Origin of the sequence: Motilimonas sp. 1_MG-2023 (genome assembly GCF_030547455.1) — a bacterium.
In the GTDB taxonomy this organism is placed as follows: Bacteria; Pseudomonadota; Gammaproteobacteria; order Enterobacterales; family CBDFNC01; genus Motilimonas.
Genome location: NZ_JAUOPX010000008.1, coordinates 57672 through 115342 on the forward strand (window position 1 = coordinate 57672; position 57671 = coordinate 115342).

General features: G+C 43.5%; 49 protein-coding genes (2 of these 49 cut by a window edge). 27 read left to right on the forward strand and 22 right to left on the reverse strand.

Going from position 1 to position 57671, the window contains the following annotated elements; all coding sequences use genetic code 11:
• Nucleotides 1-361, forward strand: the 3' portion of a protein-coding gene (locus tag Q4519_RS06055; RefSeq protein ID WP_232803808.1) for a response regulator. It extends 236 nt beyond the left edge of the window; 361 of the gene's 597 nt are visible here — the last part of the coding sequence; the start codon falls outside the window, past its left edge; its stop codon occupies nucleotides 359-361.
• A gap of 59 nt (nucleotides 362-420) precedes the next feature.
• Nucleotides 421-4032, forward strand: coding sequence for an ATP-binding protein (locus tag Q4519_RS06060; RefSeq protein ID WP_303510721.1), 3612 nt, complete (start codon nucleotides 421-423; stop codon nucleotides 4030-4032).
• Between the two features lie 93 nt (nucleotides 4033-4125).
• On the opposite strand, the gene Q4519_RS06065 is transcribed toward Q4519_RS06060, so the two are convergent.
• Nucleotides 4126-5493: an L-serine ammonia-lyase gene (locus tag Q4519_RS06065; RefSeq protein WP_303510723.1), complete on the reverse strand. Its 1368-nt coding sequence runs from the start codon at nucleotides 5491-5493 to the stop codon at nucleotides 4126-4128.
• A gap of 59 nt (nucleotides 5494-5552) precedes the next feature.
• A complete protein-coding gene (locus tag Q4519_RS06070; protein WP_232803805.1) occupies nucleotides 5553-6881 on the reverse strand; it encodes a serine/threonine transporter in 1329 nt (442 codons plus the stop codon).
• A 415-nt stretch (nucleotides 6882-7296) separates the two neighbouring features.
• On the opposite strand from Q4519_RS06070, the gene Q4519_RS06075 reads away from it, so the two are divergent.
• The gene (locus tag Q4519_RS06075) at nucleotides 7297-7683 is read left to right on the forward strand and encodes a MerR family transcriptional regulator (protein ID WP_303510725.1); all 387 of its coding nucleotides are present in this window, start codon (nucleotides 7297-7299) and stop codon (nucleotides 7681-7683) included.
• Here the strand turns inward: Q4519_RS06075 and Q4519_RS06080 are convergent.
• Nucleotides 7680-8456 (reverse strand): SDR family oxidoreductase, encoded by a 777-nt coding sequence (locus Q4519_RS06080; RefSeq protein WP_303510727.1) that lies wholly within the window; start codon nucleotides 8454-8456, stop codon nucleotides 7680-7682. The genes Q4519_RS06075 and Q4519_RS06080 overlap by 4 nt on opposite strands.
• Before the next feature lie 450 nt (nucleotides 8457-8906).
• The gene (locus tag Q4519_RS06085; RefSeq protein WP_303510729.1) at nucleotides 8907-10070 is read right to left on the reverse strand and encodes a twin-arginine translocation pathway signal protein; all 1164 of its coding nucleotides are present in this window, start codon (nucleotides 10068-10070) and stop codon (nucleotides 8907-8909) included.
• 96 nt (nucleotides 10071-10166) lie between these two features.
• Here Q4519_RS06085 and Q4519_RS06090 point away from each other — a divergent pair, with 96 nt between their 5' ends.
• Nucleotides 10167-10625 carry a MarR family winged helix-turn-helix transcriptional regulator gene (locus Q4519_RS06090; protein ID WP_303510733.1) on the forward strand — a complete coding sequence of 153 codons (459 nt, stop codon included), beginning with the start codon at nucleotides 10167-10169 and terminating at the stop codon, nucleotides 10623-10625.
• Between the two features lie 144 nt (nucleotides 10626-10769).
• Nucleotides 10770-12848: an Ig-like domain-containing protein gene (locus Q4519_RS06095; RefSeq protein WP_303510736.1), complete on the forward strand. Its 2079-nt coding sequence runs from the start codon at nucleotides 10770-10772 to the stop codon at nucleotides 12846-12848.
• Between the two features lie 688 nt (nucleotides 12849-13536).
• Here Q4519_RS06095 and Q4519_RS06100 read toward each other — a convergent pair.
• Nucleotides 13537-14775, reverse strand: coding sequence for a threonine/serine exporter ThrE family protein (locus Q4519_RS06100; protein ID WP_232803162.1), 1239 nt, complete (start codon nucleotides 14773-14775; stop codon nucleotides 13537-13539).
• Between the two features lie 349 nt (nucleotides 14776-15124).
• On the opposite strand from Q4519_RS06100, the gene Q4519_RS06105 reads away from it, so the two are divergent.
• The gene (locus tag Q4519_RS06105; protein WP_303510742.1) at nucleotides 15125-15937 is read left to right on the forward strand and encodes a universal stress protein; all 813 of its coding nucleotides are present in this window, start codon (nucleotides 15125-15127) and stop codon (nucleotides 15935-15937) included.
• Nucleotides 15938-15952: 15 nt separating this feature from the next.
• On the opposite strand, the gene Q4519_RS06110 is transcribed toward Q4519_RS06105, so the two are convergent.
• Nucleotides 15953-17380 carry an HD-GYP domain-containing protein gene (locus Q4519_RS06110; protein ID WP_303510745.1) on the reverse strand — a complete coding sequence of 476 codons (1428 nt, stop codon included), beginning with the start codon at nucleotides 17378-17380 and terminating at the stop codon, nucleotides 15953-15955.
• Between the two features lie 126 nt (nucleotides 17381-17506).
• On the opposite strand from Q4519_RS06110, the gene Q4519_RS06115 reads away from it, so the two are divergent.
• From Q4519_RS06115 to Q4519_RS06140, 6 genes are all read left to right on the forward strand, one after another.
• Nucleotides 17507-17911 carry a GNAT family N-acetyltransferase gene (locus Q4519_RS06115; protein ID WP_303510747.1) on the forward strand — a complete coding sequence of 135 codons (405 nt, stop codon included), beginning with the start codon at nucleotides 17507-17509 and terminating at the stop codon, nucleotides 17909-17911.
• 98 nt (nucleotides 17912-18009) lie between these two features.
• Nucleotides 18010-18345, forward strand: coding sequence for a hypothetical protein (locus Q4519_RS06120; RefSeq protein ID WP_232803154.1), 336 nt, complete (start codon nucleotides 18010-18012; stop codon nucleotides 18343-18345).
• 160 nt (nucleotides 18346-18505) lie between these two features.
• Nucleotides 18506-19144, forward strand: a complete 639-nt coding sequence (locus tag Q4519_RS06125; RefSeq protein ID WP_303510754.1) for a hypothetical protein — start codon at nucleotides 18506-18508, stop codon at nucleotides 19142-19144.
• A gap of 62 nt (nucleotides 19145-19206) precedes the next feature.
• A complete protein-coding gene (locus tag Q4519_RS06130; RefSeq protein ID WP_303510757.1) occupies nucleotides 19207-19380 on the forward strand; it encodes a hypothetical protein in 174 nt (57 codons plus the stop codon).
• Nucleotides 19381-19785: 405 nt separating this feature from the next.
• Entirely contained in the window at nucleotides 19786-20604 is an 819-nt protein-coding gene (pabC, locus tag Q4519_RS06135) for an aminodeoxychorismate lyase (RefSeq protein ID WP_303510760.1), read from the forward strand.
• A gap of 101 nt (nucleotides 20605-20705) precedes the next feature.
• A complete protein-coding gene (locus tag Q4519_RS06140) occupies nucleotides 20706-20879 on the forward strand; it encodes a hypothetical protein (RefSeq protein WP_303510763.1) in 174 nt (57 codons plus the stop codon).
• 135 nt (nucleotides 20880-21014) lie between these two features.
• On the opposite strand, the gene Q4519_RS06145 is transcribed toward Q4519_RS06140, so the two are convergent.
• The gene (locus tag Q4519_RS06145; protein WP_303510766.1) at nucleotides 21015-22079 is read right to left on the reverse strand and encodes an SGNH/GDSL hydrolase family protein; all 1065 of its coding nucleotides are present in this window, start codon (nucleotides 22077-22079) and stop codon (nucleotides 21015-21017) included.
• A 775-nt stretch (nucleotides 22080-22854) separates the two neighbouring features.
• Between Q4519_RS06145 and Q4519_RS06150 the strand changes: the two genes are divergently transcribed.
• The 4 genes from Q4519_RS06150 to Q4519_RS06165 all read left to right on the forward strand — a co-directional run bounded on the left by Q4519_RS06150 (nucleotide 22855) and on the right by Q4519_RS06165 (nucleotide 32222).
• Nucleotides 22855-28764 (forward strand): AMP-binding protein, encoded by a 5910-nt coding sequence (locus tag Q4519_RS06150; RefSeq protein ID WP_303510769.1) that lies wholly within the window; start codon nucleotides 22855-22857, stop codon nucleotides 28762-28764.
• Entirely contained in the window at nucleotides 28754-29377 is a 624-nt protein-coding gene (locus Q4519_RS06155) for an aminodeoxychorismate/anthranilate synthase component II (protein ID WP_303510772.1), read from the forward strand. Before Q4519_RS06150 ends, Q4519_RS06155 begins: the two co-directional genes overlap by 11 nt.
• Nucleotides 29337-30779: an anthranilate synthase component I family protein gene (locus tag Q4519_RS06160; RefSeq protein ID WP_303510775.1), complete on the forward strand. Its 1443-nt coding sequence runs from the start codon at nucleotides 29337-29339 to the stop codon at nucleotides 30777-30779. The genes Q4519_RS06155 and Q4519_RS06160 overlap by 41 nt, the downstream gene beginning before the upstream one ends.
• 117 nt (nucleotides 30780-30896) lie before the next feature.
• Complete coding sequence (locus Q4519_RS06165) at nucleotides 30897-32222, forward strand: MATE family efflux transporter (RefSeq protein WP_303510778.1); 1326 nt, start codon at nucleotides 30897-30899, stop codon at nucleotides 32220-32222.
• Between the two features lie 293 nt (nucleotides 32223-32515).
• Here Q4519_RS06165 and Q4519_RS06170 read toward each other — a convergent pair whose 3' ends face one another.
• Nucleotides 32516-33133 carry a DNA-3-methyladenine glycosylase I gene (locus Q4519_RS06170; protein WP_303510781.1) on the reverse strand — a complete coding sequence of 206 codons (618 nt, stop codon included), beginning with the start codon at nucleotides 33131-33133 and terminating at the stop codon, nucleotides 32516-32518.
• A 697-nt stretch (nucleotides 33134-33830) separates the two neighbouring features.
• On the opposite strand from Q4519_RS06170, the gene Q4519_RS06175 reads away from it, so the two are divergent.
• Complete coding sequence (locus Q4519_RS06175) at nucleotides 33831-34226, forward strand: hypothetical protein (RefSeq protein WP_303510783.1); 396 nt, start codon at nucleotides 33831-33833, stop codon at nucleotides 34224-34226.
• On the opposite strand, the gene Q4519_RS06180 is transcribed toward Q4519_RS06175, so the two are convergent.
• The 4 genes from Q4519_RS06180 to Q4519_RS06195 all read right to left on the reverse strand — a co-directional run bounded on the left by Q4519_RS06180 (nucleotide 34215) and on the right by Q4519_RS06195 (nucleotide 39593).
• A complete protein-coding gene (locus Q4519_RS06180) occupies nucleotides 34215-34676 on the reverse strand; it encodes a GAF domain-containing protein (protein WP_303510786.1) in 462 nt (153 codons plus the stop codon). The two genes, Q4519_RS06175 and Q4519_RS06180, sit on opposite strands and share 12 nt — an antisense overlap.
• A gap of 129 nt (nucleotides 34677-34805) precedes the next feature.
• Nucleotides 34806-35561, reverse strand: a complete 756-nt coding sequence (locus Q4519_RS06185) for a hypothetical protein (RefSeq protein ID WP_303510789.1) — start codon at nucleotides 35559-35561, stop codon at nucleotides 34806-34808.
• A 30-nt stretch (nucleotides 35562-35591) separates the two neighbouring features.
• Nucleotides 35592-37832 (reverse strand): AAA family ATPase, encoded by a 2241-nt coding sequence (locus tag Q4519_RS06190; protein WP_303510792.1) that lies wholly within the window; start codon nucleotides 37830-37832, stop codon nucleotides 35592-35594.
• Nucleotides 37833-37898: 66 nt separating this feature from the next.
• Nucleotides 37899-39593 carry a hypothetical protein gene (locus Q4519_RS06195; RefSeq protein WP_232803138.1) on the reverse strand — a complete coding sequence of 565 codons (1695 nt, stop codon included), beginning with the start codon at nucleotides 39591-39593 and terminating at the stop codon, nucleotides 37899-37901.
• A 212-nt stretch (nucleotides 39594-39805) separates the two neighbouring features.
• Between Q4519_RS06195 and Q4519_RS06200 the strand changes: the two genes are divergently transcribed.
• On the forward strand, nucleotides 39806-40276 hold the full coding sequence (locus Q4519_RS06200; RefSeq protein WP_303510799.1) for an HAD family hydrolase: 471 nt from the start codon (nucleotides 39806-39808) through the stop codon (nucleotides 40274-40276).
• Complete coding sequence (locus Q4519_RS06205; protein ID WP_303510801.1) at nucleotides 40276-40779, forward strand: hypothetical protein; 504 nt, start codon at nucleotides 40276-40278, stop codon at nucleotides 40777-40779. The genes Q4519_RS06200 and Q4519_RS06205 overlap by 1 nt, the downstream gene beginning before the upstream one ends.
• A 76-nt stretch (nucleotides 40780-40855) precedes the next feature.
• Here Q4519_RS06205 and Q4519_RS06210 read toward each other — a convergent pair whose 3' ends face one another.
• Entirely contained in the window at nucleotides 40856-42613 is a 1758-nt protein-coding gene (locus tag Q4519_RS06210; protein ID WP_303510804.1) for an FG-GAP repeat protein, read from the reverse strand.
• Between the two features lie 268 nt (nucleotides 42614-42881).
• Between Q4519_RS06210 and Q4519_RS06215 the strand changes: the two genes are divergently transcribed.
• A complete protein-coding gene (locus Q4519_RS06215) occupies nucleotides 42882-43268 on the forward strand; it encodes a VOC family protein (protein ID WP_232803123.1) in 387 nt (128 codons plus the stop codon).
• 86 nt (nucleotides 43269-43354) lie between these two features.
• Nucleotides 43355-43903, forward strand: a complete 549-nt coding sequence (locus Q4519_RS06220; RefSeq protein ID WP_303510808.1) for a hypothetical protein — start codon at nucleotides 43355-43357, stop codon at nucleotides 43901-43903.
• An 89-nt stretch (nucleotides 43904-43992) separates the two neighbouring features.
• Here the strand turns inward: Q4519_RS06220 and Q4519_RS06225 are convergent, their stop codons facing one another.
• On the reverse strand, nucleotides 43993-44415 hold the full coding sequence (locus Q4519_RS06225) for a VOC family protein (protein WP_232803119.1): 423 nt from the start codon (nucleotides 44413-44415) through the stop codon (nucleotides 43993-43995).
• Nucleotides 44416-44568: 153 nt separating this feature from the next.
• Between Q4519_RS06225 and Q4519_RS06230 the strand changes: the two genes are divergently transcribed.
• The 4 genes from Q4519_RS06230 to Q4519_RS06245 all read left to right on the forward strand — a co-directional run bounded on the left by Q4519_RS06230 (nucleotide 44569) and on the right by Q4519_RS06245 (nucleotide 47101).
• Nucleotides 44569-45198 (forward strand): metalloregulator ArsR/SmtB family transcription factor, encoded by a 630-nt coding sequence (locus Q4519_RS06230; protein ID WP_303510813.1) that lies wholly within the window; start codon nucleotides 44569-44571, stop codon nucleotides 45196-45198.
• Complete coding sequence (locus Q4519_RS06235) at nucleotides 45195-45803, forward strand: Crp/Fnr family transcriptional regulator (RefSeq protein WP_232803117.1); 609 nt, start codon at nucleotides 45195-45197, stop codon at nucleotides 45801-45803. The genes Q4519_RS06230 and Q4519_RS06235 overlap by 4 nt, the downstream gene beginning before the upstream one ends.
• A 209-nt stretch (nucleotides 45804-46012) precedes the next feature.
• Nucleotides 46013-46645 carry an NAD(P)H-dependent oxidoreductase gene (locus Q4519_RS06240; protein ID WP_303510817.1) on the forward strand — a complete coding sequence of 211 codons (633 nt, stop codon included), beginning with the start codon at nucleotides 46013-46015 and terminating at the stop codon, nucleotides 46643-46645.
• Between the two features lie 9 nt (nucleotides 46646-46654).
• On the forward strand, nucleotides 46655-47101 hold the full coding sequence (locus tag Q4519_RS06245) for a DMT family transporter (protein WP_232803109.1): 447 nt from the start codon (nucleotides 46655-46657) through the stop codon (nucleotides 47099-47101).
• A gap of 123 nt (nucleotides 47102-47224) precedes the next feature.
• On the opposite strand, the gene Q4519_RS06250 is transcribed toward Q4519_RS06245, so the two are convergent.
• The 3 genes from Q4519_RS06250 to Q4519_RS06260 all read right to left on the reverse strand — a co-directional run bounded on the left by Q4519_RS06250 (nucleotide 47225) and on the right by Q4519_RS06260 (nucleotide 50732).
• Nucleotides 47225-48835: a methyl-accepting chemotaxis protein gene (locus Q4519_RS06250; protein WP_303510821.1), complete on the reverse strand. Its 1611-nt coding sequence runs from the start codon at nucleotides 48833-48835 to the stop codon at nucleotides 47225-47227.
• Nucleotides 48836-49202: 367 nt separating this feature from the next.
• Entirely contained in the window at nucleotides 49203-50096 is an 894-nt protein-coding gene (locus tag Q4519_RS06255; protein WP_232803105.1) for an NmrA family NAD(P)-binding protein, read from the reverse strand.
• 63 nt (nucleotides 50097-50159) lie between these two features.
• On the reverse strand, nucleotides 50160-50732 hold the full coding sequence (locus Q4519_RS06260; protein ID WP_232803104.1) for an NAD(P)H-dependent oxidoreductase: 573 nt from the start codon (nucleotides 50730-50732) through the stop codon (nucleotides 50160-50162).
• Between the two features lie 112 nt (nucleotides 50733-50844).
• Here Q4519_RS06260 and Q4519_RS06265 point away from each other — a divergent pair, with 112 nt between their 5' ends.
• A complete protein-coding gene (locus tag Q4519_RS06265) occupies nucleotides 50845-51408 on the forward strand; it encodes a TetR/AcrR family transcriptional regulator (RefSeq protein WP_303510825.1) in 564 nt (187 codons plus the stop codon).
• A 107-nt stretch (nucleotides 51409-51515) separates the two neighbouring features.
• Here Q4519_RS06265 and Q4519_RS06270 read toward each other — a convergent pair whose 3' ends face one another.
• The 4 genes from Q4519_RS06270 to Q4519_RS06285 all read right to left on the reverse strand — a co-directional run bounded on the left by Q4519_RS06270 (nucleotide 51516) and on the right by Q4519_RS06285 (nucleotide 55345).
• Nucleotides 51516-52529 carry a TAXI family TRAP transporter solute-binding subunit gene (locus Q4519_RS06270; RefSeq protein ID WP_232803101.1) on the reverse strand — a complete coding sequence of 338 codons (1014 nt, stop codon included), beginning with the start codon at nucleotides 52527-52529 and terminating at the stop codon, nucleotides 51516-51518.
• 10 nt (nucleotides 52530-52539) lie between these two features.
• Nucleotides 52540-52713: a hypothetical protein gene (locus Q4519_RS06275; protein ID WP_232803099.1), complete on the reverse strand. Its 174-nt coding sequence runs from the start codon at nucleotides 52711-52713 to the stop codon at nucleotides 52540-52542.
• Nucleotides 52714-52725: 12 nt separating this feature from the next.
• Complete coding sequence (locus Q4519_RS06280; protein ID WP_303510829.1) at nucleotides 52726-53499, reverse strand: hypothetical protein; 774 nt, start codon at nucleotides 53497-53499, stop codon at nucleotides 52726-52728.
• A gap of 205 nt (nucleotides 53500-53704) precedes the next feature.
• Entirely contained in the window at nucleotides 53705-55345 is a 1641-nt protein-coding gene (locus Q4519_RS06285; RefSeq protein WP_303510831.1) for a hypothetical protein, read from the reverse strand.
• A gap of 124 nt (nucleotides 55346-55469) precedes the next feature.
• Here Q4519_RS06285 and Q4519_RS06290 point away from each other — a divergent pair, with 124 nt between their 5' ends.
• On the forward strand, nucleotides 55470-56072 hold the full coding sequence (locus Q4519_RS06290; RefSeq protein ID WP_232803094.1) for an HAD family phosphatase: 603 nt from the start codon (nucleotides 55470-55472) through the stop codon (nucleotides 56070-56072).
• 74 nt (nucleotides 56073-56146) lie between these two features.
• Here Q4519_RS06290 and metE read toward each other — a convergent pair whose 3' ends face one another.
• On the reverse strand, nucleotides 56147-57671 hold the 3' portion of the coding sequence (metE, locus tag Q4519_RS06295) for a 5-methyltetrahydropteroyltriglutamate--homocysteine S-methyltransferase (protein WP_303510833.1). It continues 782 nt past the right edge of the window; 1525 of the gene's 2307 nt are visible here — the last part of the coding sequence; its start codon lies off the right edge, out of view; it ends in the stop codon at nucleotides 56147-56149.

Here is a 57671-nt window from a genome sequence, read left to right on the forward strand (position 1 = left end):
GGAAGACGATTCACAATTAGCGCATTTATTACAAGAATTTATTGGTTCATACGATGATACATTTGAAGTGTATCTTGCTCCAGACGGCTTTCGTGCCGGTGAATTATTACACACACTAAAGCCAGATTTGATCTTGCTGGATTTAATGATGCCGGGAATGAATGGTTTTGAGGTTTGTGAGCGAATTAAACGCAGTTCAGCGACGCGCAATATTAAGGTTGTCGCGATGACAGGCTTTAGCTCTGAGCATAACGTGACACGGATCCTGAATGCTGGTGCTGAAACGTGTTTGAAAAAGCCGATCGACTTTGCGCTTTTACGCGACATTCTCGCGGAGTGTAACAGCAAAAAAACTGCCTAATCATGTTGTATAGGCCAAACAAGCCGGCACAATAATTGCGCCGAGTTTGAGGCAATATCATGTCTAAATTAAACAATCTACATTGCGTAGCCATGGTTATTTTAACCATGGCTATTGCGCTTATTTTTCAGGGGGTGCTACTCTCGAATGTTAAGCGTGACTATCAAACGGGATATTCTCACACCATAGGTTTACTGGAGGAGCAAAGTGTCGATATTGAACGCGCCTTAACCACTTATGCCCACGACGATCCCAGCCAAGTAAAGCAAGCTATAGTATCTGCTATGTCCCTTAAGGGATTGAGGAAAATCATTGTCTTAAATACCAAAAACAAAGTTATTTTCGCCAATAACAGTATCTGGTTGAATAATGATGTTATTCAGCTGGTTGAATATATTCCAAACTTAGCCCTGTCGAGTAATTTATACTTCAAAAAGCAGTTTTTACTCAGTGAAGATGAAAGCCTGCTTTTTTACACTAAGACTTATGAATTACCGTTTAGCGGCCCGTTAAGTGAAGTTCGTATATATTTTGAATATGAGTTTCTCGAACCAGAATCGCTTTTTTGGCAGTATGCCAAGTTCCCTCTTAACACCACCTCTATTGTATTATTGATATTAGCATTGGCATTTGTTACATGGTTCTACCGTGCCACCTTAATACCATTAAAACGCTTATCATATGCTTTACAAAACCATGGCAAAAGCAAAGAGCGATTGCTACTCGATGAACAAGGCGTGGCGCAAATAAGGCGTATTACACGGTTGTTTAATAATATTTATCACCGACAAAATAAAGCGCAAGAACAAGCTCAGCAACAGCTGCAGCAGCATTTAGCTATTTTCGCAGCTATTGCTGATGGGGTGATTTTGCTTAACGAAAAAGGCCATGTATTGGCACTGAACCCTGCCGCTTGTCGTTTATTTCAAGGTACTGAGACATCATTAATGGGGCGCCATTTATCTCAGTTACCTGGCAATGCCGGAGAATTGGCAGGGGTGCTGAAACGCGTGCAGCAGGATGGCTTGGCATTAGATTTCGCCGATCAGCTTAACTTCATGTTTGACTCATCTGTTGTACATATTGCAGGCAAAATCAGTCGCTTAGATGCTCAGCCTCCGCAGTACCTTGTTTGCTTGCAAGATACTTCAGCAAAACAATATTTAGAAACCGCTATCGCTACCTTATCTGATGTCGCCGCGACAGCCGATCCCTTGCAGCATATCTGCAATAGTGTCGCTAATGCCCTCAAGATGCCTTGGGTTTATATCATGCGTCGAGAAGCGGGTAGTGAACGACTATACCTATTATCAGGTTGTCAGAACCAACAGTTCGCGGGTCAAGCTGAGCTTGCTTTTAGCCCACTGTATGAGCTATTTCATCGCGGTGATATCTTGGTGATGGGGGAAAAAATTAACCAAGCGTTTGCTAGTGACCCCTTTATTAAAGGGCACCACATTAAAACCTTTTTTGCCATGCCGTTACATGATGAAAAAGGAGCGGTATCGGCCGCTTTATGTGCGATGCATTATAAAAAATATGAGTCGTCTACTGCGTTGGATCTGTTGCGTATCGCCGCACGTAGGGTTGAGTTGGAAATGCAGTACAAAGCACAAGATAAGCAATTACGTGCTTCGGATACATCATTGCGCCAGCTGCTCGATAATGTGCCGCACATGGTCAGTATTCGTAACCAGCAGCATCAAATCCAAATTGAAAACCTTGCAGCGCGTCATTTTCGTCATCAACTTAAAGAAGATCAAAACAGTCAGTTAACCGCACAATCTGTGATATTGGCGGAAAAAGTTCGCCAAGGCGAAACCTTACGCGAGATCAGAAAGAGTGTCGACAAAGAAGGCTTATTACGGTTTCATGAGGTGGTTTGCGCCCCTTACCATCAGATCAATAGCAGCCAAGAAATGACCTTAGAGGTGGCAACGGATGTGACCGAACTGATGCAAGCTAAAACCACGTTGCAGAAAAAAGTGAATATTCTTGATGCCCTTAATGAAGTTCACCGAATTTTGGTGGCGCAAGAAGATGAATCACAGTTATTACTCGATATTTGCCAAATATTAGCCAAGAAGCTGGACTTCCCATTAGTTTGGGCTGGGCAGGTAAAAGATGAGGAGGTATCAGAGCTTACCTTGATCGCGGCATTTAGCCAAATGGAGCAGGCAGATGTTTTTATTAAAGAAAATTGTCTCGATGATTTAGGCGTTTATCGTGCAGCGGTACAGTCGCAGCATGTACAGCGGCTGGATAATTTAGCCGAACAAACTCATCCGCCAGTCAATCATCAACTTGCTTTAATGGGGCTGAAGTCGCTAATGGTTGTGCCCATTTTACGTAATGAGCATGTGACCCAAGTTATCTGTATTTATGGTTCTAAATCTTACTATTTTGACCAAGATGACGAGCTTATATTTAATCAATTGGGGCTCGATCTTTCCCTGGCTATTGAGCATCAGCAGACAGCGGCAAGCAAGCGACAGCTTGAGCTGCAATTAATGCAAACACAAAAAATGGAAGCCATCGGTCAGTTAACCGCCGGTGTCGCTCATGATTTTAACAATATACTGGCGAGTATTTTAGGCTTCACTGAGCTCTCATTGATGCGCGTTAGTTTAGAGAATGAAAAGGTGGGTGATTACCTTAAACAGGTGATTACTGCCGGTAAACGTGCGCAAGATTTAGTGGCACAGATGCTGGCGTTTAGTCGGCCCAATGAGCAGTTCCATCAAGCGGCGGTGCCGTTAACATTAGCTATGGCCCTTAAAGAAGGTTGCCGTATGCTTAATGCGACCTTGAGCAAAGAAATAAACCTAAAATTCGAAATTGGCAATAACGCCAATCAAACTGTCGCAATCACCCCAACCGAGTTCCATCAAGTGTTAATGAACCTGGTGCTTAATGCACGTGATGCGATGAATGGTGAAGGTGTCATTAAAGTTAATCTTGATCATTTAACCGACTCTGGTTTGCTGGAGTGTCGTTCTTGTCGCAGTGCTTTCCAAGGAGAATTCTTGGTGTTATCGGTGACGGATCATGGCTCAGGAATGGAAGAGGCGGTGGTGCGAAATATTTTCTCGCCTTTTTATACCACCAAGGAAGTGGGTAAAGGCACGGGTATGGGGTTATCTGTGATCCACGGTTTGGTGCATAATTTGGGTGGTCACATTCAAGTGAAGAGTAGCCCAGGGCAAGGTAGTTTATTTCAAGTCTACTTTCCTGTGAGCAAAAGTTTAGCCATGCCAATTGAAGCGCCAGTATCCAGTGTGATGAAATACCCAAGCTTGCGTAATAAGCGAGTGTTGTTGGTAGATGATGAATCGAGCATTGTAGAATTTTTAACAGATTTATTAACCGCTGCAGAAGTCAGTGTTAGTTCCTATCGCGACGGTCAATCGGCATTAAATGCTTTTATGGCAGAGCCTCATTCATTTGATTTAGTGATCACCGATGTGATGATGCCTAAAATGACGGGATTGGAATTAGCGCAGCACATCACTCAACACAATACCTTAGTGCCCGTTGTGGCTATTAGTGGTGATGATATGTCGCACTACGATGGCGATGATCAGGTATTTATCGCCACAGTAGAAAAGCCCTTTTCATCGGCTAAGTTTATGCGCACCTTGGCTGACTTATTTACCCCAGTATCGGCATGATTAAGTGATGCACGTTGGCCATTCAGCTCAGTTTGGCAGTAATAGAATTTGCGTTTTCATTACTGAAAACGCAAATACATGCTCATGAATGATTTAAGTACAAGTAAACGCAATTTTTATTGCTAATCCGCCTTGGGATGTTTCGCGATATTTTGCGTTCATGTCTTTACCTGTTTCGTACATAGTCTCAATGACTTTGTCTAACGATACGCGAGCTTCTGAATTTCTGCGCAGCGCCATCCGAGATGCGTTAACTGCTTTCATTGATGAAATGGCATTACGTTCAATACAAGGTACTTGTACTTGGCCAGCAACAGGATCGCAAGTTAATCCCAAGTGATGCTCCATAGCTATTTCAGCTGCAGCAGCCACTTGCATGGGGCTACCACCCATGAGTTCTGTTAGCCCCGCGGCAGCCATTGAGCAGGACACACCCACTTCGCCTTGGCAGCCTACTTCTGCCCCTGAAATAGATGCGTTACGCTTATATAAAATACCCACTGCCGCGCAAGCTAAGAAAAAGCGTGTATATTGCTCGGTGCCAACGGGTTCAATAAATTTGTCGTAGTAAGACAATACTGCAGGAATAATGCCTGCTGCACCATTAGTTGGCGCGGTTACAACACGTCCACCTGCGGCGTTTTCTTCGCTCACAGCTAAGGCAAACATATTTACCCAATCGATAATAATCATCGGGTCAACATTGTGATTGCCCGAGGTTGACAGCATACGAAATAGAGCTGGTGCACGGCGTGGCACGCGCAATGGACCTGCAAGGACGCCTTCGGTGCGACAGCCGCGATCGATACCTTCTTTCATCGTTAGCCAGATTTTACCAAAAGCCGTTACGATACTTTCACGATCACGTAAGTGCTGTTCGTTACGCATCATTAAAGTACTGATGCTTAAGCCATGTTGCACACATTGATCGATCAGTTGTGCCGCAGAATCAAATGGATAAGGAACAGTCACGTCACTGATTAAATCTTTACCGAAACTCTCTTCATCGACAATAAAGCCACCGCCAACAGAGTAATAGGTTTTGCTATAAGCGAGCTCATCACCTTTAAAAGCATGAATTTTCATGCCGTTTTCATGTAAAGGCAAAGCTTGGCTAATAAAGCTTAGTGCGTCATTTTTAAAGCTCACTGTGTGACAGTGTAAGCCAATTGGTAGCTGTTCTGTGGTTGCGACGCGCTCAAGAAAATCAGGAATGGTATCTAAGTCAACATTATCTGGGCTAAATCCGCCAAGACCTAAAATAGTGGCTGTATCGGTATTATGGCCTTTACCTGTTAGGGCTAACGACCCGTGTACGTCAACGGTGATGGCGGTGATATCTTTGATTATTTCTTTTGCGATTAAATCATCCACAAACTGTTTGGCGGCTTTCATCGGGCCGACTGTGTGTGAACTGGATGGGCCAATGCCAATTTTAAAGATATCGAATGCGCTATACATAATGCGTTCCTTTACTAATTTGGGCCGATTTATCGACCCTTATGCTATTGGACTATTTATTAAGCAAGAAGTTTAAAAACAATTGCTGAAATAGCCACTAGACCCATAGTGGTGATAAATACATTAGCGATTGTGCCTTGGTATTTCGCCATTGCAGGTACTCGTTTAATTGCATACATAGGCATTAAGAATAGGATAGTGGCGATAATTGGGCCGCCTAAATCTTCTATCATGCCTAGTACACTTGGGTTAATGACGGCCACAATCCACAGGGTGATGATCATAAAGCCGATGGTGAATAGGTTTACTTTTTTCTTGTCCACAGTTTTACCCATGGCTTTAGCTTGTTTGATGATGATGCCATTCATGCCTTCTCGGGCACCTAAGTAGTGGCCAAAGAACGATGAAACGATAGCAACAAACGCCACAACCGGACCAAAGTAAGCAATGATTGGACTGCCGTGTACGTTAGCAAGATAAGATAGCACTGGCAGGTTTGCGGCTTTGGCTTCAACTAACATTTCAGGGCTAAGGCTTAGTACCACTGAAAATACGAAGAACATAACAAAGCCCAATAACATGGCAGAAGTACGTTTTAAAATGGCATCTGATTTAGCGACAGCTGCATCGCCATATTGCTCACGTTGTTTGCGCGCAAAGCTGCTAACAGCTGGAGAATGGTTAAATGCGAATACTAATACAGGAATGGTTAACCATAGGGTTGTGGTGAAATCCATTACGCTTGGCGCTTGGCTAATTGCTGCGAAGTTCCAATCAGGGATAAGAAAGAGTGACATACCAGCAAGGATCGCAACCAGTGGGTAAACCAAAAACTGAGTGATTTTTAACATCAGCTTTTCGCCAGCCATCATCACCGACATCATGCCTAAAATCAGAGTGATCGAGAGTAACCAGCGTGGCAATGACTCGATACCGAGTTGGTTAACCATAAAGCTATCCACGGTGTTGGTGATCCCCACGCCGTAAATCAATACGATGGGGTAGATAGCAAAGAAATACAGCAATGTGATAAGTTTGCCGGCGCCAGTGCCAAAATGCTCTTCTACCACGTCAGTGATATCGGCTTTAGGATTGCTTGACGAAAGGACAAATCGAGATAGGTTGCGGTGTGCAAAGTAAGTCATTGGGCCAACTAACACCGCCATTGCGAGTAGTGGCCAGAATCCACCTAAGCCAGCGTTAATGGGTAAAAATAAAATCCCCGCACCAACGGCGGTACCAAATAAGCTGAGTACCCAAGTGGTATCAACCTTGTTCCAACTGTTTACTGAAAGTTTAGTTGTGGCATTAGATGCATTACTCTCAGAGCTTGTAGGCGTGTTAATCGGCGCGGTTGTGTGCGCACTTGCCATGGTTTTCTGATTCATATTTCCACCTTGCTAAATAGAGGGCGACGATAGTTAGTTTTATATCTATTCCTAATCGCACCCGAGTTATTATTTTTAAGGTGAGTGCGTCTGTAATAGAAACTATAAGAAGCCGCTTGCGACCGATATAAGGGAAAACCCGTAACCGTCTTGGGAGGGTATATAGCTTATTCAGGCCTAGTATTTAAAACTGTTTAAATTCATGCTTTTATGCCATTTTTGTGGGTTTGTTACGGTATCGCATCAGCACTTTTGTTACAGATATGTGATCTATCGCAAGCGGCCTGAACAATGTCATTTATTCGAGCCAGTGATCACGATTAAAGGTTGATATTTAGGCATGTCACCGCCATCAATTAAATAATGCTGGGTCGGCGGCAATTAAAGCGTGGCCATTAAGGAGAGCAATGCAGTTATGTATATTGGTGAGCTAGCTAAGTTATCAGGGGTGAGTATTAAAGCTATTCGACATTATGAAGTCATTGGCTTAATTAGATCGCCGCTGCGACAAGGCAAATATCGTGTTTATGATGCCAGTTTTGTCGATGTGTTGGCGATGATAAAACTGGCGAAAAGTTTAGGCTTCACCCTTGAAGAATTAAAGCAGATTGCCTCAGCGAAAACCCAGCAGGGTTTGGTGCCGATGGACTTATTACGTCAAGCAATCGACAGCAAGCGCGAACTATTGCAACAGCAACAAACGGCAATATTGCAAAAGCTCGACGGCTTGTCTGAGCTCGAGCAAAGCGTTGCGCGTTACAACGCTTGCTTGCTAACTTCATTGGCAAAACCGACGTCTTAGGCTTTTTCCATCGCATTTTGATAGATCTTGAGTATGGTATTTCTTGCTAACAAGCGGTTAAGGAATACGTAAAACTTATTCTCACAAAATGGGATTTCACGCATCTTCCCTTTAAATAAGGCCTTGAGACCAAGTTGAGCGACTTTTTCGGGGGTAGCTCGGTGTTTTTCGGCGAAGGTGCCTTGACCATTTTTGGTATCATCTTGGCTATTAAAGGTGAAAAATCGGGTGGCAGTGCGCCCAGGAGAAAGGCAGCTGATAGTCACATTCTTGTCTTTCATTTCCATCGCCAGCGCTTCGGTAAAGCTGCTTAAGTAGGCCTTGCTAGCGGCGTAAGCGGCAAAGTAGGGCTGAGGTTGATAGGCGGCTGTAGAAGCAACATTCAGCATATGCCCACCACCTTGGCAGGCCATTTTTTGCGCAAAGTAGCTGCTCAATTTGGTTGTTGCGGCAATGTTCAGTGCTAGCATGGCATCGATCTCGGCTTCATTCTGTTCAAGATGCTTACCAAATAAGCCAAAACCGGCATTGTTGATGGCAACGGCGATGGGCTCGTTAAATTGTTCCAGCCGCATAATGGTTTCATTTAACTGCTCAGTCTTAGATAAGTCAGCTGTGATGGTGAACCTAACATGAGGTAAATCTTGTTGCAGTTGCTGTAACATCGCTTGGTTTCGGCCATGTAAAATTAAGGCGTAACCTTGTTGCGAAAGTTGTTTAGCAAAGGCTAATCCGATCCCTGATGTGGCGCCGCTAATAAATGCTGTCTTCATGCTTTAATTGTTCTCTATGATTGACTAGAGATGCCATCATAAAGCCTCCCCTATAGGGGAGAGTCAAGGGAAGGAGCAGATATATCCCTATACTTTTTGCGTTTTCATCCCTGAAAACGAAATTTTGCAGTAAATATACTGTCTCCGACCGTAATTGGCTTATACCCAAGTTACCTCAAGATGCTTGTTCAGCGAGAATTTGTAGGCTGTTAGGCGCGACGCTGATTTGAGACATAGTTATTCTACGTTAAAAATCAGCAACAAAGCATAACAGCCTACAAAACTCGCCCTTTGGGAGTCGCTCATTATGTTCATTTTTTCGTTAAAAAGCATTGAAAGGGCTGACCATTCCTTCAGCTTTTTGCCTCAAACTGAACATAATGAGCGGCTCTGAATCCCGCATCTTGAGGTGTCTTGGGTATAAGCAAAACTGAGGTTAGTTAATGTAGTTCATGCCGTTAAGATAAGGTCTTTGACTAAACGTCTTGGCGTATGCGCCGTGGCTGCGGCTTTACCTAAACGCACCAGCATTTGCACTGTGCCTGATTCGGCAATATTAAAGTGTTGCTTAAATGCTTGTTGCAGCGGCAGCATGTCGGGGTATTCTTGCAGCACTTGGCTCATAGGATGCTGCGCTAACCCCATCGCGGTGGTGGTTAAATTAAGGCGGCAGTAATCGCGGCCAATTTTAACTTGATCAAGGCGACTGTTGGTTTTGGTGGTTAGCCAAGCAAAGGTGCTGGTGGATTGGCTGGCCAAACGGGTTACTTCGACACTTTGTTTGCCAAAATCACTCGGATCCTTTTCGGTGCTCGCGCGATCAAGAATAAAGGTTTCCGCGACGAATTTTTTGATTCCAGTGACGCCAGAGTGGGCGAGGCCAAAGCCATCGCGATATTTGGCAACTTCGGCATCGTTAAAGCGAAACATCTTAATGGTTTCCATGTCTCTTGCTTGATTGCCTACTTCAATCTGCATCGCTTCGGTCAGCATTTGTTGCATATAAGCTTGCTGCTCTTTGCCATCTACTAGGGTTAATTGACCGCTGCTGCTATTTGCCCACAGCGTAAGTTGCGCCTTTTGCTTTGGTGTCAGCAAGCTATTGTCGTATTCACGCTTGTTCGATTGGCGAGTAAGCAGGTGAGAAAACAGGGGATCAGTTGCCATGTCATTTTGCTCTAGCAACGTGATCCGAGCGACGGGAAGATCTTCAATGACAAGGTTGCTGTACTCGCCATCTGGGAAGTAGTCGATATCGGCCTGATAACCATAAGCGGTAGCGGCGATACTTAAGGTTTCTAAAAAAGTGCCTTGGCCAATGTGAATTTGCCGTGCATAAGGGTCGGTTTCTGGTAATAAGCGCGCCTGATCAACAAACAAATCAAAGCTGTTAGGGCTGTGTAATTTAATCAGCCAAGGCTGTTTATTATGTGGATTAGGGCAAAGAATGGCGTAAGCCAATACCTTTAAGCGAATATCTTTTTCATCGGCTGCTGGCCCATTCCAGCCAAAATCGACTGCGGCGCTGCCGTCAGAGCAACCCAGTAGCGTGCTGCTAAAGGTGGTAGCAGCGGCGCCCACTCCAATCATTTTGATAAAACCTCGACGATCCATAGTAATACTCCTAAGCAACTTTCCGAATATTTACATTCCTAGGAATGTAAATTAGTATTCCTTGGAATGTTTGTCAATGCTTGTGCGGGAGGAAGCATGAATTTAACAGAGCAAAAGCAGCAGCGGATCATGATACAGCTAGGGATTATTCAGCAGTTAATGACCACGCGTACTCATCAGCTGTTTAAGAATTTCAGCATTAATCCGTCAGAATTTTCACTATTGAGTCATTTCAGCCATCAGCCAACGCGCAGCTGGACCATTTCTGAATTAGCGAATGTGATGGAAATGAATCAGCCTGGCATTACCAAGCTGGTCGCCAGTTTGCTTGATAAATCGGCTCTCCATGCCGAGGTTGATGCGCAAGATAAGCGTAAACGTCATTTAACTATTACTAAGCAAGGATTGAATTTGTGCGGTGAGATCATGCAAAAGCTACAACCTGATATCAGTGCTTGTTTTGCCGATTGGCAAGACCAAGAGTTAGATCAACTGCTGGCAACCAGTGAAAAAATGATGCGTTGGTTGGATGATAATCGGTTGAAAGGTAATTGATGTAGTTTTAGGGGGGGTTATCACGCTCATAGTTGAGCCGGCCTAGTGGGATAATGCTGTATCACGTTTTCTTTATATTTAGTTGATGGTTGGGGTTTGGCTTCATATACTCATCCATTTCTTTATTAATAAAAAGGTTTTGGTTTGAAAAAAGTCCTCGTTTTATCCACGTTGTTTTTATCGCCCCTAACATTCGCTAATTCAGTGATAACCCTAAACAGTGATCCGGGTGATTGGATTGGTGGTGGTCAATCACACACGTTAAACGGTGAATTTACTAGTTCGATTGAAGCTGGGAAAATTACTATTTCTCACCCGAGTGGTTTTAACTTCACTTTTAGACCCCCTAATGATCGTAATTTAGCTCCCGGCGCTTACCTTAATGCTGAGCGTGATGCCTTTAAGGGGCCTTTTAATGCAGGTATGGCTGTAGGGGCAACGGGTCGTGGTTGTAACAAAATCACTGGTGAATTTTATATCTACGAAATGGACTTAAATACTTCGGCCCCCAGCTTAGCGCTGGATTTTGTGCAGTACTGTGATTCAACAGATAACAAACTTGAGGGAAGTATTCGTATCAATAATGATGCGCTTATACCCTACCAGTTGCCGTTAGCTGTGATTCAAAAAAATGCAGGTCAAGTGGTTGAAGGCGGTGATTTAGTACTTGATGGCTCGCGTTCTAAATCAAACACCAGCACGATTGATAGTTATTACTGGGAATACGTGAGCGGTCCTACTATTAGTATTATAAATCCAACGGCAGCACAAACTCAGATAGCCTTTGCCAACGATATTGCGTTGGGCGGTGAAGATCTCACGTTGAAGTTATCGGTAACAGATAGTCAGGGCTTACCGGCGACAACAATTGAAACCTTTCATGTTGCTAGTAAAAGTGATCCTCGTTCATTTTTTACTATGCGCAGTAGCAATGGTGACTATATTGGTCAAGGCAAAGTATGGAACTATGATTCTGCCAATAGCCTGATGACTGCACGTAAAAATTACGACAACGGGGTTTCTGTTTCGATTCAAGGTAGTGAAAGTTGGACAGCAAATTTTGCTGCTGCTGATGAAGCGCAGTTAACTTCAGGTCGTTATTTGGACGCCACTCGTTTTCCATTTCAGGCTGCTGGCGTGGCTGGCTTGAGTGTTTCGGGTGACGGCCGTGGTTGTAATAAAAGCATCGGTAACTTTGAGGTGCTACAGCTAGCGTGGAGCAAAGGCCAACCCGAGCAGTTTTCAGCCACCTTTGAGCAGCGCTGTGAGAATTCTGCAGCGCTACTCAAGGGCGAAATCGCGATCAATGCACTGCATCCAAGCGTGCCAAGTGCAAATGCTGGTGAAAGCATTACTGTTACAGAGCATAAGATCGTTAATCTAAATGGCTCAGGCTCTTTTGATCGATTAGGTGAGCTGGCTAGTTATCAGTGGTCAGCAAGTGGCTTAACCATTACAAACACTCAGGACTCTAGAGCCCACTTTATTGCTCCTGCATTAGCAGATAGGGAGCAGAGTCAAACCTTTGATGTGCAACTGCTAGTGAAAGATAACGAAGGCTATCAAGCTAACGATATCGTTACAGTAACGGTATTAGCTGATAACCAAGCCCCTTTGGCTGTCAATGATCAAGTTGAGGTAATCGCGGGTGAGGCAACAGAATTGACTCCTCTCGATAATGACGTTGACCCAGATGGTACCCTGCAACAGGATTCCATCGTCATTAAAGCGCAACCTCAGTTTGGCTCAGTCGCTGTTAATGCACAGGGGGTACTAACATATACGGCAACGGATTTAGCCCAAGAAAGCGATCGCTTAACTTATGTGGTGTTGGATAATGATGGCGCAGAGTCAAATGTAGCGACCATTGAGGTTGTGATTAAAGCCAAGGTTGTAGAGCCTAACTGGCCTGAGTTTGTGCTTGGTAAAACAGTGGTTAAAAATGGTGATATCGTGGCGTATAACGGCAGTTGTTACCAAGCCAAAAATAATCCCGGTTTGTGGGAAGCCCCGAAAGCAAACTCATGGTTCTGGGAGCAAATTGCTTGCGACACCAGTGTTGATCCAACGGAGCCTGATGTACTAGCTTGGCAGACTAACCAAGCCTATAACGCTGGGGATGTGGTCACCTATTCAGGGCTTAAATTTCAAGCCAGATGGTGGACCAAGGGAGTACAGCCTGACCCCTCTAATATTTGGGGCGTTTGGAAAAAGCTAGACTAACCTGAGATCTGCTTAAGCAACCTTTAAAGTAGTTAGCTCTGGAGCAATTAGATTAAGGTGTGGCTTGTTGTCCTTAAAACAATAAGCCACCAACCCTCAACCCTGCGAGTAAATTCAACATAAAGCCATTCTGAGATTTTTTCTGTCCCATAAAGAGACTGCCTTGCATTTGTCGTGACCCGATTGGGTTAGTGGGCGGGATTGATACGTTTGCTTATGTGGGGGAAATCCGGTCAGGTACTTTGATCCATTTGGATTAAGTCGTAGGGATGAGCTGAAAATCGTTGACTTTTGCAATGACAAAGTCAATGACATGACGGAAAAAGGCACAAGAACTTTTTGGTTCTATAATAATTGGCCAAATGCGTTTAGAGGGAAGAGCTATGGTGATTATCAATATTCTCCAAAACATCGTTTATCATATAAGCAGTGCAGTGAACAGGCCGCAGAGGTTGTGGAGTATTTCAGATCACTTCCTAGAGGAGCTTTTGATGATGATTGGTCCTTTGATGTAGTGTTCTTTAACTAACCCAAGTTCTGAATAAGTTAAATAGTATATTCCTCCTGCAAAAACGTGGCGAATATCTCCCTATACGCTTTACGTTTTCATCCCTGAAAACGTAATTTTGCAGTAAAAATATACTTTATCAATTCGTAATAGACTTAAGCAAAACTGAAGCTAATTAAGCTACAACGTACTCTTAGGCGGTATCGCCACGTTGGCGAATACTAACCCCGCCACCAAAGACATAAAGATCAAGAAGGTTTGTGAGCCGAGGTTGGGCACGTTTACGATGGATTCGCCCAACACTAAGCTGTTTAAGCTGATGTAAGTTTTGCTGCCAGGGACCAGCAATACGATGCCTTGTAGCAACACCACTGATGCAGGAGACTTGGTCCAGCGCGCATAAAGGTTGCCGTAAACACCCACGGCAAAAGCGCCAATAAAGGGGCCCAGTGCCTCGCCTAAATAAAAACTTCCTAGCACGCTGGTGACATAAGCGATGATGCCGGCTAAAACCCCCCAGATAATGTCTTTTTTACGGACTTTAAAAATAACCGCAAGGCCAATAGAGAGTAGCAGTACACCCAGCCATTTTGCCCAAAATGGCATCATTTCGGGCAGCGGGTGGATCGCTTGTCCCCAACATAGTGCGCCTAGTGCCATGCCCAATACCGCGCCGAAATATAATTTAAACAGCACCATGATGGCATCCATCAGACGCGCTGTTCCAGACACTAATTCACGCGAAGCCAACTCACTGAGCGCCATGGTGAGGGATAATCCGGGAATAAATATAATAATGGCTGATAACACCGCCACAGACACATTTAGCTGGCTTTCAAAGGTGGCAATGCCCATGGCAATAAACGCGGAGCATAGTGCGACCAAGGGCTCAAGAGAGTCGGAGACGCGACGCGAGTATTGGGCGCGCACTACCAAAAAATACACCACTAGGCTTAACAAGGTGGCCCATAATGTGGTTGGCCAATTACTTGACATCAGCATAGCAAAAGCGCCACCACTGGCAGCGTAGGCTAACGCAACCCAAACTTGATGATAAGGGTTGGGCTTGTTTTGAATTTCTTTCAAGCGTAGTAAGGCTTGAGTTAAATTCATGTCGGTGCTTTGTACTTGCTGTACTAGATCGTTGGTACGAGCAAGGCTGCCCAAGTCAATTTCACCTGGCTTAACTCTAACAATGTGTGTACTTTCAATAGGTTGTTCGTCTTGGTTGTCAGTTGGCTGCCATAACACAAAAGTCAGTGAGGTAGGGGTGACAAGAAATGAACCCTGTAGTCCCATGGTTTCCGCTACGCTTTTTAAGTGCGCTTCTAGGCGATAAGCGGGCGTACCAAACTGGTGTAATGCCTTGCCTAGTTTAATGATAAAGCGACGCTTAATATCGTAAGTGTTTTGGTTCATAGGGCCGAAAAATACCTGATAGTGAGAGAGTTAATTGGTGGCCTGATTCTAGCCAGACTTTGTCTGTATTCATACTGAGAAATTATAGAATATTCAGCTGAATAAAGTGTTAGTCAAGCGTAATTAAACTGGCAAACTCGGTATGCTTCGATATACCTAGCTTCAGCTCTGTTTAAGCCTGACGCGGCCAGATAAAGCAAGTTGAGTGGCAAGGCTGCTGATCAGCGCTGCGCTTTTGCCTGTTTCTTTGCTTTGTTCAGTGGGTGCTTTATAGCTTTTGAGGTCGAAATTTTGCGCTTCAACTAGACTGAAAAGTGTCGCTATTAATTGTTAAGGCTGTAGAGGTTTTATGGATACGCTGAGTGTGCTGTGGACTATCACTGCGGCAAATAAGGCCGCGAGTGTTGTGCCTAAAGTGGTGCGATTGTGTCGTGGTCAGTCGCTACACTGCTTATTCACTTTTTCAGCCAATAACATGCCAGCGCAAGCTGCTGCAGAGCCGTTTTTTTCGCAATTACGGCAACGTGTTGCGGCTCATCATATTCCCTTGCAGTGTGCATCTCGCAGTGGTGATTGGTTTGATATCACAAATGATTATCTGGCTGAGCATCATTGCACTTGCCTAGTCGTTAGCCCTCAAATTAATCAGGGGAGCAGTCTTGCAAGTGATCGCGCGCTGCTACGGATGTTGCAGCACAGCGTAGTCGATGTATATGTGCTATCAATGCAACCTTGGTCAAATCAGCAGTGTGTGCTGGTGGCTCTTGATTTAAACCATCGTAGTGGCAAGGTATTTGCGCATGCTCATCAAGTTGCGCAACAATTATCATTGCCATTGGAAGTCGTATTTATTGTTGATTTGCTGCAGCAAGCCCATATTGCTGATGCAGTATTATTGCAACAAACGCAATTGTTGAACGAGGCAATCTTAAATGCCAAACAGCATATGGCGGCGTTAATTAAGCGTAGCCAAGTGGCAGTTAGCGAAATCCATTATCGGGTTGGTCAGCGCGATCAGCAGTTAATGAAACAACTAAAAGCAAGCCCAGTGGCGATGTTAGTCATGGGTCAGCATCATCACGTCGATATTATTGGTGGCGATGGCGTGGCGCATATATTACGTGATAAAGAGGTTGATTTGTGCGTGGTTGCAACACCTTAAGTGTCTATTTTAGTTCTATTTATTTGTTAGTTTAATGCTGGATATAGGGTTGCTGCGAGGTTGAGACGTTTTCGCGCTGATACTTAGGGATTGGCTTTCATTCGGAAAAAGCTCGGGATGGCATTTAATCAAGTTAACTAAGGCATCAAAGCAACGCGGATCCAGCGCACTGTTGACAGATTCACTCATAATGCTCAAGGTTTTACTTATCGGTATCGCTCCTCGGTAGGGGCGATCGGCAGTAATGGCATCAAAAATATCAGCGGTGGTGATAATACGGCTTTCTAGGGTAATCTCGGATCCTGTAAGGCCTTTTGGGTAACCTTTGCCATCTAAGCGCTCGTGATGAGCGGCACTAATAGCGGCGAGTTCGCCAAAAGCAGGAATTCGACCCAAGATGTCTTGGGTGTACACGGCATGTAGCTTGATTGCGTCATATTCTTCATCGGTTAGCTTGCCCGGCTTATCTAAAATGCTATTACTTACGCCTAATTTACCGACATCATGTAGCAGCGCACCGCGTTTGATCCAACGGATCCTTTCTGCTGTAAAACCCATTTGCTCGGCCAATAGGCTTGAATATAAACCCACTCTAGCGCTATGGCCTGCAGTAAAAGGGCTTTTGGCATCAACTACCTGGCCATATGCTTCAGCAATGTCATCGTAAAAATCTTCATCGAGCTCTTGTTCAAAACCGCCTGGCTCTAAGGATAGAATATGCTGATCTAACTTGTCGGATGTTAGCATTGCCCAAAATTCAGCATCACTTGCAATGTTGGCAAATGCCACACTTAGGGCGGGATCAAACCAAGTACCAGCTCGCTTGCTGGCTTCTGATATTGCCGCCTCGTTACCGTCTGCTTGATGCATCACATCGACGACTTGAGCAAATAATGCAATGCGAGCATAGATAGGAATTTGCTCTCCTTGCAAAGCATCCGGTCTGCCCGAGCCATCCCAGTGTTCATCTAGGGCGTGAATACCACCTGCAACTTGTTCGGAAAAACGTAATTGCCGGGCGATGTCGGCACCTCGGGTACAGCGTGTTTTAATCAACTCTTGAGCTATTTCATCGCCATGGGCGAAAATGTCTGAGATGGCCCGAAATCGACTTAATATGCCTGCTTTAGTGCCAGTGTGGCGTAACACAAACCTAAGAACCTGCGGCAGACTGCCGTCGACCCACTTAAACTCTCGTTTGAATGATAGGTCGTCAGTTAAATACAGCTCACAAATCCGCGATGCGTTGCTAGAGCAGCCCAAATCTTTTAACAGCAATACATAGTATAGATTCCACAGATCTTGTTTATTGAGCCCTATTGTTTCACCCAATTTCATCCCAATCCAGCAGCAGCGAATGCAATGACCAGCAGGTTGGCCCTCGGTAATATCAAGGGCATAACTGAGTGAACTAATAAGCTCTGATAGTTTTAAACGTGGCATGCTGTTCCAAACTGCGGTTAAATGAGCATTGATCAATATATTAGAAGATGGGTCATGTTTTGCACGAACAGACAGTTTATTCTTTGGTAAGGTGTGGAATAGATCATTAATTAGCAGAGTGAGACGATGGAGATCATTGTATTAAATTGGCAGCAAACGCTAGCTATACGGCAAGCGGTGTTGTGGCCTAATCAACCGCAATCATTTTCTCAAGTGAGCGGTGACGAGGATGCAAAGCACTATGGCGTGGTAATTGATGGCAAGTTGGTATCCGTTGCTTCGATATTTGTAGATCAACATGAGGCAAGGTTGCGTAAATTTGCCACCTTGCAGGAATTTCAAGGTCGTGGCATAGGCAGTTATTTAATCGAGCATATTTTGCATCAGCTAATTGAACAAGGTTATAAATTATTTTGGTGTGACGCCAGAGAATCAGCCCTTGGTTTTTACCAGCGTTTTGGCATGGCTATCTCGGGCGAGCGTTTTTATAAAGCTGATCAAGCTTATTTTAAGATGGCCAAACAGCTGTAATCTCATTCGATTATTTTGCGTGTTGTTCATCAATTAGTCTTGGCCTAGGATCAGACGGCACAGACTTTTTACCATTACATCCGAAAAGGAGTGAAACGTTGAGTATTCCTATGATTAAGGCGTCGTTGATCAGTTTTATGGTTAGTGCGGCGTTAATGTTTGGCCTAAGTTTCTTACATTGGCATTGGGCAAATAGTACACCTCTGAATGAGTTACTGTTTTGTTATGCGCTAGTGGGTTTCTTACTGGGCGGCATCATGTTCACGTCTTATTTTACTGGGCAAGATGCTGACCGCAATTTTAAAATGGAATTTTCTTGGTGGCCGCAGCCAAAAGACTCACCTATTGCTGGGCACTCGATGGTGATTATGGGGGGACCTATGATGTTGGCTGCAGCCGCTATTATGTTAGGGCTGTATCAAATAGGCTTTTAATATAAATCAAGTATATTAACTGGGTATTTGGCCACACTCAAAACTCTTGATGAGAGCCATGATCTAAGCTAACGCGCGTTCCTTGCCATTCGAGTAAAGTGTAGGGGCTTGATGGATAACAAGCCCACAGCCTTAATCTCGGACGAAATAGGTAATACTGATGACTAACAATCAAAACCCTTTGGCGATTCTCAAAGGGCTCTTACTCAGTCGCGACGCGTTTTTGTCGATGATTCTCCCCGCGCTGTTATACCTTGGCGTGTATCACTATGCTGGTTTACTTTATGCGGTATTAGTGTCAGGAATTTATGGCATTGTTATAAGCCTTACGCTGAAATCCTTAGGGCCAATCGCATTAGTATTTGCCCTGTTTGGTTTAATTGAATTGCTGATAGTGACCTTTACCCCAGCAGGCTGGCTGGTTGATGTCGTGTTTATTCAAGTGCTTGCAGGCGCGGTGAAATCGGCATTAGTTTTTTTAATTTTTTCTCTACTAGGTAAACCGATTCCTCGGTTGTTTGCCGAACTAGGCAGTCCCGATCTAAAAGAATGGGAATTTAGCCAAACTCCGCGTTACCAACAAATTTGGCAACAGGCATCCGCTATTTGGATTGTTGCTTACAGCTTAAAAGCGACATTTCTCTGGCTTGCTTATCCAATTGAAGAAGCTACGTTAGCAACTGTTAAAGTTGTGTCTGGTTGGCCACTTCATGCTGCGCTATTGGTGGTGTTGGTCTATTTCGTGCAATACCAATTTAGCCGGGCGATGCAGCTTCAAGTGCAAGCCCAGCGTGAATAGCAGGCAATCGGCCAGTATGAACTAAACTTACAGTAGAATCAGAATGAGCAGAGGTAATGAGGATGACTGATTTTACAGAAACCATGCGCCGTAAAGGCAAAGCAGAAGAAGATATCTACTTTGCGCGATTAGATCAGCAGCTAATCGATGCAAAGCATCAAAAGCAAGATTTAGAACAGCAAGAGCGAGCGCTACCGAGTGGACAACCTGACTTGTTTGAGTGGGTTAAAAAATAACCCCAACTAGCCAGTGCTCGGGTGAATGTCGGTTAGTGCTTGGTCCAATAAAACTCAAGATAAGGGAATGGCAAGTTAATCGCCTGAATATGGTAGAAGGCGTTGCTTTTTGCTTAGCACAATAGTACCCGCGTAAGATTTTTTGGTGATGTATAAGTCGTTACATATATGAGGCAATAATAGGCATGAATCTGCTATAAAATTATCAAGTTGTACCAAGTGCTTTTGAGTAACCACTAAAGAGGTTTTTTTATGTTGCCGCTGGGTTTGGCTCTTAGTAAATCAAAGCTGATAGATTAAGTTGAACAATATAGCTATAAGTTCACATTTATGAACAAAATTAATGGTTTAGTGTCTTTTTTAATGGTAAAAATATCGGCACCAATATAATTTTTTTATTATTACATGATGTTGATAAACGGTGAAGAGAAACAAGTAGTAGCCAGCGGGGATCGCGGTTTGGCTTATGGTGATGGTTTTTTCACCACAGCAAAGGTGGTTGCGGGAAAAGTTGAATTTTGGCGCGATCATCTTGAGCGTTTAATGCTGGCATCGAAACGGTTCAATATTGAACTTCCCAGCGAGTCTATCTTGTCTAGCGAAGTGCAGCTAGCAATCCAAGGTGTTGAGATTGGGTGCCTTAAAATCACGATAACTCGTGGTTGTGGTGGTAGGGGTTATGCTCCCATAGGTTGTCAGCAAACCACTCGTATGATTCAAGTAGCCCCTTGGCCTAGTCATTACCTTAATTGGCAACTGCAAGGGGCTTCACTGTTACCAGCCTCTTTCACCTTAGGTTTACAGCCAGCGTTGGCAGGATATAAAACCCTTAACCGTTTAGAGCAGGTATTAATCAAACAAGAATTGGCCGAGCTTGATTGTGATGATTTGGCAGTTGCCGATATCAATGGCAACTTGGTAGAAGTCAGTGCTGGTAATCTATTTTGGCGTCAAGGCAACACCCTTTATACACCGTGCTTATCGCAAGCTGGAGTTAAAGGTGTGATGCGTAAGCAGGTGCTTAAAGTAGCCGAGCGGCTTGAACTACCCCATAAGGTCGGTTTATTCCCGGCTAGGGCTTTGGATGATGCAGACGAAATCTTCATGACGAATACGTTAATGGGGATAGTGCCGATTAAACAATATAAACAAAGTTGTTTAAGTGATTTTTCACTCGTAGAGAAAATCAAAAAAGAGCTCTGTGATGATCAAATGGTGAGCTAGTTCATCAATGAATCCCAACGCGAAGATCAATAATCACCTTCCAACAAGTATTATCTGGTGCCAATCCTAGCGGGAAAAGGGTTGGCAAAGAGCACTTAGGCTTGCTTGCGAATATTCGTTTAGTAGGTGAAAAAATCGTAGAAATGTTATTGGTGCGTTGTGTTAACACAGACGCGCTGACTATTCATCAAACTGACCAAGGGGGAGTAATGGATAGGCGACATAGTATGTTTACCTGCAAAGCGCAGTGGATAGACCTAAGTAATACCCAGTAAAAAATGCTTCACTCTTCACTTTGGGATTGCTTGGGGTTATCCCTATGCGCTTTGTGTTTTCACTCTTGGAAAGAAAGTTTGTCGAAGCTGTATACCCTATTCGATCATTGAAGGCTAAAACAGAGCTAAGGTTAATTATTGTCTTAGTCGCTTGAGATCCTCGATTGTATTAACTAATTGCTCTGCAATAACGTCGTGTTGTGCTGCTGTTGGGTGAACGTTACAACCTTCACCAATGACAGCGTAGAAATGTGGAGTTATCGCGCTTATGCTATTGGTTCTGAGCAGCTCAAGAACGTCTGCAATTTTGTCTGAGTATCTCTGTTTAGCCATGATTACTATGGGCACATTGGCATACCTTGCTCTTACATTTTCAACCAAGGTTAGATAATCGGCTAGCCAGCTGGTGTAAAAACTTGCTGCGTCTGGCCAAGGTTCGTCGGGATAAATAGGCGTGCTAAAATCGTTACCGCCAAGATTAACAACGACCAGATCGACGTGGCGTCCCTCATATGCAGATTGATCGTTAAGTACAGCACCAGCTTTATTCAGGAAGTCGGGTACTACGTAGCCTTTTTCTAGGCCGGCCCAATTGCGTGATAACCCTCCTCCAGAGTAGGCAACCAGAGTTTTTGTGGCTCCGAGTCGTTCTGCAGTTATGGATGCATAGGATAAACGTCCATTGGTAGTGTTAGTTATTTCATCCATAGTACAGCTTAACTTATCGGACTCAACACCATATCCCGTTGTAACAGAGTCACCAATGAATAGAATATGAGGTTTATTCTCCCAAATACCACTCAGTGTTCCATCATGATCTAAACTGTTTAGCGTGAAAAAACTGCCAAAACTCTCAGTCCGTTTAACTATTTCTACCTTGATGTCTTGTGGTTCTGCAAAATTTAGTAAGTTGTAACTACCTTCACCTTTAAATGTTTTAACAGAACGATAAAGTTCACCATCAACCAGCACATCAAATTGTGATCCATCGCTTTTAGCATGAAAATCCAGCTTAGAGCCGGTGAACCTGAAACTAAGGGCTGATCCTGGCCAGTTTAGCGCCACGCTTCCTGTCACATAATCTTTTATAGAGCGGCCTTCGTAGTTCAGACGATAGTCTGTTGCTCTGGTGATTTCTGCTTGGGCAGTGCCTGAAAGAGCCAGTGAAACTAAAAAGGTTGTCGCAACATTCTTAAACATTTTTTCGCCTTCTAATTAAAAACCAAGTTAATAGCGTTCTGTTTGCCTGGTGTCTCTGGATAGCCTCGAACCTAGGACGTTTTGGCGTGTTGTGAACTAAAGGTCAATATAATGTAAAGGGTAAGGCGGTGCTAATAGCTGTAAAGATTTATGTGAAATATGTTGCATATAAAGAGATGTTCGCACCTGTAATCATGAACATGATCACTAAATTTTGTAATAAAATTACATTTGGTGTTTAGGTTGATCATTCAAAATGATAATGAACATAACCGGAATTTCTATAATTTAGATAAAACTAGGCTCTGTTGGGCATAAATACGCTTCGTTACTACGAATGTTACATATAGGTTTGTTCATCTAGGTGACGCTTAACTCCCTCGCTAACAGTAATTGGGGGTTATGTTTAATGGAAGGTTTAATATCTTTAAATATTTAAGATTTTGATTTTATTGGTTTTAATTTGTTTTTAGGATCACTTTGTTAGATCAGCCAATAATTTGTCCTATATTTTCGAGATTTTTACTTAGTGTGGCTACGTTTCTTTAGCAGGCGACTTATTAAGTCGCCCACTAAGATGTATTTTAGTCAATGGTATTTTTCAATACGCTAAATTATGAAAATTTACAACAAAATATAGCTTTTTTTACATGGAAGTTTGATATAGATATCATATTAAATATGTTGCATATAAGATCGAATATAAAGCAAGTGTAAAAAAATAATCAGTGCTTATAATCTGCGTGATTTGTATTGATGTGAGGAATATCAGCGGATGAAAAAAAGGCACATCACAGCTCTTTCAAACAGCTACTTGCGGGCTATGGAGGCGGCTAGCCAGTTCTCTAAGTCAGAAAAGATTTGTGCTAAAGGCATACAAACTTTGCTACTCGAAAAAAACAGGGATGAATTCCAAGGAGCACTGCAAAAAGAGCTCGCTAGGGGGCTGGAAAGTTTAACTAATAAGAATATCACTGATACTGATGATGCTTTTCTAGCTAAACAAAAGCTCATTGCAGAATATTTACTAAGAATGACTGCCAGTATTGACTGTGCTCGCGCTCTGGGAAACGAGGAAAGCTACCTATCGAGCTTGGCGAGCCATAATCTTAATGCGATACGTGTGATTGCTCCAGAACAGAATTATCGCTGCAGTGAACTTGTTGACCAAGCTTGGCAACTAATCGAATTGTTTAAAAGCAACGACGTTAAACCGGGTTCGGTTATTGCGGTGAAAGGTGCAAAAAGTGTTCATAAAATTGCGACTCTACTGGCGATAGATCATTTGCAATGCGTCTATTTACCGCTTAAGTCAAATCCAACTGAGGAAGAAACTGCATTTATTCTTCAAGATAGTGCAGCATCGTTTTTGCTTGAGATTGAAGTCAGTGAATTCAAACTTGAGTGCTGCTTACCGGCAATACCTGCCTGCTATGATGAGCCTGGTTACATCATCTATACATCAGGCACAACAGGACAACCTAAGGGGATCCGTTGCTATCGCCGCTCATTGTTGAACTTAGTTCATGCACAGATCTTGGAGCATAGTTACAACAGCGACGACACGTTTATCTGGCTGTCTGATTGTTCATTTGATGCATCTCTTGAACAGCTTGTTACTGCGTTGCTAAGTGGAGGAAGGTTGGTTCTTGCTGAAGATCCAAAAGACCTTGTTGAAGTTGCTAAGCGCATCACCGTTAATAGCGTTAACGTTATTGATGCAACGCCTAGCTATCTTGTTGCATTGCATCCGTTTTTGTCATCAACAAAGTTTAAAACAGTCAATGCTGGTGGTGAAAAGTTTCATCCAGACATACTGTCAATGTACCAGGGTGATATCGTCAATATATATGGCCCTACTGAAACAACCGTTTCAGTACTTAAGTTTTATCCCTCTTCATTATCAGAGTGTGACGCGATTGGGTATGAGATAAATGGTGTCGAAGCCTACATCATCGACAAGTGTGGGACGCTGTCCTTTGAGGGAGAATTGCTTATTGGTGGCGTATGCTTGTCGGCTGGCTATATAGGCCATGCTGAGAAGCTAAATGAAGGCAAGTTTATTGATAACCCGTTTCGTTTTTTCCCAGGAGAAAGAAGTAACAAGTTATATAAAACAGGCGATAAAGTATACCGTAAGGCCGATGGAAGTCTTGGTTACATTGGCAGACTGGATCGACAAATAAATTATCTCGGCCGTCGACTCGAATTGAGTGAAGTAGAAGAGCATTTTACTGGGATAGCTGGAATCAGTAACGCTCATGCCTTCTTTATCGAGAAAGCAGAAAAGCTAGGGGTCATTTACCAAGGGCAAGCTAAGGTGCCGCTGCAGCAAGCTGCGACACGATATAACGTTTCTATACTCCAGCCATTACCCGAAACTCCTAAACTTGACAAAAATGGCAAAATTAACTTCAAATTTTATGTTGAGCAACTTGAAGCGGGTGAAGCTCAACAACATGTCATGGGGAATTATGCCTTTGAAAGCTTGAGTGGACTATCGCTACCAGAGACAGATATGAGTTTTATTCGCTCTGGTGGGAACTCGCTGATCGCTGCTAAATTAAGCGCCCACCTCAAGGGGATGGGAATAAGCAAGCGAATATCCGACATACTAAAAGAGCCTTCAGTGTATAACCTAGCAAGTGCTATGGAAGCGGCACAATCAAAGCCCGATACAGGTTCTGTTATAGCCGCTTCAGGCATTCAGCCGATAAATAAAAATGCATTACGTAACTTGTTTTTGCGTGGGCTTCACGGTTATGTGCCGGGCTCGAATAATATTTGGGATATGTTTACTATCCAAAAAAGCCGAAAAAGCAGGCTAATGGATTCTATCGCTAGTCATGCACTCATTGCTCCTTATCTCAGAGCCAGACTTGTCAAAGGTTCCTCTGAACTAGTTATTAGTGAGTATTTCGACTGGCAAAATTTTAATATTCAGGAAGCGCAGTGTCATGAACAGGAGTTAGTCAGCTTTATCCAAGATCTTTGTAGCAATGAGATATCCGACTGCGATGGTTACCTCTGGCGGATAGGCCTGGCAGAGATGGCTGAACAACTAGTTGTAGTGGTGGTTATGGACCATATTATCTCTGATGGAGCTTCTATACATTTACTAAAAGAATCACTGCGAAATCACGTTGTTTTAGAAAGAGAAATTAGTATTAATGCATGTACGGGGTTTCAGGGAGGAGATTGTATTGGGACCCGCATTGCGGAGAAAGGGCTACGGCCGGTGCACGTTATTAAGCATGCTAAGCCTTATCAACTTAAAACTAGATCCGTAAGTACATTGGTGACACCTATAGAAAAAGAGCTTGCGGCAAAGCTGCTGACGTGTGCGAAAGAATGGGGGATAACCCGTTTCTGTATCATGCTAGCGTTGTTTTTTATCTTTAACCGAGTCGGTCGTCAGGAAACACCGGCTATTGGCACTACTATTGCCCGTCGTGATTCAGCAGCATCTCTTAATGGGGTATTTAACTCTGCATCCCTTGCTGTCGTTGCAGTTGAGCTAGTTGAAGGTGATACGCTTCGGTCTGTGGCAGAAAAAGTCAGTACACGCATGATGCATTTGCTGGACTCGCCTAAATATCATTTTGATAGCGGCCATTATCAGCCAGAGTTGGTCAGCACAGTCTTTCGGGAGCAGAACTATGCAGATATGCATCAAGGTATGGATGCATGCTCTGAGTATCTACTTGATAGGCTGATGTTGACGGCCGTACAAAGAAAAGGGATGTCGACACTGACAGACTTGGATCTGCAGCTTTACTTCGGTCACCAAGAAGCGGCTTTATATTGTGAATATAGCGATGATGCCGACAGCCATTTTTCAGCATACATTAGTGAATTTTTATCCTTCTGTGCAGAAACATTAAAAACGCCAGCTGAACCTTTAAAACGGGTTGATAAAGAAACACAGATTACGTGCTCAGATCAGGGAGAAATCATTTACGCCGATGGTAAATGTACCATTAGTTATAACAAGCGTACCTTCTACGGTATGGTTGAGCTACTGGCGCAGCAGCCAGAGTTCGCCCCCTTAAAAGCTGGCGACGTTGTTGGCATTTATTGTGATGGAAGCATACTCAGTGTTGCTGCTTATCTCGCATGCCTATCGCGGGAGTTGATTCCTTTACCACTAGAGTCGGGGTACCCCATTGAATTCTTAGACTCACTCCTTACCCGCTCACAAGCTAAGCTGCTTATCAGTGCAAACCCAAGTATGGAAACTGATAAACTTAGCGTGCTCGATTTGAGTTTGTTAAAAAAGGCTCCGCTCAAAGAGAGTTCTTTGACTCTAAAAAGCTCGGGTAGCATTTTACTTTCAACCAGTGGCTCAACGGGAGAGCCCAAACTGGTCCGAATTCCTTTGCGTCAGCTTATCAATTTGACGGAAAACTTTAGGGAGAGGCTTCTAGCTGGAAAGACTGCTCGTTTGTTACATAAAACTCCTGCTGCATTTGCGCCCTCGCTGAAGGAAATCCTAATCAATATCTTTTCTGATGGAGATTTGGTACTGGCAAAGAGAAGTGTTGTAAGGGACTTTTCTGGCTTGATGACTCTTGTAGACAGCTGCAGTATCAGTGACCTCTTTATCGTGCCGAGTCATATTCAATGTTTGCTAGAGGTAATAGCCATACAGCAGCTAGAATTCGCAGGTCTAAAGCGCATAGTTACAGCGGGGGAGCCGCTTCTCTACGATGACGCATTACGTTTGCAACATGCGCTACCACATGTAGAAATCTGGAATAATTATGGTTGCACCGAATACAATGATATCAGTTACCACAAGTTCGAGGTTGGGCTAAGCCAAGCGGACAGTGGTTATGTAGCTGCGGGTAGAGCGATTAATTATTGCCAGCTAAAAGTTCTTGATGCCTGTGATAATGGTACTGGCCAGTCAATTGGGGAAATTTGTGTTTCTGGGATCAATGCACCTGTCTATATAGAAGAAGGTCAGATTCGAAGGCATCTAGATGCAAGCTCTTTTTATAGCACTGGTGACCTTGGTTATCTAGATGATGCTGGCGAACTGCATATCTACGCTAGGCGAAAGTTTGACGTGAAGGTTAATGGTCAACGGGTGGACGTGAGACAGGTCGAGTCTCTGGCAAAAAAGTATACAGATTTTGCTATTGCTGTAGTCAAAGCGGTTGCTGGAGTCAACAAATTGGTGCTCTATGCTAATTACGCCAATGATACTGAAAAAGCCTTAATTAGTAAGGAGCTGGTAAGTCAGTTGCCGCCTTATGCCAACCCGTCTCATATTTTGTACGCTAAAACAGCTCAGTGTTTACCTAATGGCAAGTTAAACCGTGACTACTACAGCAAAAATGATATTGAGGAAGACGTTGAGCTCTCGGAATATAGTGAAACGCTTACTTATGTCGAGTCCCTTGGAATAAGTGTAAATCTGGATTCCTATCTTAAAGATAGCTGTTTTGATTCACTGGAAATGATAAGGATCGCTACCAAACTTAGAGAGCAGGGATATACGTTTGAATTGGGCGATTTCTTTGAAGAAGTGACTTGGCGGAGCCTCCTGTCGGCGACTAATAAACGCTTGCCAGATGAAAGTGACTTTGTGGATGCAGTACCCGCCCTGCCTGTGACTCATTGGATGCTTAAGCGGGCTAGATTGCCCCGCCATCGAATTATAGAAGTTATTAGGATCCCTGAAGGAGCGGCTGCAACCGAGCTGTTGGTTCAGTCTCTACTTAACCGGTTCTGGATGTTGAGAAGTCACCTTGTGTATAAAGGTGGCAGACTTATTCACCAAATACAGTCGACAGCCAAAGTATTCTCCGCTTGTTTCCGAGAACTCGATGTTTTTGATATCAAAGACGCCGTTGCCGCTTTAGAACGAGTAACAGGTGTTGAACCATTTCATCACCCGATTGAGTGTATTGCCTTTAATTATAACAATGAGCGGCAGCTGGGCTTATCACTTTGTCATTCCATTGCAGATTACGCAAGTTTAAGTCTGATTGAAGATCATTTAAGTGAAAGTTTTTTTAAATACAAAAAAAACCAACCAGAGCGCTATCCGATGGCATCCCTAGCTGAAGCTTATGGCGTGCTGGCTGCTTATTCTGCGACAGATTCGAACAAGTCATACCCTGATGATTTGAGCGTCAGCCGTTATACCGAGGAGAAGAAAAAGATAAAGATTTTGGTAGGGCTAGAGGGGGCGTCTTACATTGAATCTTATGTGATCTCGATTGCAGAGGTGATTAAACACCTAGTGGATGAAGGAGAAGTAAGTAAGAGCGTTTTCATTACTTTTCCCTTGCGGCAGTTATCGTCTGAATTTATTGGTGAAGTGGGGTGGAACTTGAGCGTTGTTAGGGTAGAGCTGAAGAACCAGCGTTTTAGTGCTCGAAATCTAAGCGAGTTGTTACTCCACCATCTCGACTGCAACTATGGCGATAGAAGCAACATGAGATCTTTTACAGAGTATGATTTTGCCGCTGTTCAACCGATCGATGATTCAGTGCCTGAAGCAATTGTTAATTTTATTGGTGGCGTTGATAAGACGCTTGATAAGGTAGTCAGTTATTCAGGTGTTTGGGAAGACAAAAACCTCCACCCAGGCTGCCACCTATATATAGAAGCCGAGAGTGCCGGGTATAAAGAGATTAGCTTGAAATTAAAGAGGTTCATCCATGAACAGTAAACTATTAATTATCGATAACTATGACTCATTTACTTACAACATAGAGCGGTATGTGAACTCTTATATTGGTGTGAGTGCAGATGTTATTAAAAACGACGATACCATTCCGGATAATGACTATATTGGTGTCATTATCTCTCCAGGGCCAGGTACGCCAGAAGATCCTAGTAGTGTTGGCTGTGCAAAGGCAGTACTAGATAATTTTCATGGTCCGATTTTAGGCGTCTGTCTCGGCCATCAATATATTGCCCACTACTTTGGCGGTAAAATTTCGCTAATGAAAGAGCCAATGCATGGTCGGATTAGTACCGTGGATAACTACAAAAACTGCAACCTTCTCAGTTTGTTACCTGAACGCTTTGACGTCACTCGTTATCATAGTTTATATGTCGAACAGCTACCTGATTGCATTGTTGAAACCAGCAGCACAGGTGATGGTGTTATTCAAAGCATTAAACATGCATCTCGCCCTATATTCGGTGTGCAGTACCACCCTGAGTCTGTGACATCCGAATATGGTGGCCAAATTATCTATAACTTTATCACAATCTGTCTGAATGAGAGGAAACTATATGCTGAAAATGGACGTGGAAAGATATGCACGACAGCTTGATGTTGTTGATGTCTTTGAGAGTGTATATAAAAAATATGAATACTCATTTATCTTGCAAAGCTCAAAAGTTGTGCCAGGTTTTTCTCGCTACTCCATGACAGGAGCTTCTATTGGCAAACACATGAGTGTTCTGAAAAGTAATGTTGCTGATGGTTATACAGAAGAGATTAGAGCTGATGGTGCCAAGGTGTTTAATCAAAATATCTTTGAGCTATTAAAGGAAAAAATGACGAAGTTTCAGAGCAACTTTGAACATGATGCTCTGCCATTTAATTCTGGTTACTTAGGCTTCTTTGGATATGAGGCCCTCAACCTGACGGCTGGTGTGAAGTGTCATACATCCCCTAATGATGATGTTATGATGATGATGCCTACCAGCTTTGTGGTGGTTGATCATTTGGTGGGGGATTCGTACTTTTGTACTATTCATACCGATGGAATGGGCGTGTGCGACGTTATGCCTGCTGCGGATGAGATCCTATCAGCGGTCAGTTCTGATCTGAAAGCCGCGCAGGTTGAGAGACTGCAAATAGATGAGGTGTATAGATACCTCACCGAAAACGCAAAACTCAACTTTGGAAAACAGCAATATATTGATGCGATAGATACCTGTAAAAGTTACATTAAGTCAGGCGACAGTTACGAGATTTGCCTGTCTAATAAGGTTGAATTTTTCAATGAAATTGATACTTGGCAGGTATACAAACTACTATCTGCCACTAGTCCTGCTCCCCATTCATCTTATATCAAAACACCAGACACTCGGATCGCTAGTGCTTCACCAGAACGCTTTCTGAGCATTGACAAATGTGGCTTAATTGAAGCCAAACCTATAAAAGGCACTATGCCCCGAGGTGCTACGTTGGAAGAGGACGAAGCGATTAAGGAGGCTTTGCGAAACAGCCAGAAAGACATTGCTGAAAACCTGATGATTGTGGATTTAATGAGAAACGACATTAGTAAATGTTGTCATGGAGCTACAGTAGCTGTACCTAAGTTGTTCGATATTGAAAGCTACAGCCACTATCATCAGATGGTGTCGACAGTGCAAGGCATGATCAATATCCCACCTGTTGATGCTTTTTTTCATCTGTTCCCAGGGGGATCCATGACGGGGGCTCCTAAAGTAAGGACCTTGGAAATTATTGATGAAATTGAGTCCAGCTGGCGTGGTGTTTATTCTGGGGCGATTGGTTACTTCGCATTCAATGGCGCAGCCGATTTCTCTATTGTGATCCGTTCCCTAACCGAGAACCAAGGTAAATGTTCCATCGGTGTAGGTGGCGCGATTACTTATCTTTCTGACAACCAGTCTGAGTTTGAAGAAACGTTAATCAAACTAACGCCGTTGATAAGCGCGATTAAGGCATGTGTTGGTGAAAAGAGCACTGTTGCTGCTTGATAGCTGAAATTCCCTTTAACCACCAGTTGAACATGTCATTAAAGGCTCTCCTCGCTGTATGTGAGGGGAGCAATTATCGGTTGTTAGTGGATACTTTATTGAAGGTAAGGATTGTAAATGATTCTGAAGCACAAGCGCTCCAGAGTGCTGCAAAGTTTTAATGGTATCTTTGTGCCAATGGCGTTACAAATGCTGATGTACAATGTTTTATCAGCGAGCGATCTGATCATGCTCACCTACTTTGAATCTGATTCAGCCGCGGCCAGTGGCTATGTATCGCGGTTCATTTTTGTAGCCATTGTGTTTCTTAGCGCGTTATCAACAGTATCATCGATGCTTGGGGCGCAGTACTTTGGCTCGGGAAAGCGTAAGAAGATGTTCGCGGTGCACAACACTTCTTTGTATATAGGGTTGGTCATTTCTGCACTTGCATTTTTGATCAACTTGTTTTTCTCTGACCAGATATGGGGAACCTTAGTTCAGGACAATGACCTGCTGGTTCATGTCCAGATTTATGCTTCTTATATGGTTCCAAGCCTGATTGCTTCTGCCGCAATCCTAGCATTTGAGTCTTCCCTACGTATTGATGAGCAAGCCAGAGCCGTCAGTATTATTGGTGGTATATCAGTGGTCTTGAACTTAGTCCTAAACTATTTGTTGATTTATGATCGACCAGGGTTTGAGGGAATGGGTATCGAAGGCGCTGGGATTGCAACCCTGATCGCGCGAATTTCACATTTTGTTTTATTGCTAGGCTATCTCTTCATAAAATCAGGTTTCCGCGAGAGTGTGTTTGACTTTTATTATGATCACCACTACGGCAAAAACTTTGTGCTCACCAGTGCAAATGAACTAATTTGGCTACTCACTATGCTCGTCTACCTTGTTTGCATTGGTGTGTTACCAGCGGCCTCCGTGCTGGTATTTAACTACTTTAATCTGTTTGACTCTCTGGTGATGTCACTATATCTGTCGGCTTCCATCGCTTCCAGTATCTATCTTGGGGGGAAAATTGGTTCAAGCCAAGTGAATATTGTTAGGGTTGCCGCTCGGTTGTTTGAAGCCTGGCTGTTCAGAGCTTCACTGATATTCTGCATGTTGGCCCTAGCTGGCTACCTAAGCCTTGCCCACTTCCTGCCTGATGTATACCAATTAGGTAGTTTACTTGCTCTTGTTTGTATTTTGGTCTTATTACTAAGATCTATGGTGACATTTTATATTGTAGGCGTGTTAAGGGCAGGGCTTGACTCGGGCTATGTATTCAAGGTTGAGTTTGGTGTGTTGGTATGTTTTATACTACCTGTGCTCGGGTATATCTACTTTTTTGACATGTTAACCATTGCTGTGATGTTTGCGGTTATGTTGATTGAAGAGCTACTTAAGCTACTGATTTTTAAGATTAGGTTGCGGTCTGCCGACTGGCTCAAGAGTGCCTTGGCCTAGCTAGGATTGTGCGGTTATCTTCGATTTTATGGCAGAGTGATGTTAATAAAAAGTGCGTAGGGTATATGATAGGTACCTGCGAAGTTATAGACTTTTGCCACTTAACCTATGGGAGCTGATATTTTCTTTATGTTCGGCCTCGCGGATGCTTTTGTGATGAAGGTAGAGCCAAAGGTAGCGATGATAAAGAGCAGTTATTTGAAAATGGCAGCAAGTGTTAAGAACTGCTGGGCTGCGAGCAAGATCCAGACTTGCGATTAAGCAGGATAAAAATTCGGTTTAGTTAGTCGATGTTATGTTTCGTATTTTGGTTGCTGAAACGCAGCTCTGGCTTGTTCAACTTTACTGCGACTAATACACTCAGGCGTATGATCGTTAATTAATCCCATTGCCTGAATAAAGGCGAAGGCGGTGGTGGGGCCAACAAACTTCCAACCACGTTTTTTTAACGCTTTGGCGAGGGCAACTGATTCGGCTGTCGTGGTTTGGCTTTGCGGAATACGGTCAGCATCGGGTTTGGCTTCAAATTGCCAGAAAAAGGCGGCAAGAGAGCCTGCTTCTTTAACTAATGCTTGTGCACATTTGGCGTTGTTGATTACCGCTTCAATTTTACCGCGATGGCGCACTATGCCGGCGTTTTGCAATAAACGTTCGATGTCGGCGTCATTAAACTGGGCAACTTTATTGAAATCAAACTGAGCAAAGGCGGCGCGGAAGTTGTCACGCTTATTTAATATGGTGCGCCAGCTTAAACCCGACTGAAAACTCTCAAGGCAAATTTTCTCAAACAAGCGCTGGTCATTATCGACCGGGAAGCCCCATTCATGGTCGTGATAAGGCACAAACTCAGGCGCACCTGCACACCAACCACAACGTGGTAAGCCGTCATCGGCGATAAAAGGTTGACTCATGTTGGCTCCTTGCTAGGTGATTCCTTGGCGTCGCATATTATTTTTAAAGCATAACTGAAAAAACTCAATAAAATAATTGTTTTAACTGGGTCAAAATTCGCTCAGGGTAGACTGCACGGGGCTGAGTTGATTGGGATGGTTCTGTAAGAACAATACTACTCACTCGGGGAGGGGAGGCTGCGGGTGACCGTATTCTGCTCGCCAAAAATGCCGGGAAAAATCATCCGTAATTGACCTGTGGGTTGACCTTATAATTACGCAGTCTCTGGTTTGGCCTTGGTTTGTCAACAACTAAGGCGGCTAATGCCGCCTTACAACCCTAAACAACTATAATCTGTGTCTAAGCTATTGTTGTTTGGGCATAAACATCCTTTCGTGTCAGAATTATTTGGCGCCTTTAATAAAAGCTACCGTCATACCAACAAACAACATCCATGCGGCTAAGTAGATCATTCGTTACCCTTCTCGCTTACTGATGAATGTTGATGATAGCTTAATAAGCCGTTTGCGCTATTCGCTAGATCTCATACAGGGCAGAATATTTTCTTATTTTCGAGAAAATGTGACTTTTTTAACATTAAATTGAAATGTAACGGGTTGAAGCAATAGAAGGTTTATATTATGTAACAAATATTGGTCATTTTTTGGTCAGTTATTGACCTGGTTGTCGTTGGTGACTCGATGAATGGAGAAAAAATTGAAACAAACGCCACCGTTGGATTATCAGCGTTACTTCCCCGTTTGGTTGTTGTTGTCTGAACTGTATTTAGATAATGAGTTTGATGAGCAAGCTAGTGCTCATCTAGCGCGGCGGTTAAAAGATACTGAATTTAGTTTAGTACAGCTTGAGCAAATATTATTCTCGCAGGTGCACCCTGTATTGCATTGGAATTTATTAAGCGTGGCTGGAGAGTGGGTAAGTTTTGAAGCAGTCAGCTTGCAAGATGCGATAAACGATTATTTAGCTGGACAGCAAAGTCTTCGAGGTAAGTTAAAACACCTGACGAGTTGGCCGTGGCGGCGTTATAGCCAAGCCTTAGTTGTCGCGGATTGGCTGCGGGTTAAAACGTTATATAAAGATCTAAAACCCTAATTTAGCTTGAATATGTTCGACAAACTCACTCAAGCCTTGTTGGTCTATTTCAGTAAAGCGATTAAGAATTGGGCTATCGATATCGAGCACGGCCACCGTTTGGGTGTTTACATTAATCGGTAGCACTATTTCAGACTGGCTAGCCGCATCACACGCAATATGGCCCGGAAATTCATGAACATCGGCAATGCATTGGATCGTGTTGCTACTAAACGCTTTGCCACACACACCTTTGTCTAAATCAATGCGCACGCATGCTACCTTGCCTTGAAAAGGTCCCAATACCAGTTGCTCTCCTTTGTGTAGATAAAAGCCGACCCAGTTGATGTTACTTAAGTTCATATTGAGTAAGGCGCTGATGTTAGACAAATTGGCAATCAGGTCTGGCTCGCCTTCAATTAATGCCAGTGCTTGTTGAGTGAGTAATTGGTAGTCTTTTAATGAATTCATATCATTGGCTGCTTATTATTAGTTTGAGAGCGGTAATTACAGCATATTTTGCTGGGGACTTTCGATAGTATATCGTTTTTAGTGCCTTCAACCCCCACCTAGTCATGGTGATAGGGTTGAAGTGTAAATCTATTCGCTTACTGCACTTATTTGACCTGTACCTATGGCTAATTGTTTCTCTGCCTCGGTATATGGCCGGCAAGAAACATCGTAAACTTTTTGATACCACTGAAAATATTTATACAGCGAACGCAAGTTACGAAAGTAAAAGCCGTAACCTTTAGCCAAGCAAGCGCCATCTTGTTGCGGAATATTAGCAAACACGTCTTCTTCGGGATAATACAAGGCAGGTAAAAAATGGCTGGCTTCAATTTTGTAATACTTGCCATTGTCGGCTTGCGTGCTGCAAGGTAATGAGGTGCAGCCGGTAAATTGATACTGCTCACCAGCTTCAATTTCTTGCTTACCTGTGGTGTAGACGAGCTCTTCAAACTGAGTGCCGTAAAAGTAAGCGGCAGAGATTGAAAAATAGATGACCAGTAAAACTGCGCTCAGCCAAGAGCCGTTAATACCTAAGCGGCGTGCTGAAAAGTTAACTTCATCAGGTTTTTGCTTATCCGGCTCAAAGGCGAGCCAAACTCCTGCTTTTTTTAGGAATCGAAATACGGGGTTACGGCCGCTAAATACATAACCAAACCAAACAAAAGGGCGTAACACCACGAAGCGGATCTTAGCCAGTAGCCAAAAAATAGCAGCGATGGCTTTAACTAGTAATGATGGATTAGTATCCATAGGAGCATCAGTGGCTGCGCTGTCAGCCAACGCTTGCTGCGCCTGGCGTAACAGAGCATCACGATCCATGGGGGGCTCATTATTTTGCTTCATGGTGTTTCCTACTGCTTTGTTATTAAAAAGTTAAGCCGGATTAAGAACCGCTTGTTTGGTCGGCGCCGAAATATTGAGTTGCTTGGTTGTAATGTCGTATTTGATCAGCATTTCACCTTCAGCATCAGGCGTTTGCAGTAAGGTATTGGCAACTGCAGGTTTGATTCGAGTCGTGATATAACCTGGTAAGCCACGAGCACCAATAGCAGGCACGTAAATATCCTGACAAATGTCAGCTAAGGTTTGGTCGCTGATATTAATATTGATATTTTTGCCACTGGCTTTAATTTGGCGATTAAGCTTATCGATTTCACGACGGGCAATTTTTTCAACTACAGCTAAATCTAAGCGGTTAAAACAAACTATGTTTTCACGGCCATTAAAGCGATTAAGGAATTCGGGGCGATACACCTGATCGAGCTCTTTCATGGTTTCGCTCACGGCCTCATCAAAGCTTAAGTTCTCATCGAGGAAGTTTGGCTGGCCAATATTGGTGGTCATTAAAATAATGGCTTCACCAAAGGATACAGTTAGCCCTCGGTTATCAGTTAATCTTCCATCATCAAGCACTTGCAATAACACATTAAAAACATCTGGATGTGCTTTTTCCATTTCATCGAACAATACAATCACTCTAGGGTTGCTGCGCATTGAATTGGTTAAAATACCGCCAGCTTCGTAACCTTCATAGCCCGGTGGTGCACCAATGAGCTTGGCCACGCCATGTTTTTCCATATATTCCGACATGTCGAAACGTAACAACGCGCGTTCATCATCAAATAACGCGGCGGCAAGGGCCTTAGCTAGCTCTGTTTTACCTGTGCCTGAGGGGCCTAAGAACATAAAAGAAGCCTGTGGCTTTTCTGGATCTTTTAACCCCACACGAGCGACGCGCACCGCATCGGCAAGCTGGTCTACAGCATGATCTTGTCCATAAACCCGTGAGTTAAGCACGGAGTGAATTTTCAGCAGTTTGCTGCGCTCATCTTGATTGAGCTTGTCAGTTGCGATACCAGAAATAGCGCTAAATTCTGCTAATACGCTATCAACATCGAGACACAAGTTAGCGTTAACTTGACGAGTTAGTTGCTCAAATGCTTGTTTATTTTCTTTGACGTAAGCTTCCATTTGCGCAATTTCAGCGCGGATTTTGCTGATAGCTTCAGATTCAAAACCTGCCGCTAATGAAGCTGAAAATGAACGAAATTGATCAAGCGTTTCTGGTTCAGGTTTGGTGTCACCTTGGGCTTGTTCAACTTCCTGTTGTTTGAGCAGGGCATTTTCAAGTTCAATTAAGCCTTCTTCGCCATCTCTTTGGTTTTTATAGCATTTTCGTAATTGCTGTTGAATGGATTGCCATTGCTCTTGTTGCTGGCTGATTAACTGTAGTAGCTCTGATTTTTTACTCAATAGTTGTTCAGTAGGGACATGCAAAAATTCACTGCTTTCATCGCCAGCGATAGCCGCTTCAATTAAGCTTAACTGTTGATTCAGTTGAGTTAATTCAGCTGGTGCCGCGTGGGCTCGTTGGCGATAAGTAGTGAGCGCACGATCAAGTAGATTTAAACTTCGCTCAGGTTGGGCGCGGCTTAAGCTCATTTCACGAACGCGGTATTTGTTGGTTAAATCAATCGCAGTTGCTATCGCGCCTTCGCTGATGGTGATCTTATGGTGTTGCTCTAAGCGCTTACTGGTTACAGTGATAATTTCAGTCAGTGATTCATGAGCGGGCTCTTTGATATCGAGCATCGTGTAATATTCACGCATGTCGGAATGGCATTTTAATACCACTTCTAAGTCATCATCACGGGTTTCAAAAATTACTTGAAACTTATTCATACGAATTTCACGAACCAAGGCATTAATAAAGTTAGTGCAACCGTTGTTGCGTGCCGCTTCAATAAAGTCACGTGCGTCTTCTATGATCAAGATGGATTCTTTGGAGCGGCTCAGGGTACGTAATAGCTTCTGAAAATGCTCATTCATAGCACTTGGATCACCAGATGCAAACAAGCCATCTGTGTCTAGCCAATAAATGCGTTTATTAATAATATCAAATGAAGCTTCGCTATCGTTTTTACTGGCTTGCAGACCTAAGCAAAGGGCTGAGCAACCCACTCCACCGGTGCCAACAAGGAGCACACTGTTGGCTTGTTTGCGCATTAATACACCTGCCAGTTGCTTGAGCTCTTTATCACGACCAACAAGCTGAAAGTCGGGCTGTTGAGCTAGTTTGTCGCGCCCGCGAATTAAATGGTTATTCTGTGGCATAGGTTACCTCTTGGATATAGGGAAGAAAGTAGCCCTGATTAGGGCTACTGATTAGGCGATTGAGGCTTAAAAACCGAACGGGCTAGTTTCAGCTTGTTTCTGGGGTTGCTCGGCTTGTTGCTCGTCGTCATATTTTCCCGAAGTAACGTCAGCGGCTACTGAAATTGACTCTTGTACGCTGGCCTGAACGTCTTTTGCGGTGTTTTCTAAGCGGCTTAATAAGTCTTTAGTTTCTAATAGGCCGTCACGAGTAATACTGGTCGCTGTTTCAATCACTTGACCGTATTGTTCTAGATCTTCCAAGGCCTTGCTTAACTCACTATTTTGCTCTTGCGTGCCAAGCGCGACGCGGATCACTTCTTTTTGGCCTAATGCTGTGGTGGTTTGCTGCATGCGTTCAAGCGACATACGGGCCATTTCTGATGACTCACCGAGCGCTGCCGACGAGACAGCTTGTAACACCGTGCTTAACTGGTCGGCGACGCCAGCAACGCCGGAACTATGCAGTTGACGAGTTTTAGAAATTTGTTGATCGTTGGCATCTTGCATTGACTTAATGCGATGACCTGAGCTGGTTAATTCTGCCAGCACTGTCGTGGTGTCAACTGCGGAGCTACCTAACGCTTTAATATGATTTTCTAGGTCTCGTTTATGACGCTCTCGGGTCATACGTTCAATATCACCTTCTTCTGCATCGGCTGGCTGCAAGCTGTCACGTAAGGCCTCATTTTGACTGTCCGCTTCTTTGGTGGCGTCGTTAATGATGGCGTACATTTCACGCATACTAAAGTTAGCTTCATTAAGGTTATCAATTTGACCATTCATCATGTCAAAGTGCTCAGATACGGTGCCGACACGTACTTCTGTAGTTTGAATAAAGTCTTGTGCTGCGGTTACTAACGCCTTTTGGCGGTCTTTATGTTCGGTAGACGAGATATCTAATAGTTCACGCAGTTTGGCTTTTTGTTCCGCGTATTCAACTAGCTTAGATTCTTTTTGTGGTTGCTCTGGAGTGGTTGCCATAGCTTGGGTTAGTGTGGCTAACTCGTTATTGTGGTTTTCCACTTCAACTTGCAATAATGCGATTTTCTCACGTGATGCCTGCGTGATGTTACCAAAGCCAAACCAAGATTTATCTTCGCTCAATAGTGCGATTTGATTTTTTTTCTCTTGCAGGGTTTTGGTTAAACTTGCTAACTCTTGCTCTTGCGCCTCGCGCAGCACTGCCAATTCGGCTTCGGCTTCTTTATCTTCAGCAATCTCTCTAAATACATCAAAGGTGACGCCATTCATACGTAGGGTGTAAACCGCATCAACGATGTCAGTTAATGGGGTGATTTTGCTTTCAAATGAGATCAGGGCGTTATTGATCTCGTCGTATACGGTTTTAAGTTCAGAAAACGCACCTGTGTCGGTTAGGGCAATAATTTCCTGCGCCATACGTTTGCGTTCGTGTTGTAAAAACTCTTTGAACTGGTTGAATTCTTCGAGCTTTTCTTTGGCATCGTCTTTGTTGTTAGCAAATGTAAGTGCTTGTGATACCGCATTTTTCTTATCGGTAGGTGTCAGGCTTGGATCTAAGATGATGCCATAAAAGGTATTTGATTGAATATTAGCAAACTTGGAGCTGGACACTTGCTGTTGTTCTTTGTTGACTGTTTTTGCGCTAGTCGAACGGCGTTTAGAGGTGTTAACCGCCTGTTCCATAACTTCATTAATGGTGCTAGATGACTTTTTTTTACTGCGTGCATTAGACGACATTTAGTATCCTAATCAGCAAAGCTGAGGTGTAATATGGAAAATAATCCGTTAAATTAATTAGTTAAATATTTTTTCACCAACTAATGAACGGACCATGAGTTTGAAGGTCAAGTAAATATCAAAATTTGAGTCTATATTAATTGACAATAAAAATTTTAACAATGATATATATTTCACCTTTATCCGGTTCGGATATACGGCAGGAAGTAGTGATGAAACAAGTTTATTTATTTGATTGGGGCGACACCTTAATGGTGGATGATCTGAGTCAACCAGGGCACATGAAAGATTGGCCTGAAGTTGCAGAAGTTCCAGGGGCTGCGTCGCTGCTCGCCGCGATTTCGCAAACGGCCGCAGTTTATGTTGCTACGGGGGCTGAAAATACTAATCCCGAATTGGTGCAAGCTGCATTTAAGCGCACCAGTTTAAGTTCTTATATCACCGGCTATTTTTGCCCCGATAATGTGGGGTTTGCTAAATCATCAACACAGTATTACCGCACTATTGCCACTATGCTAGGCGTGGCGGTCAACGAAATAACCATGGTCGGTGATAATCTAACCCGTGATGTGTTACCTGCTCTTGAGGTTGGGATGAAGGGAGTATGGTTTAACCCCAAACAGCTGGAAAATACGTTAGCTGTTAAGGAAATTTATTCATTAGATGAATTAATAGGTGAGTGATGGAATTAACAAGTTTAGTGGGCAGCTGGGTGTTAATCGGCAGTGTGGCGATCAATAGTGAGGTGGCTTTTATTGGTGAGGATACCGACCCAAATGGGGTTGGCAATTGGTTAAATGGTCGTGCGGGTGAGCTGGTAGGGCAAATAAAAACGGTTAATGGTTTAACTTTAACTATTGCTGATAATGGCGCTTTTACGGAAGTGAAAACCGGCAAACCTAGTATTACATGGTATGATCAAGAAGGCGTGCTGGAATCAGAGGTTGAGCCCTTTAATGGTACGGTTGTGCTAAAAGGAGAGGGAGCGTTTCTAGTGGCTGAAGCAATACCTAACTGGGCGCAGCCGACTGCAAATGACTATGGTGTGGCTTTGCGCTATGACGATGGCGACACCATTATTGCAGAATGGCTTGAATGCATTGATAACCGTTTAGTACGTACGGTGAACGTGGTAACCGACGAGCTGTATTTAGATCGCATCGTGATGGTTTATCAAAAATCTTAATAATATTTAGCTTACCTAAGCTTGGATCTAGCTCGTAGCTATTTATCCAAGCTTAGGCTATTTCATTTATTTACAATTAATAAACGTATACTGCACCCGCTGTGTCAGCAATAGCACTGGCTGTGTCTTCATTATACTTCTCGGTACCGTCTGCGCCTACAGCGAGAGTGCTGCCATCACCACTTAGTGCTAAGCTTTTACCAAAGAAAGCAGAAGCCTGCGTTTCTTTTGATTTTAATAATGTGCCGGCATCCCAGCCATTACCTTGCCGCTTAAACAAATAGGCTGCACCTGAATTTTCTGCACTGGTGTCGCTTGGGGTTTCAATCTGCCCTGAATGGTCTGATTTGTTGCCAACAACAAGAAACTGACCATCATCACTCAAGCTAATACTGCTACCGAACTTATTCAGTGTGCTGAGATCCGCTATTTTTAGCGTTTGGCTATGCTGCCAATTGTTTGTTCCTGCGTATTCGTAGACATATGCACCACTTTCGGCCCACTGATAATTGCCATCAGCACCGATGACTAAGGTTGAGCCTTGACTATTAAGATCGAGGTCTAAACCAAATGACTGATTTGGCCCAGGTGCAGCGGAAGCAAATGCACTTTTAAGCTGCCAAGAATCATTGCTATCGGCATGATAGATAAACACCCGTCCAGTATATCTATGCTCAGGGATAGAGTCATAAGGCGCACCCACAGCTAAAACTTGACCATTATTACTTAACGCAATACTCGCACCAAAATTGGCATAACGTCTTAGTGTGCTAGGTTTTAGATATTGTGCTACTTGCCACCCATTGTCTGCTTGGCGGCGGAATATGTATACCGCGCCCGAGTCTTCTAGGCTGTTATCAGCTGGTTCAGTAGCATTGGCGGCATCGTCGCCAATTGCGCCAATGGCTAAGGTGTTGCCATCACCACTTAGCTCAACTCGGTAACCAAAGCTATCATTAAACTCAATGTTAGAGCTTGCCTTAAGGTATTGGGTTTGTTGCCAGCTGTTGTTATTTCGCTCAAAAATATAGACGGCACCTGCAACATCCGCGAGATTCTCTTCTGGCTTATCCGCGCTAGTTGAAGCTTCGCCAATGGCGCCTATCGCCAAGGTGTTGCCATCATCACTAAGGCTAAGGCTGGCACCGAACCAGTCCCAGTTTCCGGCATTACTGGCTTTTAGGTACGCTTGTTGTTGCCAAGTGCCATTGGGCTGTCGAGTGTAAACGTAAACCGCTCCGCTATTATTGAGAGATTCATTTTCACCATCTTCCATTGGTGAGCCAACAGCTAATGTATTGCCATCTTTACTTAGGCTGACGTACTGGCCAAAAGTATCTTTTAGCTCGGCATTGGATGCTTGCACTTTCACACTTGACTGAATCAGCTGAGCGAGGTCGATGTTGAGTTCATTTGAATCGCTGTGGCCTGTAGCATTGCTAGCACGGATGAAGTAGGTGGGAGTCGTTATCGCTTTGGTTTGATGAGCTGCTAGATTCACTTGATTTTTTGGTGTGGTTATCACAACTTGGCAGGTATCTACCGAGTCTTGTTTTAAGCAAACATCGTACTGCTCGGCATATTCTGAGGTTTGCCAACTAAGCAGAAATTGACCTGCTTGATCGGGTACGGCACTGATATCAGTAAAATTAAATGCTGATGGAGCGGGCTGTGGTGCTGCAGTTGGTGTGACCGGAGCGGGTGTGACTGGAGCGGGTGTGACAGGCTCTCGTTCTGAGCCGCCACCCCCACCGCCACAGGCTGATAGAATACCAACGACTGAGGGCACTAATGTTACCTTCAAGAGCTGAGTTAGGCTGGTCGATTTCAACATATACAGTTCCTTTATATTTAATTTGTTGCAAATAACTATCAAGTGGAAAGTGATATTCCATTGTGTTTCTTATGTTTAATATGTTGTTTTTATTGGTCTATTTTTGTTTGTTGACCTAGCCTTGGTTTTACGCGAAGTAATTAAGTTGTAATATCTAAATCAAATGTAAACTGTTATCATCAACCTTATAATAGTTTGTGACGATTCGTCAATAGATGACTAGTGCACTAAATGATATGGTGTGAATTTTCCTGATTGGGGGTAAGGCATGTTGGCTGGTATTCATCACGTGGCGATTATTTGTGCCGACTATGAAGTTTCCAAACATTTTTATCACAAAGTGTTGCAGTTACCTATTTTGGCTGAGCACTATCGCGCAGAGCGTGACTCGTTTAAATTGGATTTACAGCTACCTGATGGTGGCCAGCTAGAGCTATTTTCTTTTCCCAACCCACCCGTTCGACCAAGCCGACCAGAAGCGCAGGGGCTTAGGCACTTGGCGTTTAAGGTAAATGATGTTGTTGCAGTGGCGGAATATTTGCAGGCGCAGCAGGTGGTCGTTGAGCCGATCCGGATCGATGAATACACAGGTAGGCAATTCACCTTCTTTCAAGATCCCGATGGCTTACCCTTAGAGCTTTATCAATATGACTAACTTGTTGCAGCTGATGGTAGCCCGAGAGAAGGGTTAATGAGACAGATGCAGCTTTGTCGGTAGACTCATTTCACAGAGTAGATAACATGAAAACATTTATTGTTCCGAAATCATTACATGAGGTTTTTGGCGAGCGGCAAACTTGGCTGGAAGTGACTGGCGTTGTGTTGTTTGCATTGTTGGGGTCGAGCTTAATTTATGGGCTGCTTTATACCCCTATAGCGGAGCTGAGTCTTTGGCGAAGTGTGATTGCTTGGTTATTGATAGCCGATATTTTGGCGGGTTGCATTGCTAATTTTTCTCGGGGTACCAGTCAGTTTTATGGTGCTCGCGCATCTGGTCGCTGGCTGTTTATCGCCATTCATTTTCACCTCATTGCGGTAGCTTGGTTATTAGGTGAGCCGATACTGGCGATGGGTTACATTTGGGCCTACACGATTGCAGCAGCAATTATCGTTAACTTATTACAACAGTATCGCTATCAGTTATTTATTGCCGCTAACTTAATTGCTTACGGCTTGATTCTGATTGTCGCGCTAGCACTGCCGAGTTGGCTGATGTTGGTTAGTATTTTATTTATGCTTAAAGTGGTGTTTAGTTTTGGTGTCGATCATTACGCTTATGAGCGAGTCTGATCAGACTTTGCTCATTACTGGGTTAATCATCCAGTAATGAGCAAAATAGATTTTATTCGTTAACAACAGGCTTGGTAAAGCTGAGGCTATTATTCTACCGTTGAATTACGCTGCGCCACTAAGTCACTAAAATACTGTACAAACTCGACTTCATGGCCATCAGGATCGATAAAGTACACATTTTGTCGATAGGGATGCACGACACCTGGGTTGGCAATTTCAAACCCAGCAGCAGTTAGCCTTGCTATTACCCCTTTAATATCATTGGTTTCAAACGCAAAATGAGCCAATCCCACTTGATGGCCAGCTAAATCACGTCCATCCTGATCACCATTGTCGGCAAAGGCGATGTATAAATCATCACAACCAAAGTGTGCCCAATTTCTGGGCTTGCCACTCCACTCTGACTGACCACTATCGCGAATTTTCCACTCTGGAAAGGCCGCTTGATAAAAGGTTAAGGCGCGCGGAATATCGCGTATTACTAAGTTTAAATGCTCTAATCTTACCATTGTTGCTTCCTCTCATTTGTTATTAAGTAAAGTAAATTATTTATTTAATATTTAAGTTAACGGCAAATAAAAATTAAGTAAACAAAAAACTTTACTTAATTTTACTGCCACGAAATAATACTTAGCATAGACAAGCCGTTGCAGTGGAGTCACATGAGTAAGTTAGCAAAAGCCGGTCGAACCATACTTGAATTGCTGAAGGAGTGTGGTGATATGACAGTGAAACAGTTGGCTGAGAAGCTGGAAATGACCACTATGGGTGTACGTCAGCACTTGCAACAACTTGAGCAAGAAGGCGAACTAGTCAGTTATGATGAGAAAGCCCCGCGCGGGCGACCAACCCGCTTTTGGCAACTGACACCGGCGGCGCAGCGCCACTTTGAAGACCGCCACGAAGAGCTGACAGTGCAGCTGCTTATTTCGGTAAAACAAGTATTTGGTGAGGAAGGCTTAGATAAACTTATTGCGCAGCGAGAAGCGGATTCAATTGCTTTATATCAAGCGCGTATCTTACCCTTAAACACGATTAAAGCCCGTTTAGACAAATTAGCTGAGTTAAGATCGCAAGAAGGTTATATGGCCAGTGTGGAGCAAAATGAGCAGGGATATTTGTTGCTAGAAAACCATTGTCCAATCTGTGCCGCGGCGACTGCTTGTATGGGATTTTGTCGCTCTGAACTCAGTATTTTCCAGTCTCTTTTTCAAGATTTAGCAGCCGTGACTCGCACCGAACATATTATCGAAGGGGCCAGACGCTGCGTTTATCAGGTAACACCATTATGATCAGTTTAAATGATAAAACATTGGCGCTAGCGGCATTAAAGCAAGCCCTTAATCAATATCACAAGCTTGAAGAGACAACTTGGCAAGCCATGCAAAATATTGTACGGCTAAGCCGTTTAAACAAAGGGCAAGTGTTATACGAGGCGGGTGTAACACCAAGTACTTTTGCTTTTGTTTACCAAGGATTAGTGCGTGCTTATGCTCTTGATGAGAAAGGTGTGGAATACAATAAAAAATTTTTCATCGAGGGCGAGTTCCCTGGTTCGATGAGTGCGTTGTTAACCAAGGCTCCTTCGCAGGTCACTATTGCTGCACTTGAGCCGAGCCTGATCATTGAAATTGACTTTGCTGCCTATCGCAAGTTATTAGCACGGCATCATGACTTGGCTTTACTTCAGATCGCCTATTTAGAAAAAAACTGGCTACTAGAAAAAGATGCCCGTGAGATTGAATTGGTGTTGACCGATGCTAGCCAGCGTTATCAACGCTTTCTGACCGAACATAGTCAGTTGGCGGCGCGTTTAACCCAATATCAAATAGCGTCACATTTGGGGGTCACGCCTACGCAATTAAGTCGGATCCGTAAACAAATAGCGGCAGATTAGCTTGCCCAGAGTAAAGTGTAAATCTGCGTAATCCTTTAATTCAAAAGTCATTCAGCTTGAACATTTCGTCAACAAGAATGTCTTGTTAGGGAAAATGTATCCAGATTTCGGGTTTAGTTAAATATTTTGTCTTCGTCAACCTATGTAAATGAGCGCGCTCTTGCTTCTCGCTAAGATGATCTTATCAACCTTACAGAAGGAATAAATAGATGACTTTACTTACCGCTTTAAATTGGCGTTACGCTGTTAGACGTTTTTCTGATCAAGTTGTCACAGAAGATCAACTGGAACAATTACTGCACGCGATAGTATTAAGCCCGTCTTCCTACGGCTTACAGCCCTATCGTGTATTAGTGGTAAAAAATCAAGCATTACAACAACAGCTGGTTGCCCATGCTTATGGTCAAGATAAGGTTGCTGACTGCTCGCACTTATTGGTGCTAGCTGCCGACACAGATATTGGCGAGACGACGGTTGCGCGCTATTTTGAGAATTATGTTAAAGCCAATGGGCAACAAGCCGATCCGAATGCATTGGCTAACTATCGCGATCACCTATCGAGTGCCCTTGCGGCAAAATCGCCACAGCAGAAACAACAGTGGGCTGCAGAGCAAGTTTTTATTGCATTGGGCAATTTAGTCACCAGTGCCGCCCTGTTAAATATTGATGCCTGTCCGATGACGGGGTTCGATGTAGCAGGCTTTAATCAGGTACTGGGTTTAGGCGAACTCGGATTAACAGCCACAGCCATTTGTCCGATCGGCTATCGTCATGCTGATGATAAAAATGCTCAGCAAGCTAAAGTGCGTCGTTCATTGGCAGAGTTTGTGATTAGAAAATAGGGGGCTAAGATGGCTTATCTTCCGGTATTAGCTTTTATTGCGGGGGCGGCTATTGCCACCCAAGGCGGCATGAATGCACAACTTGGTATGCTGTTAAAGAATTCTTTGATGGCAACTGCGGTTGCCTTTCTGCTGAGTAGTGTATTGGTTAGCTGTGTATTGTTATGGTCAAACAAGGTTTGGCCCACAAGCGAGGTGTTACGTAATATTCCATTACCACTTTGGTTTGGCGGCACGCTTAGTGCGCTAGGTGTTGCATTATTTTATTACCTGATCCCAAAAATGGGCGTTGGTAATATGATGGCTTACGCACTGGCAGGGCAGATTATTATTGCCATGGTGATCAGTCATTTTGGCTGGTTTGGTTTGCCAGTTTCGACGATAGATGGCTATAAAATCATGGGCGTGGTGGCGTTACTAGTTGGAGTTTGTTTAATTAATGGGGTGGGAAAATAGGCCGAGAGAATATTTTGCTGCAATTTAGCTTATGTATGGCGCATTCTGTGGGTGCCAGCTTCGCTCCCATAGAATGCATCGGCCTTCACTGATTAGCAATGAACAAATCATGCTAAATATATTTTAAGTATCTATTTTTGAAAGAGAAAATTGTGCTAACAGCCGCTCTAGCTGCTCTGATAATTGTTCTAACTCTAAACTAATATCACGGCTTTCGCTGGCCGATTGTGACGTGTCATTGGCGTGTTCGGTGATCATGAGTATTTGGCTTTGAACGTGTTCGCTTACTTGAGAGGTGGTTAACGTTTGTTGCTTGATTTGCTCGGCATGATTTAGAATATCTTGCATTGCTTGCATGGCACCACTCATGGCTTGGGAAAGGGCTTCAATGTCTGTTGCACGTTGATGTGCGGAATCACTTACATCATCGACAGCTTGTAATGAAGCTATGCTGCCTTGTTGAAATTCATTAATAATATTTTCAATGTTACCAGTGGCTTCACTGGTGCGGCTTGCCAATACTCGCACTTCATCGGCAACCACGGCAAAACCACGGCCTTGCTCGCCAGCGCGAGCGGATTCAATGGCAGCATTCAATGCCAGTAAATTGGTTTGTTCAGCAATACCCTTGATGGTTGCTAAAATAGATGACACTTGTTCTGTTTGTTGATTAAGTTGACTGATACGTTGCTTTACATCATCAATGTGTGTAACCAAGCCATTGATTTCACCACTGACACTATGAGCTTGTTGGGCACTGGTTGCTATTGTATTGGTGGTTTCGGTGACGAGCTGTGAGGCTTGTTGCGTGGCATCACTTGCATGCTGCTGTTGTTGCTGCATTTCTGCAATATTACTTTGTACATGCTGAGTTTCTTGCATTTGATTACTTGCCGCATTATCTGTGGTGCTAGAGACTTGAGTGAGGCGGCGTGCAGAGTCAACCAGTTGATTAGACGTAGTTTTAACTTGTTGTAAGCTTTGTTCTACGGTTGTTAATAGCGAGTTTATGCCAACGCCAAGCTGACCAATTTCATCATTTTGTGACAGTGTGAGTCGTTTAGATAATTCTTTATTTTCGCTAACCTGAGACATGAAGTTTGACGTCTGGCGAATCGGTTTGATAATGATTTTGCGGATAAGCATTATGGTAACCATAAAACCAATAATGGCGATAACGCTCATAATGATAACGGCAATGAGTGCGCTTTGGCTCATTAATTTGTTGATGTGGGAAAGGTTGTATTCTAAACGTATGACCCCTAGTACTTCACCTTCTTTGGCCTGATGGCAACCGAGACAGTTGGTTCCTCGATAATCGCTACTGGCTTTCATTGGTAGAGCTATCACTAATCCATTGCCCCAGCTGGTGTTTATGGGCTCAACTATGGTTTCTCCCGCAAGTGCGCGCTGGTCTATGCTATCTTGGGCCTGTTGCTCTGTTGTACCAGTACCGTAAAGCTTGTTAACTGCCTCGCCACGGATTACTCGTACTTGCTCAATGCCATTTTGGGTGAGCGCTTTTTGTCGCAGTTGCTCTTTTTGTGCCATGGTGCCGGTCAACATCATCATATTTAGGCTGTCAAAGTAATTACTGGCTTTATCCTGTAATTGCTCGCTTAATACGGTATGCAGTAAAGCACTCTCTTGGCGGTATTGATAAAAGGTGGACGACGCCAATACCAAGGCAAATACACTGATTAACGTTAGCAATAACTTAGTAGCAATGGACATATGATTTATTCACCTACAGGAGATACGCATTTGATATGTTGTTGCTCTTTAAAAATAGTTTATTTTTAGCGTTTTGCTGGAGAGGATAAAAAACTGGGAATATCGATGTGAAAGCTCTGCACTGGCCAACAAGTTAAAACATCACAGAACCGCCCCTATCTTGTTACGAGCGGTGAGATAGGGATGGCTTATACCCGATCAACCTAGAGATGCTTGAAACATGCATCTTCAAGTTGATTGGGTATATATTGTTATCAACTTACTCTTTGTTGATGATTTGAATTGGCGTAGAGCGACTAGGCAGCATACGATTTGCCGCGCTCCAAGTTAGTTCGATCAAAAATTAGCTGCGAAAGATAAGCAGGTCTTAGTTAAAATAGTGTTTGTTTTGGGCAAGCCACTCGGGTAATTCCATAGGTGAGCGGCCTATTAGGTCTGTTATGTGGTTTTTTGATAGTTCAGGAAACCGCTGCCAAATTTTACTTTCGTGTTGAATATATTCACTGATAAAGGCTTGATCATTTTCGATTAGGCCCTGATCGGAATTCTCATATTGAATTGGTTTATCCACTAATGTGCTAATTTGTTTGGCTATATCATTGAAACTAAAACGCTTCTCACTCGTGAGGTTGTACTGTTTATTAATGTGCATACAGGCATCATCAGTTAGGACTTTCACCAATGCATCTGTCATGTCCGCTTCGGTAAGGTAAGCTCGCGCAACATCTAACCCAGGTAGGCGAAGCTTTTGTTGTTGTTTAATGTCATCGGCAAAAAACCAAGGGATATTAGATGTAAACCATGCAACCATATTTAAGTAAGTGAGTGGCATATCGGTGCGTTCGAGCAATGCTTTGCCAACCAAATGAAGAGCAGTGCCAGCTGGTACTTTCATGTAGTCAGGGTCCATATCGGCAATTGTTGCGCCCTCCGGTATGGCAATAAGACGCACAAGTTGTTTGATGCTTGGGTTTGCTTTATAAGCAGCGACAATGTTTTGAACTGCTAGTGGTTCATCTAGTACAAAATCTGGCGGGATCATCACAACACGGTCGACTCCCTGAAAGGCTGTAATTAAACTGTTGCTATCATGCCAGTCTGCTAGGATAACCTGTGCTTGTGGGTATCGAGCTTGCAATTCAGGAACAGCCTCTGTTCGACTGGTGGTGAGCTTTAGATGCACATTGTCAAAACGATCCAGTGAGGCAGTAAGTTCACTGGCAATCCTGCCGGAGGCACCGATAATTAAGATAGTTTCCATGAATATCTCTTAGGTTTTTGATTGTTGTGAAGATGTAAGTGAGTGCATATCGAATGGCTCAGCTTAAAGCTTTGCAGCTTGACGAGCGATGATGTTTTGCCATGCATTTCGTGCTTCTGGCTTAGAGCTAATCACTGGTCCAAAGTATTGAGTGGCAACAGTCTTAATACCAACAAAGTCTAAAATGGTACGTTTCAGGTGCTTATAGATTACATTCCCTTGCACCAGCTTGTACCAAAAGACCGGGGTATCTAAGGTAAAAATAAGCTCTGAGGTTTTACCTTTAAGTAACTTTTTCGGGATAGACTTTCCTTCCTCATATGAAAATGCAAAGCCAGACAAAAAAGTGCGATCGATGGCTCCTTTGAACTTCGCAGGCATGCTTCCCCACCAAACTGGTGAGATAATCACTATGTGATCTGCCCAGCTAATATGTAGCTGTAGTTGCTCAAGATCGGGCTCTAGTGGTTGTACTTTATCGTAGCCTTCAGTTAGATCTGCTTGGAAATCCAGCTCACCAATATTGACGCTGACTACTTCATGCTTACCTATGATACTGGCCTTATAGGCTTCACCCATCGCCTTATTCAAGCTTTCTCTCTTCGGGTTTGCGTTAAGGATAAGAACCTTTTTCATGATTACCTCTGAATTACAATCTGGGTCGGTTGACCTAGTTATGTTAGGTCGATAGACCTAGCCGTGTCAAGCGTGATATATTAGCGGCTTATTTGGAACTGACAGAATAGCTATGAATCAGTCTGTAACCACAAAAACACAAATCATTCAAAGCGCCTTAGAATTGCTGGTGAGCTCAGGCTTAGAGGGGCTAACGATGAGGAAAGTGGCCAGTCAAACAGGTCGCAGCCTAAGTAATGTGCAACACCATTTTAAGAACAAGCAGGTATTAGTATGTGCGATTGTTGAACACTATTTTGAGTTGTGTTCCAATTTGATCGATGAATTTAAAACCGTCACTACAAAAGCCAAACAGTATGATAATTATGAATTTTTCTTGTTTTGTTTGAATCACTTTGATGATCATACCGATGCCTGTCGATTTTTTCGTGAGATTTGGGCATATGCGTTACGTGACCCTGAGCTTGAGGCGTTTTTAGTGAGATACCAACGTCAAACAATTGAACAGCTATGTTGTTTTTGGTCGGCCTACCCAAAAGAAAACGCGTTGAAAGCCGCCGCCTTGGTGTTGCCATATTTTGATGGCTACTCGCTCCATAGTCATTCTATCGATCTTAACAATCATGAAGTTGCGCTATTGATGAGTGATCTAGTTGAAAGGTTGTTGAAAGCGTAAGCTGTTTAGCGCCTGCTTGTACTTTGAGTTTCTTCAACTCAATTACATCAGATAAAAAACGGTGGCCTAGACCACCGTTTTATTATTTTTGATAGCAGAGAAACATCTTATTCTGATAGCTCATCTTCTGACTGCTGGTATGCTGGCTGTTGCGGTTTTGTCGTGGCAGCTGTCTCTTCTAATAATGGAAAGTAGCTCCAATCAACTTGACCTTCATCCTCGATGAAATCATAAACCGACGCCCAAAGTGGGTTAGTATCCGGATCATCCGCAAGGTCGGCAATGTTGTCACTGATACAGGTTGCCAATTCGCTCATGTGCGTATTTCGGCTGGCTTTTCGAAATGATTTACCCAGTAACAAAGCGCGAACACCAACAGTTGGTACACCCGTTACTTTGCCATTTATTTGGTAATTAACGACTTGTTTTGAATAGAAGCCTGCTTGTTCTGATATCTCATGATAGTTGAGTGATACGAGGTGATAGCGGCCAGATTGGAGTAATTCTTCAACAGGTTTGTAAGGATGACCACCGACTAAAATGAGTGGTAAATTGACTTGAGCGCGTTTGTCTTCAGGTATGTCGATTACTTTGAGGTTTAACTTAAAAAAGTAACTTAGTGCTTCGGACGACACTATCGATCCACCCCAAGAGCCTACTTTCTGATCTTTAAGCATACTTAGGCTTATCTTTGGTGCTTTTTTATCTTCAAACAGTGAATCTATCCAGCCTTTTTTAGCACTTTCTGGTTGGTAATCTTTAGGAATTAATAAATGAATGGCTTCTTCATGTAATCCAGAAATGACTTTTAAACGGTTTTTATTCACTTTTCTTGGTGAGCGCTTGGCATGATAGTTGAGCACGTCCTCTTGCACTATACCGACAGAATAAATTTTGTTACCCATACCCATCAGGTTGTCTACCGAACCACCGGAGTTGAGTACGGATAGGGACGCATCAGATAAATTGTCATTACAATAGTTAGCGATATCGTTAGCCATCGAGAAATAGTTGCCTTTTGGGCCCCCACTACCTAGTTTGATTTCATCAGTCTGCGCATGGACAGATAAGCTTGCTAATAGTGTGATTGCGATAAACGCAGTACTCTTTAATTTTCTCATTAATATTTTCCTAAAATGGGCTTTCTGTTTCGTATTGGCTGTTGTAGATGTCTGGTGTGTCGGTGTCGCTACTCGATGAGCCCGCGATACCCGCAATTACACCAATAACAACGACAATTGCAAAAATAACTCCCACTATAATTTGCATGATCAATGTCGATTTACGGACTTCTGGGGACTTCAACGCGTTACTCCTTTATTGTTGGTCGATCTCATAGTCAGAAACTGAATTTTCAATACTGACCATCGCTTGATGAAATTCACCTTCGATGGCGGCAAATGCTTCTAAGCCAAGCATTTCTTCCAATTTGTTGCCGGACGTCGCAGCCGCAAAATTCATGGCTTCACCAACAATATCGGTAAATTCAGCCATGTCTTTGTACGAGGCTACTTTTTTCTCGAATGCTTTGTTTAATGTTGCCGCGCGGTCAACGTTAGCGCATATGATTCGATAGGCATTTTCTACTTTCTCAAGCATGTCAGCTTTAACGTTGTAATTATTGTCAGTGGCGGGGGTGGATTGAGCTAATTTACTTTGCAACTTTTTTACATAGCCACCCATTTTGTCTCGTGACTGCCTTGCTTGATTTAAGCGCTGTGCCGAGCTTAATACTAGGTTGTCGAGTTGTAGCGTATTGTTTTCTCTTGCCTCTGCAATCATCTTTTGTAGTACAAAATTTTGTGTTTTTTGTTTAACTAATGGATCAAGAGATTTCAAAAAACGAAGGCCATAAAATAGCGCTAGTGTGGCACCAACGGCAATGAATAGCGCAACAACACCTTGAATTATTTGTAATAAAAATAAGCCAAGGAACAAAAATCCGGCAACCATGAGGCCTACAAAAGCTAGATTTCTTGCTTTAGTGGTAATCGGAGATGTTTGTTTTTCTCGTATTTCAGTGATCGCTTGGTTGCTTTTTTCAAGCACACTAGCGAAGCTGGTGGAAATGTTTAGGTCTGAGGTTTGCATCGGATTAGACATATCCTTGATATAAATAAGTCATGTTATTTATTTTTGACTTTTTATGCAATGTGTAACTGGCTAATACGTTGCAAAACGGAGCTTTCCTCTCGTTTCAAAGCAATCAAAAAATGCCTTTTCTGTTAGAAACAGTAAGGAGCTGCTCGTCGCAGTGGTGGACGAGCTTGCATACGGTTCCCTTATTGCTGGCCAATTATTTGCTATAGGTTTCTATGCTGGATTGGGTTTGATCAAAAAAGGTGACTTGTACCGTGACGGTTTGAATGGCCTTGTCGGCGCGAATATAGCCAGCAAAGCTTTCTGGTATATTGAATGGCTGTTTCGTATTACAAGGTGGCAGCACCAACTCTTTATCTAGCTTGTCGCTGTCGAGCGAGTATTGAACACGCTGAATAGCGCAACGGCTGGTCGCGAGCTGTGAGAAGTAGACTAAGGTTTCATCGTTGAAGTCTCGTAGCATTAACCAAGCGTTTTTGGTCATATTGAGCATTTCTCGTTGCGCCATTGCTACGTGTTGTTCGGCATTAAATGCGTAGTTAAAAGGGCCAACTTCATTGCCTTTGAGATCGATGTATTTGGCTTGGATAATTTGTGGTGATGAGGTATTTGTGGGCAGCATAATAAAAGTGTTCGGTAAGGTATGGCCGGTTTGAGGATCTTTCCAATTACTTTGTCCGGTACTTTTAAAATCAGTCATTTCGACAGTCTTGTAGAAAATTTCCTTTGGCGTGTCGGTATATTGCAGGTTTATTTGCAACCCTGAGTTGCTAACCGAAGGGGTAAAGCTTAATGACTGTTTTAAGCCTTGCTCTGAAATCACCGCAAGGGCTTGGCTGCGTGTATTCACGTCTTCCAGTTGACTGTTAAGCAGTTCATGATCGAGATAGTGTTTAACCCATTGCCCTTGTTGGTGCAAGCTAATCACTTGCTCTAAGGCGCGTTTTTCTTCTAGCTTGTCTGCGCTGGTTTGTTGGCCTAAGAGTCGTTCTGAAGCCAAGCGAGATAGCTCATACCATGCCGGTGTATAATCAGAGTGTTGTACCACGAAGGAAGTTAAACGTTCGCGACGCTGTGCCATTGGTAATAACATTAATCGGGCAAATTGTACGCTAATGCTATTTTGCCCAGCAAACTGTTCGGCGTAAATTTCTCGTGCACCTGAGCTTCCTTCCTGAATCTTTAGGAAAGATTGGTAGCGTAAATGGGTATCTATATAGTCTTCTTGAAAGCGGAAATAATTGAGATAGGCTTGGCGTGCGCCACGATAGTCGCCGCTGAGTTCAAATAAACGCGCGTTGTGGTAATAATCTTGTGCTGTTTTTGGCTCGGCAAGAATGCCGCCACTGCTTTGGCCTTTTATTATTTTGTCTAAGTTGTCGTTAAGTTTTTCCACTGCTTTGGCGGTATTTTCGGTGTGCTTAGCAATGTCTTTGTTACTGCTGGCAATATCTTGAGTGTTTTTATCTATTTGCGCTAACGATTTTTCCATGATGCCTAGGCTTCCTTGTAGCTTGGCAAATAAGTCAATGTGACTGGCTAATATCCCTTGCGGCTGTTCAGGACTTTGCAGGTAGTAGATCCCGCCGTTGATGCTAGCTGAGATAATGAAAAACAAGATTGGCGCAGCCAGTAGTTCACGCCATTTTATGACCAGTAGAGCACCCGTAAAGAGAATGAGTAACGCGCCAAGGGAAATAAAATACAGATATTGCGCAAACGGTGAAATCGGCTCCATAACATCGGCAACAGTGCCGAGCGTGCCTGAAGCGGCGCTGAAAGCGGGTAAGGTTTTTTTACCTTTTTCACTCATGTATTTTGTGAGTTGTTCGCGCATTGTTGTTTGTTACCAGGCAAAAGCCTCATCTTAGCGTGGATTGAAATATAAAGAAAAAAATGAAGTGGTGAGTTTTGATCGGGTTCGCGTATATTTATGATTTTGTCATGAGCGAGGTATCGTAATGCAAGTAAATTTAAATGCTTATCAAGGGATTATTTTCGATATGGATGGCACTTTAGTTGACTCAATGCCATTGCATTTAAAAGCATGGCAATTGACGGCGGAGAAGTTTGATTTTGAATATGATAAAGAATGGCTGTACAACCAAGGTGGCACACCAACCTATGGTATTGCCGAGCTGATTAATGCTAAACAGCAGCGTAACCTTGATCCGTCAGCGTTAGTTGCTAGTAAGCGAGAATTTTTTGATCAAATTCGTCATCAAGTTGAGCTGATTCCTGAAACATTTGCTTTATTGCAGCAGTTGCAGGGGCAAAAAAAGTTAGCCATTGGCACCGGAGCTGATGCTCGCACCACGGAGTTTATTCTCAATACCTTAGATTTATTGCCGTTAGTGGATGTGGTGGTGAATGCTAATGATGTTGAGCGACATAAACCTGAGCCTGATACCTTTTTATTAGCCGCGCAGAAAATAGGTTTAAAGCCCGAACAGTGTGTGGTGTTTGAAGATACTAAAACAGGTTTGGCCGCGGCGCAGGCAGCAGGCATGGATTGTTATTTGGTCATCAATAATAAAATAGCGCGGTTTGTGCCTAAGCCTTAGATTGTATTCGCAATATAAATCTCCCACTGAGGTTATAGTGGGAGATAAATTTATTCAGCGAATGCGCGAGTAAATTAACACGTGGCGCGAAGGGTTTTCGCGGCGTCCACCATGTTTTTTAACGCGGCGTTAGTTTCAGGCCAGTTTCGTGTTTTTAAGCCACAGTCTGGGTTCACCCACAGACGCTCTGGGTCGATTTTTTCGGCCGCCGACTTTAATAAATCAATTATCCAAGTCTGCTCAGGCACATTAGGTGAATGAATGTCGTAAACACCTGGGCCGATGTCATTTGGGTATTGGAAGGCTTCAAAAGCGTCCAGTAATTCCATGTTCGAGCGCGAGGTTTCGATGGTGATCACGTCAGCATCCATCGCAGCAATTGACGGCAATATGTCGTTGAATTCGCAATAACACATATGGGTATGAATTTGTGTTTCATCTTTTACGCCGCTGGCACTAATTCTAAAGGCCTCGGTTGCCCAATCAAGATAAGGCACTTTTGCCGCTTCTTTTAATGGCAGCCCTTCACGTAGGGCGGGCTCGTCAATTTGAATCACTTTAATACCCGCGTCTTCAAGTGCTACTACTTCATCACGTATGGCTAGGGCAATTTGCTTGGCGCAAGCTTCACGGCTGATGTCGTCGCGGTTAAAACTCCAACATAAAATGGTGATGGGGCCGGTGAGCATGCCTTTCATTGGTTTTCTAGTTAACGATTGCGCAAAGGCGCTCCAGCTGACGGATAGGTCGCGGCTACGTTTCACGTCACCGTAAATGATCGGTGGTTTAACACAACGCGAGCCATAACTTTGCACCCAGCCGTATTGGGTAAAGGCAAAGCCATCAAGCAGCTCACCAAAATACTCCACCATGTCGTTACGCTCTGGCTCGCCGTGAACTAAGACATCAAGATCCAAGGCTTCTTGCGCGGCAACCACTTGGCGGATTTCGGCTTGCATGGCTTGAATGTATTGATCTTGATTGATTTTACCTTGCTTAAACGCGCTGCGGGTTTGGCGAATATCTGCCGTTTGTGGAAATGATCCTATGGTAGTGGTGGGGTAAGCTGGCAAGTTTAAATGAGCTTGTTGTTGCTTGATCCGCGTAGCAAAGTCGCTGTAACGCTGGCTGGCGGCGCTGGTTAGATTGGCAACGCGTTGCTTTACCTCTTCGCGATGGATTAATGGTGATGTGGCCCGTAATTGCACGATCTCATCGCTGTGGCTTAATGAGCTAAGGCTGACAGGCTCTTGCGGATCGTCGATGATTTGTTTTAGCTGCTGTAACTCTTGGAGCTTCTGTTTCGCAAAGGCTAACCAAGGTTTGATCTCGTCGCTGAGCTTCTGCTCTGAATCAAGATCCACTGGACTATGCAGTAAACTACAAGAAGGTGCCAGCCAGAGTTTGTTGCCGAGTAGATCTGCCACGGGTTTAAGTTTGTTAAAAGCGCTGCGCAAATCGGTTTTCCAAATATTACGGCCATTAATGATGCCGGCCGACAGTACCCAATCTGCTGGCCAATTTTGTAAAACGGGTTTGAGTTGCTCGGGAGCGCGTACTAAATCAAGATGTAAGCCATTAACTGGTAGTGACAGCGCT

Bases quoted from the DNA above. Each gene is read 5' to 3' on its own strand.
- Q4519_RS06215 (WP_232803123.1), top strand. From the start codon at position 42,882: ATGTTGGCTGGTATTCATCACGTGGCGATTATTTGTGCCGACTATGAA.
- Q4519_RS06240 (WP_303510817.1), top strand. From the start codon at position 46,013: ATGACTTTACTTACCGCTTTAAATTGGCGTTACGCTGTTAGACGTTTT.
- Q4519_RS06130 (WP_303510757.1), top strand. From the start codon at position 19,207: ATGACTGATTTTACAGAAACCATGCGCCGTAAAGGCAAAGCAGAAGAA.
- Q4519_RS06195 (WP_232803138.1), bottom strand. From the start codon at position 39,593: ATGTCGTCTAATGCACGCAGTAAAAAAAAGTCATCTAGCACCATTAAT.
- Q4519_RS06260 (WP_232803104.1), bottom strand. From the start codon at position 50,732: ATGAAAAAGGTTCTTATCCTTAACGCAAACCCGAAGAGAGAAAGCTTG.
- Q4519_RS06150 (WP_303510769.1), top strand. From the start codon at position 22,855: ATGAAAAAAAGGCACATCACAGCTCTTTCAAACAGCTACTTGCGGGCT.
- Q4519_RS06285 (WP_303510831.1), bottom strand. From the start codon at position 55,345: ATGCGCGAACAACTCACAAAATACATGAGTGAAAAAGGTAAAAAAACC.
- pabC (WP_303510760.1), top strand. From the start codon at position 19,786: ATGATGTTGATAAACGGTGAAGAGAAACAAGTAGTAGCCAGCGGGGAT.
- Q4519_RS06180 (WP_303510786.1), bottom strand. From the start codon at position 34,676: ATGAATTCATTAAAAGACTACCAATTACTCACTCAACAAGCACTGGCA.
- Q4519_RS06235 (WP_232803117.1), top strand. From the start codon at position 45,195: ATGATCAGTTTAAATGATAAAACATTGGCGCTAGCGGCATTAAAGCAA.
- Q4519_RS06200 (WP_303510799.1), top strand. From the start codon at position 39,806: ATGAAACAAGTTTATTTATTTGATTGGGGCGACACCTTAATGGTGGAT.
- Q4519_RS06060 (WP_303510721.1), top strand. From the start codon at position 421: ATGTCTAAATTAAACAATCTACATTGCGTAGCCATGGTTATTTTAACC.
- Q4519_RS06115 (WP_303510747.1), top strand. From the start codon at position 17,507: ATGGAGATCATTGTATTAAATTGGCAGCAAACGCTAGCTATACGGCAA.
- Q4519_RS06225 (WP_232803119.1), bottom strand. From the start codon at position 44,415: ATGGTAAGATTAGAGCATTTAAACTTAGTAATACGCGATATTCCGCGC.
- Q4519_RS06190 (WP_303510792.1), bottom strand. From the start codon at position 37,832: ATGCCACAGAATAACCATTTAATTCGCGGGCGCGACAAACTAGCTCAA.
- Q4519_RS06125 (WP_303510754.1), top strand. From the start codon at position 18,506: ATGACTAACAATCAAAACCCTTTGGCGATTCTCAAAGGGCTCTTACTC.
- Q4519_RS06100 (WP_232803162.1), bottom strand. From the start codon at position 14,775: ATGAACCAAAACACTTACGATATTAAGCGTCGCTTTATCATTAAACTA.
- Q4519_RS06070 (WP_232803805.1), bottom strand. From the start codon at position 6,881: ATGAATCAGAAAACCATGGCAAGTGCGCACACAACCGCGCCGATTAAC.
- Q4519_RS06245 (WP_232803109.1), top strand. From the start codon at position 46,655: ATGGCTTATCTTCCGGTATTAGCTTTTATTGCGGGGGCGGCTATTGCC.
- Q4519_RS06205 (WP_303510801.1), top strand. From the start codon at position 40,276: ATGGAATTAACAAGTTTAGTGGGCAGCTGGGTGTTAATCGGCAGTGTG.
- Q4519_RS06265 (WP_303510825.1), top strand. From the start codon at position 50,845: ATGAATCAGTCTGTAACCACAAAAACACAAATCATTCAAAGCGCCTTA.
- Q4519_RS06185 (WP_303510789.1), bottom strand. From the start codon at position 35,561: ATGAAGCAAAATAATGAGCCCCCCATGGATCGTGATGCTCTGTTACGC.
- Q4519_RS06080 (WP_303510727.1), bottom strand. From the start codon at position 8,456: ATGAAGACAGCATTTATTAGCGGCGCCACATCAGGGATCGGATTAGCC.
- Q4519_RS06065 (WP_303510723.1), bottom strand. From the start codon at position 5,493: ATGTATAGCGCATTCGATATCTTTAAAATTGGCATTGGCCCATCCAGT.
- Q4519_RS06105 (WP_303510742.1), top strand. From the start codon at position 15,125: ATGGATACGCTGAGTGTGCTGTGGACTATCACTGCGGCAAATAAGGCC.
- Q4519_RS06230 (WP_303510813.1), top strand. From the start codon at position 44,569: ATGAGTAAGTTAGCAAAAGCCGGTCGAACCATACTTGAATTGCTGAAG.
- Q4519_RS06250 (WP_303510821.1), bottom strand. From the start codon at position 48,835: ATGTCCATTGCTACTAAGTTATTGCTAACGTTAATCAGTGTATTTGCC.
- Q4519_RS06085 (WP_303510729.1), bottom strand. From the start codon at position 10,070: ATGGATCGTCGAGGTTTTATCAAAATGATTGGAGTGGGCGCCGCTGCT.
- Q4519_RS06145 (WP_303510766.1), bottom strand. From the start codon at position 22,079: ATGTTTAAGAATGTTGCGACAACCTTTTTAGTTTCACTGGCTCTTTCA.
- Q4519_RS06075 (WP_303510725.1), top strand. From the start codon at position 7,297: ATGTATATTGGTGAGCTAGCTAAGTTATCAGGGGTGAGTATTAAAGCT.
- Q4519_RS06110 (WP_303510745.1), bottom strand. From the start codon at position 17,380: ATGCCACGTTTAAAACTATCAGAGCTTATTAGTTCACTCAGTTATGCC.
- Q4519_RS06160 (WP_303510775.1), top strand. From the start codon at position 29,337: ATGCTGAAAATGGACGTGGAAAGATATGCACGACAGCTTGATGTTGTT.
- Q4519_RS06090 (WP_303510733.1), top strand. From the start codon at position 10,167: ATGAATTTAACAGAGCAAAAGCAGCAGCGGATCATGATACAGCTAGGG.
- Q4519_RS06155 (WP_303510772.1), top strand. From the start codon at position 28,754: ATGAACAGTAAACTATTAATTATCGATAACTATGACTCATTTACTTAC.
- Q4519_RS06165 (WP_303510778.1), top strand. From the start codon at position 30,897: ATGATTCTGAAGCACAAGCGCTCCAGAGTGCTGCAAAGTTTTAATGGT.
- Q4519_RS06290 (WP_232803094.1), top strand. From the start codon at position 55,470: ATGCAAGTAAATTTAAATGCTTATCAAGGGATTATTTTCGATATGGAT.
- Q4519_RS06220 (WP_303510808.1), top strand. From the start codon at position 43,355: ATGAAAACATTTATTGTTCCGAAATCATTACATGAGGTTTTTGGCGAG.
- Q4519_RS06170 (WP_303510781.1), bottom strand. From the start codon at position 33,133: ATGAGTCAACCTTTTATCGCCGATGACGGCTTACCACGTTGTGGTTGG.
- Q4519_RS06210 (WP_303510804.1), bottom strand. From the start codon at position 42,613: ATGTTGAAATCGACCAGCCTAACTCAGCTCTTGAAGGTAACATTAGTG.
- Q4519_RS06255 (WP_232803105.1), bottom strand. From the start codon at position 50,096: ATGGAAACTATCTTAATTATCGGTGCCTCCGGCAGGATTGCCAGTGAA.
- Q4519_RS06270 (WP_232803101.1), bottom strand. From the start codon at position 52,529: ATGAGAAAATTAAAGAGTACTGCGTTTATCGCAATCACACTATTAGCA.
- Q4519_RS06280 (WP_303510829.1), bottom strand. From the start codon at position 53,499: ATGCAAACCTCAGACCTAAACATTTCCACCAGCTTCGCTAGTGTGCTT.